The 57,671-nt window shown below is 55.1% G+C and carries 44 protein-coding genes and 1 tRNA gene (2 of these 45 running past the window's edge); 19 read left to right on the top strand and 26 right to left on the bottom strand.

The features are described from left to right. Positions 1–87, top strand: partial view of a WD40 repeat domain-containing protein gene (locus tag F1728_RS28000; RefSeq protein WP_194242564.1) — the final stretch only. It extends 2,193 nt beyond the left edge of the window; 87 of the gene's 2,280 nt are visible here — the last part of the coding sequence; its start codon lies beyond the left edge, outside the window; the stop codon is at positions 85–87. Positions 88–210: 123 nt separating this feature from the next. Here the strand turns inward: F1728_RS28000 and F1728_RS28005 are convergent, their stop codons facing one another. The 5 genes from F1728_RS28005 to F1728_RS28025 form a co-directional block, all read right to left on the bottom strand. After that, positions 211–798: a hypothetical protein gene (locus F1728_RS28005; RefSeq protein ID WP_155366762.1), complete on the bottom strand. Its 588-nt coding sequence runs from the start codon at positions 796–798 to the stop codon at positions 211–213. A 143-nt stretch (positions 799–941) separates the two neighbouring features. Beyond that, positions 942–1,880 carry a hypothetical protein gene (locus tag F1728_RS28010; protein WP_155366763.1) on the bottom strand — a complete coding sequence of 313 codons (939 nt, stop codon included), beginning with the start codon at positions 1,878–1,880 and terminating at the stop codon, positions 942–944. Between the two features lie 242 nt (positions 1,881–2,122). Continuing rightward, a complete protein-coding gene (locus F1728_RS28015) occupies positions 2,123–3,574 on the bottom strand; it encodes a DUF1501 domain-containing protein (protein ID WP_155366764.1) in 1,452 nt (483 codons plus the stop codon). 4 nt (positions 3,575–3,578) lie between these two features. Further along, the gene (locus F1728_RS28020; protein WP_228030380.1) at positions 3,579–7,091 is read right to left on the bottom strand and encodes a DUF1553 domain-containing protein; all 3,513 of its coding nucleotides are present in this window, start codon (positions 7,089–7,091) and stop codon (positions 3,579–3,581) included. Between the two features lie 320 nt (positions 7,092–7,411). Then, positions 7,412–7,705, bottom strand: a complete 294-nt coding sequence (locus F1728_RS28025; RefSeq protein WP_155366765.1) for a hypothetical protein — start codon at positions 7,703–7,705, stop codon at positions 7,412–7,414. 217 nt (positions 7,706–7,922) lie between these two features. On the opposite strand from F1728_RS28025, the gene bshB1 reads away from it, so the two are divergent. Together bshB1 and F1728_RS28035 are read left to right on the top strand one after the other, a co-directional pair. Continuing rightward, positions 7,923–8,630 carry a bacillithiol biosynthesis deacetylase BshB1 gene (bshB1, locus tag F1728_RS28030; RefSeq protein WP_149345078.1) on the top strand — a complete coding sequence of 236 codons (708 nt, stop codon included), beginning with the start codon at positions 7,923–7,925 and terminating at the stop codon, positions 8,628–8,630. 302 nt (positions 8,631–8,932) lie between these two features. Then, positions 8,933–10,390: a Gfo/Idh/MocA family protein gene (locus tag F1728_RS28035; protein ID WP_155366766.1), complete on the top strand. Its 1,458-nt coding sequence runs from the start codon at positions 8,933–8,935 to the stop codon at positions 10,388–10,390. Between the two features lie 63 nt (positions 10,391–10,453). Here F1728_RS28035 and F1728_RS28040 read toward each other — a convergent pair whose 3' ends face one another. Continuing rightward, positions 10,454–12,256, bottom strand: a complete 1,803-nt coding sequence (locus F1728_RS28040; protein WP_155366767.1) for a cation:proton antiporter — start codon at positions 12,254–12,256, stop codon at positions 10,454–10,456. A 237-nt stretch (positions 12,257–12,493) separates the two neighbouring features. Between F1728_RS28040 and F1728_RS28045 the strand changes: the two genes are divergently transcribed. Continuing rightward, positions 12,494–13,714 carry a homocitrate synthase/isopropylmalate synthase family protein gene (locus tag F1728_RS28045; RefSeq protein WP_155366768.1) on the top strand — a complete coding sequence of 407 codons (1,221 nt, stop codon included), beginning with the start codon at positions 12,494–12,496 and terminating at the stop codon, positions 13,712–13,714. An 18-nt stretch (positions 13,715–13,732) separates the two neighbouring features. Here F1728_RS28045 and F1728_RS28050 read toward each other — a convergent pair whose 3' ends face one another. Beyond that, a complete protein-coding gene (locus F1728_RS28050) occupies positions 13,733–14,548 on the bottom strand; it encodes a phosphoribosylformylglycinamidine synthase subunit PurQ (protein WP_155366769.1) in 816 nt (271 codons plus the stop codon). 334 nt (positions 14,549–14,882) lie between these two features. Between F1728_RS28050 and F1728_RS28055 the strand changes: the two genes are divergently transcribed. The 4 genes from F1728_RS28055 to F1728_RS28070 all read left to right on the top strand — a co-directional run bounded on the left by F1728_RS28055 (position 14,883) and on the right by F1728_RS28070 (position 19,029). Continuing rightward, a complete protein-coding gene (locus tag F1728_RS28055; protein ID WP_145441223.1) occupies positions 14,883–15,242 on the top strand; it encodes a hypothetical protein in 360 nt (119 codons plus the stop codon). A gap of 112 nt (positions 15,243–15,354) precedes the next feature. Then, positions 15,355–16,452, top strand: a complete 1,098-nt coding sequence (locus F1728_RS28060; RefSeq protein ID WP_228030381.1) for a prenyltransferase/squalene oxidase repeat-containing protein — start codon at positions 15,355–15,357, stop codon at positions 16,450–16,452. Between the two features lie 33 nt (positions 16,453–16,485). Continuing rightward, on the top strand, positions 16,486–17,688 hold the full coding sequence (locus F1728_RS28065; protein ID WP_194242565.1) for an NPCBM/NEW2 domain-containing protein: 1,203 nt from the start codon (positions 16,486–16,488) through the stop codon (positions 17,686–17,688). Between the two features lie 135 nt (positions 17,689–17,823). Continuing rightward, entirely contained in the window at positions 17,824–19,029 is a 1,206-nt protein-coding gene (locus tag F1728_RS28070; protein WP_155366771.1) for a PQQ-dependent sugar dehydrogenase, read from the top strand. 118 nt (positions 19,030–19,147) lie between these two features. Here the strand turns inward: F1728_RS28070 and F1728_RS28075 are convergent, their stop codons facing one another. The 6 genes from F1728_RS28075 to F1728_RS28100 all read right to left on the bottom strand — a co-directional run bounded on the left by F1728_RS28075 (position 19,148) and on the right by F1728_RS28100 (position 24,428). Then, positions 19,148–19,522 carry a DUF2237 family protein gene (locus tag F1728_RS28075; protein ID WP_145041809.1) on the bottom strand — a complete coding sequence of 125 codons (375 nt, stop codon included), beginning with the start codon at positions 19,520–19,522 and terminating at the stop codon, positions 19,148–19,150. Positions 19,523–19,628: 106 nt separating this feature from the next. Beyond that, entirely contained in the window at positions 19,629–20,552 is a 924-nt protein-coding gene (locus F1728_RS28080; RefSeq protein ID WP_155366772.1) for a TIM barrel protein, read from the bottom strand. A 172-nt stretch (positions 20,553–20,724) separates the two neighbouring features. Then, on the bottom strand, positions 20,725–21,225 hold the full coding sequence (locus tag F1728_RS28085; protein ID WP_155366773.1) for a YbaN family protein: 501 nt from the start codon (positions 21,223–21,225) through the stop codon (positions 20,725–20,727). Between the two features lie 103 nt (positions 21,226–21,328). Next, positions 21,329–22,375, bottom strand: coding sequence for a TauD/TfdA family dioxygenase (locus tag F1728_RS28090; protein ID WP_194242566.1), 1,047 nt, complete (start codon positions 22,373–22,375; stop codon positions 21,329–21,331). 104 nt (positions 22,376–22,479) lie between these two features. Next, positions 22,480–24,126 carry a PAS domain-containing hybrid sensor histidine kinase/response regulator gene (locus F1728_RS28095; RefSeq protein ID WP_155366775.1) on the bottom strand — a complete coding sequence of 549 codons (1,647 nt, stop codon included), beginning with the start codon at positions 24,124–24,126 and terminating at the stop codon, positions 22,480–22,482. 50 nt (positions 24,127–24,176) lie between these two features. Then, positions 24,177–24,428: a hypothetical protein gene (locus tag F1728_RS28100; protein WP_155366776.1), complete on the bottom strand. Its 252-nt coding sequence runs from the start codon at positions 24,426–24,428 to the stop codon at positions 24,177–24,179. 52 nt (positions 24,429–24,480) lie between these two features. Here F1728_RS28100 and F1728_RS28105 point away from each other — a divergent pair, with 52 nt between their 5' ends. Then, positions 24,481–25,032: a gamma-glutamylcyclotransferase family protein gene (locus F1728_RS28105; RefSeq protein ID WP_155366777.1), complete on the top strand. Its 552-nt coding sequence runs from the start codon at positions 24,481–24,483 to the stop codon at positions 25,030–25,032. A gap of 4 nt (positions 25,033–25,036) precedes the next feature. Here the strand turns inward: F1728_RS28105 and F1728_RS28110 are convergent, their stop codons facing one another. After that, positions 25,037–25,531 carry a hypothetical protein gene (locus F1728_RS28110; RefSeq protein WP_155366778.1) on the bottom strand — a complete coding sequence of 165 codons (495 nt, stop codon included), beginning with the start codon at positions 25,529–25,531 and terminating at the stop codon, positions 25,037–25,039. A gap of 289 nt (positions 25,532–25,820) precedes the next feature. On the opposite strand from F1728_RS28110, the gene F1728_RS28115 reads away from it, so the two are divergent. Beyond that, on the top strand, positions 25,821–27,923 hold the full coding sequence (locus F1728_RS28115) for an FAD-dependent oxidoreductase (protein WP_155367511.1): 2,103 nt from the start codon (positions 25,821–25,823) through the stop codon (positions 27,921–27,923). A 63-nt stretch (positions 27,924–27,986) separates the two neighbouring features. Next, positions 27,987–29,432 carry a pectate lyase gene (locus F1728_RS28120; RefSeq protein ID WP_155366779.1) on the top strand — a complete coding sequence of 482 codons (1,446 nt, stop codon included), beginning with the start codon at positions 27,987–27,989 and terminating at the stop codon, positions 29,430–29,432. A gap of 24 nt (positions 29,433–29,456) precedes the next feature. Here the strand turns inward: F1728_RS28120 and F1728_RS28125 are convergent, their stop codons facing one another. From F1728_RS28125 to rfbC, 3 genes are read right to left on the bottom strand one after another with little or no spacing between them, the layout of a single operon-like run. Beyond that, the gene (locus tag F1728_RS28125; protein ID WP_194242567.1) at positions 29,457–30,125 is read right to left on the bottom strand and encodes a histidine phosphatase family protein; all 669 of its coding nucleotides are present in this window, start codon (positions 30,123–30,125) and stop codon (positions 29,457–29,459) included. A 25-nt stretch (positions 30,126–30,150) separates the two neighbouring features. Further along, a complete protein-coding gene (pdxA, locus tag F1728_RS28130) occupies positions 30,151–31,194 on the bottom strand; it encodes a 4-hydroxythreonine-4-phosphate dehydrogenase PdxA (protein ID WP_155366781.1) in 1,044 nt (347 codons plus the stop codon). Next, positions 31,191–31,739 carry a dTDP-4-dehydrorhamnose 3,5-epimerase gene (gene rfbC, locus F1728_RS28135; RefSeq protein WP_155366782.1) on the bottom strand — a complete coding sequence of 183 codons (549 nt, stop codon included), beginning with the start codon at positions 31,737–31,739 and terminating at the stop codon, positions 31,191–31,193. The genes pdxA and rfbC overlap by 4 nt, the downstream gene beginning before the upstream one ends. Positions 31,740–32,097: 358 nt before the next feature. Here rfbC and F1728_RS28140 point away from each other — a divergent pair, with 358 nt between their 5' ends. Beyond that, complete coding sequence (locus tag F1728_RS28140; protein WP_194242568.1) at positions 32,098–33,129, top strand: S1C family serine protease; 1,032 nt, start codon at positions 32,098–32,100, stop codon at positions 33,127–33,129. Positions 33,130–33,203: 74 nt separating this feature from the next. Further along, positions 33,204–34,292: a S1C family serine protease gene (locus F1728_RS28145; protein ID WP_155366784.1), complete on the top strand. Its 1,089-nt coding sequence runs from the start codon at positions 33,204–33,206 to the stop codon at positions 34,290–34,292. A 9-nt stretch (positions 34,293–34,301) separates the two neighbouring features. On the opposite strand, the gene F1728_RS28150 is transcribed toward F1728_RS28145, so the two are convergent. Continuing rightward, the gene (locus tag F1728_RS28150; protein WP_155366785.1) at positions 34,302–35,051 is read right to left on the bottom strand and encodes a (5-formylfuran-3-yl)methyl phosphate synthase; all 750 of its coding nucleotides are present in this window, start codon (positions 35,049–35,051) and stop codon (positions 34,302–34,304) included. A 63-nt stretch (positions 35,052–35,114) separates the two neighbouring features. Then, positions 35,115–36,707 carry an N-acyl-D-amino-acid deacylase family protein gene (locus F1728_RS28155; RefSeq protein ID WP_155366786.1) on the bottom strand — a complete coding sequence of 531 codons (1,593 nt, stop codon included), beginning with the start codon at positions 36,705–36,707 and terminating at the stop codon, positions 35,115–35,117. Positions 36,708–36,994: 287 nt separating this feature from the next. Here F1728_RS28155 and typA point away from each other — a divergent pair, with 287 nt between their 5' ends. Then, positions 36,995–38,815 carry a translational GTPase TypA gene (typA, locus tag F1728_RS28160; protein ID WP_155366787.1) on the top strand — a complete coding sequence of 607 codons (1,821 nt, stop codon included), beginning with the start codon at positions 36,995–36,997 and terminating at the stop codon, positions 38,813–38,815. A 48-nt stretch (positions 38,816–38,863) separates the two neighbouring features. Here typA and F1728_RS28165 read toward each other — a convergent pair whose 3' ends face one another. The 4 genes from F1728_RS28165 to F1728_RS28180 all read right to left on the bottom strand — a co-directional run bounded on the left by F1728_RS28165 (position 38,864) and on the right by F1728_RS28180 (position 47,911). Next, positions 38,864–45,013 (bottom strand): hypothetical protein, encoded by a 6,150-nt coding sequence (locus F1728_RS28165; RefSeq protein ID WP_155366788.1) that lies wholly within the window; start codon positions 45,011–45,013, stop codon positions 38,864–38,866. A 166-nt stretch (positions 45,014–45,179) separates the two neighbouring features. Beyond that, positions 45,180–45,989 carry a hypothetical protein gene (locus F1728_RS28170; protein ID WP_155366789.1) on the bottom strand — a complete coding sequence of 270 codons (810 nt, stop codon included), beginning with the start codon at positions 45,987–45,989 and terminating at the stop codon, positions 45,180–45,182. A 186-nt stretch (positions 45,990–46,175) separates the two neighbouring features. Beyond that, the gene (gene tig, locus F1728_RS28175; RefSeq protein ID WP_155366790.1) at positions 46,176–47,642 is read right to left on the bottom strand and encodes a trigger factor; all 1,467 of its coding nucleotides are present in this window, start codon (positions 47,640–47,642) and stop codon (positions 46,176–46,178) included. Between the two features lie 197 nt (positions 47,643–47,839). Then, a tRNA-Gly gene (locus F1728_RS28180) sits at positions 47,840–47,911 on the bottom strand. A gap of 589 nt (positions 47,912–48,500) precedes the next feature. On the opposite strand from F1728_RS28180, the gene F1728_RS28185 reads away from it, so the two are divergent. Next, positions 48,501–48,779, top strand: a complete 279-nt coding sequence (locus F1728_RS28185) for a Flp family type IVb pilin (RefSeq protein ID WP_145180130.1) — start codon at positions 48,501–48,503, stop codon at positions 48,777–48,779. A gap of 137 nt (positions 48,780–48,916) precedes the next feature. Further along, positions 48,917–49,237 (top strand): branched-chain amino acid aminotransferase, encoded by a 321-nt coding sequence (locus F1728_RS28190; RefSeq protein WP_145035800.1) that lies wholly within the window; start codon positions 48,917–48,919, stop codon positions 49,235–49,237. Positions 49,238–49,379: 142 nt separating this feature from the next. Here F1728_RS28190 and F1728_RS28195 read toward each other — a convergent pair whose 3' ends face one another. Continuing rightward, on the bottom strand, positions 49,380–50,399 hold the full coding sequence (locus F1728_RS28195; RefSeq protein ID WP_155366791.1) for a Gfo/Idh/MocA family protein: 1,020 nt from the start codon (positions 50,397–50,399) through the stop codon (positions 49,380–49,382). Between the two features lie 360 nt (positions 50,400–50,759). Here F1728_RS28195 and F1728_RS28200 point away from each other — a divergent pair, with 360 nt between their 5' ends. After that, positions 50,760–51,635, top strand: a complete 876-nt coding sequence (locus F1728_RS28200) for a hypothetical protein (RefSeq protein ID WP_155366792.1) — start codon at positions 50,760–50,762, stop codon at positions 51,633–51,635. 80 nt (positions 51,636–51,715) lie between these two features. On the opposite strand, the gene ettA is transcribed toward F1728_RS28200, so the two are convergent. Then, the gene (gene ettA, locus F1728_RS28205; protein WP_145186853.1) at positions 51,716–53,389 is read right to left on the bottom strand and encodes an energy-dependent translational throttle protein EttA; all 1,674 of its coding nucleotides are present in this window, start codon (positions 53,387–53,389) and stop codon (positions 51,716–51,718) included. 381 nt (positions 53,390–53,770) lie between these two features. After that, a complete protein-coding gene (locus tag F1728_RS28210) occupies positions 53,771–55,882 on the bottom strand; it encodes a DUF2079 domain-containing protein (protein ID WP_155366793.1) in 2,112 nt (703 codons plus the stop codon). Between the two features lie 216 nt (positions 55,883–56,098). Between F1728_RS28210 and F1728_RS28215 the strand changes: the two genes are divergently transcribed. After that, entirely contained in the window at positions 56,099–56,761 is a 663-nt protein-coding gene (locus F1728_RS28215) for a nucleoside 2-deoxyribosyltransferase (RefSeq protein ID WP_145041784.1), read from the top strand. A 36-nt stretch (positions 56,762–56,797) separates the two neighbouring features. Beyond that, positions 56,798–57,671, top strand: partial view of an HD domain-containing protein gene (locus tag F1728_RS28220; RefSeq protein ID WP_145186845.1) — the 5' portion only. Its footprint extends 464 nt past the window's final position; the window shows 874 of its 1,338 coding nt (coding positions 1–874); its start codon is at positions 56,798–56,800; the stop codon falls past the right edge of the window.

A 57,671-nucleotide genomic window follows, 5' to 3' on the forward strand; every position in this document is an offset into this window, starting at 1 on the left:
ATCAGTCAAAGTGGCGATACTTTAATGGTTGGTGATCAATCTGGTCGAGTCCACAAGTTGAAAGTACTGATGTCTGCAAAGTACTGATGTCTGCAAAGTACTGATAAATAAGGGGGTAGGCCTGATCCTTGGAAATGGTCCTGCATGGCAACAAGATCCGGTTGCTCCGCGTGTGGTTTCCAGCACGATCTATCGGGGTAGCACAACCACCTACGGCAGCGGAACATCATCAAACACCAGTTCGCGGCGTTTTTTTGCATCGCCGAAGGTAAAACGCAGCACCACCGTTTCCGCAGGCTGGAACTTGCCGGACAGGGTGAAGGAGTAGACCTTGGACTGCTGCTCATTCAGATCCTGGGGCAATCCGACGGGGAAGGTGGCGGCGGGCAGCTGCGGAGAATTACAATCCATTTCGGTGATGCCATTGCTGCGACTTCCGATGACGCGACCGTTCGCTTCAATTCTGACTTTGCCGACCAGCGGTTTGCCATCTGTCGTTTCTGCGCTGAAGCCCCACGTTTCGTCTTTGTCGGTGCGTTTTTCGATGACCGCGACGACGCGCATCCAGGGCACCGCGTTGTTGCCGGGAGGGCGGCCGCCCTCGTCAATCAGCGCTTGCGAATCAACAAAAGCAATCCCTTTTGTGATGCCCAGCAGCGAAACGCGATAGTCCTTGTTTTGCTGCACGGATTCGAACGTGTCAATCTCGGATTTTCGCGTCTCTTCTTTGGCATGCGTAAATACGGAAGCCGCACCTGCGGCAACCGCGACAATAACTAAGGTGAGGCGTCGATTCATCGTCGGTCTCCTTTACGAGTCTGCTGCGGTTGAATTGAGCGGCAGGACTGGGAGAATAAAAGGGGCGAGTCTCATTGAATAAGGTGATCTGCCTTATTTGACTCGTCTTTGCTGATTGTTTAGGGGCTGCTCCCTTTACTGACTTATAAGCCTATTATGGCATCTCGTCCACGCAGTTGCATGTCTTCGATATGGCGAGCCCGAATTGCCTCAAAACTGAAATCTTGGACTATTGTATCAATCACCGTGTCTGCCCACTTGCGGTAACGTGCCATATCAGGATGTCCATTCAGAAGTCGATTTTGTATGACGGTACCAGTGACCTGAAATACAGAGTGCCCAACTTGAGAGTTGTCATCAGGTGATATGAATGAATCATATTCTCCAATTCCGATAGAACTACCTCCTTTCTGAATTTGAATCGTCAGAGTTATATACCGATTTCTGAACTCGATCGAACGCGAGTGCTCAGTCTCTTCATTGAGCCGATAAGTGGTATGCGGTGGTAGAAAATATTGTTGAAATGTGTTTGGTTGAAAGGCTTGTTGGTCCTCATCAAATTCCACATCAAACCCAAACGAGTCGTACAGCTCATTGAGGGTTACTTTTGTTCCTGTTCTCGATCCGCCTCTGCTTTGAATGTTTGTAAAGCCGGGCCCCTTCAGTCGCACAATCTCGCTGTCCCAACCACCACTAAAAGCGGACAATGATTTCGATAGAATTGCATAAGTTATTGCGGGAAAGTAAAGATCAGCACCATATGAGATATCTATATGAGAGTCATCTGGAGTTCGGGCGGGGATAGTAGCTGACTGAGTGAAGATCGTTAGTTCAGTGCGATATGGAAGCCGTAGTAGAATCGGTCGATAGTCTCTTCTACCGTAGAACGTAGCAACGCTAATCTCTTCACTGCGAGATTCAACTTTGTTTGAGATTGCCTCTTTGGCAGTGAAGCCGATTGCTCCTACAAACATGGCTGTGAAAAATGTCAGAACAACACGATCTGATGCGCGATTAAACCACGTGTAACAGGAAATACCAAGAATTATAAAAACCGCAAGGGCAATGAATGATATTTTCATCAATGTATCCTATGGGGACTTAACCTGTGGTCTCTCCCATTGAGTAATTTGTTTCGTGCCCTTACATCAATGCGATGAAACAGTACCTTCTGATTATGTTGTTCTTTAATCACCCATGAGTGACTTTTGTGTGCATTTTACTGAAAAAGTATACGAGCACAGAGAACAAACGGCGATTGAAACTGGATGGATCATCGAAAATGAAAAAAATAAGTTCTATCAATCCAACGCTACCAAATCGCTCAAGCCAGTACCCCTTCCAGTAAATGATCCTCATCCGCCGGGCCGATCAGCCGCTGATCCAACCCCTGGTACGGCACCTTCAGCTTGCGGGCGTCGAGCCCCGTCAGATGCAGAATCGTTGACTGCAGATCGCGGACGCTGGCTTTCTTTTCGGTGACGAAGTAGCCGAGTTCGTCGGTTTCGCCGTAGGAGACGCCGCCTTTGATGCCGCCGCCGGCCATCCAGATGGTGTAGCAGTGCGGGTGGTGGTCGCGGCCCAGGAAGGTGGAGCCGTTGCGGGCTTCGTTCATCGAGGTGCGGCCGAATTCGCCGCTCCAGACGATCAGCGTTTCATCCAATAGACCCCGCTGCTTGAGGTCGGTAATCAACGCGTACAGCGGGCGGTCGATGTCTTTGGCCTTGTTCGGCACCGCGGTGATCAGGTCGTTCCCCTTGCTTGTGCCGTGCATGTCCCAGCCGTAGTCGAACAGCTGGATGAACCGCACGCCCCGTTCCACCATTCGGCGGGCCAATAGGCAGTTGTTCGCGAACGAAGGCGCACCGCCGGTCGTGCCGTAGAGTTCGTGCGTCGCTTTGGTTTCGCTGGTCAGATCGACGGCTTCGGGAACCGACATCTGCATACGGAACGCGAGCTCGTACTGGTTGATGCGGGTCAGCGTTTCCGGGTTACCGAACTGCTTGAGCTCGAATTCATTCAGCTTCTTCAGCGCATCCAGGCTCCGCCGACGGACCTCCCGGTTGATCCCTTTCGGGTTCGAGACGTACAGAATCGGGTCGCCGCTGGTCCGGCACTGCACCCCCTGGTAGACGGACGGCAGAAAGCCGCTGCCCCACAGGCTCTTCCCGCCACTCGGGTCGCTGCCGCCGCTGAGCAGCACCATGAACCCGGGCAGGTTTTTGTTTTCCGAACCGAGACCGTAGGTGATCCACGACCCCATCGAGGCCCCGCCGAATCGGGGGGCTCCGGTATACAGGAACAGCTGGGCGGGCGCGTGGTTGAACTGATCGGTGTGCATCGACTTGATGACGGCCACGTCGTCGGCGACCTTCTGGAAGTTCGGCAGCAGCTCGCTCATCCAGGTGCCGCCTTCGCCGTACTGTTTGAATTTGTACGGCGTTCCCAGCATCTTGGGATGTCCCTTGATGAACGCGAAGCCGCGGCCTTTCAGGAACGAATCGGGGCAGGGCTGCATGTTACGTTTGACCAGCTCCGGCTTATAGTCAAACAGTTCCTGCTGCGGAGGCGAACCGGCCATGTGCAGGAAGATCACATGTTTGGCTTTCGCGGGCAGGCGGAACGGCGGCGCTTCCGGCTGTTCCGGTTTATTGGCGGCGGCACGGTTGTTCTCCGCGAGCATCGCTCCCAGGGCGATCGAACCGATGCCGGTTGACCCCTGGGCGAGAAAGTGGCGGCGGGTTACCGCCTGCAGTTGCTGTTGTTTCAAATTCATCGGTCTATCCTTTCGTGAGAACGCCATCCATGTTGAGCAGCACGTTGGCGATCACGGTCCAGGCTGCGAGTTCTGCGGGGTTGTATTTTTCAGGCAGCGGATGCAGCGGATTCTCCAGGAGCTGTTTCGCTTCCTCGGGATGCGCTGCATAGTAGGCCTTTTCAGATTCATAAAGTTCGAGCAGCGGCTGCACCTGCTCGGGTTGCGGCGGACGGAGCAGACAGAGCTGGAGCCCATACTCGATGCGGGACTCCGTTGTCGTTCCCCCTTCCTCATACAGTCGTCGAGCCAGGGCCTGCGAGATTTCGATAAAGACGGGATCGTTCATCGTAATCATCGCCTGCAGCGGCGTATTGGTATTGATGCGACGGATCGTACAGATCTCCCGACTGGGGGCGTCGAAGGTTGCCATCGAAGGGTAGGGGACCGTACGTCGCCAGAAGGTATACAGACCCCGGCGGTAACGATCCTTGTCTTTGCTGGTGGCCCAGGTCCGCTGACCGTTGAACGCAGCCCGCCAGATCCCCTCGGGTTGCACCGGATAGACGGACGGCCCGCCGACCTGCTTCGTCAACAGACCACTGACGGCCAGTGCCTGGTCACGGATCATCTCCGCCGACAGACGGAACCGCGGTCCGCGGGAGAGCAGCCGGTTCTTGGGATCTTTCTGAATGTGAATCGGCTCTGTCGTCGATGCCTGCCGATAGGTGTTGGACATCACGATGGTTTTCAGCAGGGCTTTCATGTCCCAGCCGTTCTCTACGAATTCGGTGGCCAGCCAGTCCAGCAGTTGCGGATGACTGGGGAGCTCGCCCTGGGTACCGAAGTCTTCTTCGGTGACGACCAGTCCCGCCCCAAACAGCTGCGACCAGTAACGGTTCACAGCGACTCGCGCGGTCAGCGGATTAGCTGGATCGGTGAGCCACTTTGCGACTGCGATGCGGTTGTTGGGTGTCTCTTTCGGAGCCGGGTTGAACGAACTCAGCAGCGCCGGTTCGACCAGGTCGCCCGGCTGCAGGAAACTGCCCCGCACCATGATGTGTGTTTTCCGCTGCTTGTCGGCCGGCAACTCTTCCATGATGGGCAGCTGCGGATATTTCGGTTTTGCTTTCTGCAGTTTGGCGATCTCGTCCCGCGTCGGTTTGAGCAGTGGTGCGACGCCGCGGTAATACGCGGCCAGCTTGTCGCGCTGCGCCGGCGTACGGGCTTCGGAGAGGGTATCGACAATCGCCAGAATGTCATCGGGTACCTTGAGCCGGGGCTCGAGCTGGGAATCATTCGTGAACGACAGCCGGAAGTGTCCCAGGGCGTACTGGGGATCTTTGTAATTGTGTGACAGCGTGACGATCAACCGCTGTTTGCCTGTCGGCTGCGCGGTTCCGTGATCGGGAAAGAAGTAGGCCGAGTTCTCCTTACCAAACTGAGGAGCGATACCCCAGCCGGTTTTGCTGCCGCTTTTGGGATCCAGCGTTGCACTCACCGGGAAGCCGGACTGCGAGTGAGAAGCGAGGGCCCGCTTGAGGGGAATCACCCGCCGATCCGAAACGGACAGCGTGGTACTGGGGTTCGGTGCTTTCGCGACGATGGTCTGCCAGACCACCTTGCGGTCTTTATCGAGCAGGCTGACTTTGAAGTTCGCCAGCCGATCGCCCGAGCCATCGGTGCGGTTCCAGATCTGAATGCGTTCGACGGGCGTCTCTGAATTGAGGTCGAGCTCCCACCAGGGTTGGACTTCCTGGTTCGTGTGAGTCGTAGACTTCGCGTTGAAGAAGTGGCCGTCGGTGTTACCATCGATGGCGAGTTTCGCGGGCGCGGAGTGGCTGGTACTCGACTGTGTGGCGACTCCCTGGCCGGCGATGTTCTTGTCTCCCTGGAAGACCTGCACCTCGGCCAGCGAGAGAATCTGTTTCGCCTTCCCCTGCTGTTCAATCCGCAGGAATTGACCTTGCGCGGGGGCATCTTTGTTTTTACCTTTGATCGGCTGCATTTCGACTTTGATATTTGAGAGGACGAAGTTCCCGTCTTTGGCCCGTCCGGGACCGCTGGCCGCCAGACTCTTGTCCGGCAGCACTTCGAGCCGCAGCGCTTTGAAGGCGGGGGCATCGATCTCGGTTTCGATCGTGTAGTTTTCGTTCGCCGCGGGACCGGAGGCCAGAATCGAACCGTCGTCCAGAATCGCGAACTGCGTCGTCTTCGCTGTTGAAGTCACGCTGGTCGGTTTCAATGTCTGCCAGTCGGGCTTCGCATGCAGCGTGCTTTCCCACTTCTGCTGTGCCGCTGCGAGTTCCTTGGTGGGGGTTTTGAGTTTCTGATTCAGCGTCGCGATTTGGGTTTCGATACGTTTGGTCTGTTGCAGCATCTCAGGCGTGGGAGCCGCGATGGTGGGCTCATCGGTCGGCTTGTCGGTATCCGCGGTCTGATTGAAGATCGCGTAGAGCTGATAGTATTCCTTCTGCGTGATCGGATCGTATTTATGCGTGTGACATTTCGCACAACCCATGGTGAGCCCCATCCAGACCTGGATCGTGGTATCGACGCGGTCCCGCACGGCGGCGACGCGGAATTCTTCGTCGTCGGTGCCCCCTTCGGTGTTGGTCATCGTGTTACGATGGAAGGCGGTTGCGACTTTCTGTTCGAGTGTCGGATTGGGGAGCATGTCGCCGGCCAGCTGTTCGAGGGTGAACTGATCGAAGGGCATGTTCTGATTGAAGGCATTGATCACCCAGTCGCGGTAACGCCAGATCTCCATTCGCAGCGGATCGGAGCCGTAGCCTTTTGAGTCGGCGTAGCGGGCCAGGTCGAGCCACTTGCGGGCCCAGCGCTCGCCGTAAGCGGGATCGCTTAAAAACCGGTCGACCAGTTTTTCGTAGGCATCGGGAGATTTGTCATTCACGAACTGTTCGACTTCGTCCAGCGTCGGAGGCAGCCCCCGCAGATCGAAGCTCAGGCGACGAATCAGCGTGTAGCGGTCGGCTGCGGGGCTCGGTTTGAGTCCCGCGTGTTCCAGCTTCGCGAGGATGAAGCGATCAATGGCATTCGCAGGCCAGTCCTGCTGTTTGACTTCGGGGAGTGCAGGACGCTGAGGTGGAATAAACGACCAGTGCCGGGCATAGGGGGCCCCCTGTTCGATCCAGGCTTTAATCTTCGCGATCTGGGCGTCGGTCAGTTTCTCACCCACGTCGGGAGGCGGCATGACCGTGTATTCATCGTCGGAAGTGATCCGCTTGAAGAGTTCGCTCTTCGCGGCGTCTTCGGGAACGATCGCATGGGCGTCGCTTTCGAGTTTCATGACCGCGGAAGCGCGTTCATCCAGTCGCAGGCCGGCTTCGCGGGTTTCAGGATCGGGACCGTGACAGTGGAAGCAGTTCTTGGAGAGGATCGGTCGGATATCCCGATTGAAATCGATCTCGGGTGTGTTGGGCTTGGATGATGGATCCGCAGGGGGGCGGCACTCGCAGCGTGCGCGCTGAGCAAGAGGATTCCTGCCAGAGAAATGGTTCTCAGGTAGAGATTCCACATGGGTATGCACCTTCAGGTAGGATTTGCGGTGCCGTCGTACCCGGGGAGAGCGTCTCACAGAATGAGCGCAGGTAGAGAGAATGGTACAACAAACAGCGCGGGTTCAGGTTTGGTGATACCAGTCCGTCTGTCGATATGTAGACTGACGGTAGCCGACGGTTCTGAAGCGTACGGCAGGTAAGTTAATTCACTCCAGACAAGACGAAAACGCCCTGCCTGTATTAACTTAATATAATTAATGGATCGAGCAGATGCAAGAAAAAGTATCGCCCCGTATCAGGGGAGACAGCGGCCCCCGGCTGCCTCCGACCGGTGGGATCAATCGATTCCCAGGTTCCGTTCGATACTGCGTGCTTTGGAACTCATCACGTATTTCTGCCACCAGGGGTCCGGATCGTATTCACGGGGACGGTCGCCGCGGGCTTCTTCACCCACATAGCCCCACTGGTCGACTTCATCTTCGCCGCTCCAGTCGGAATCGAAAGGCTTGGGTTTGAAGGCACGCATGGTTTCGTGTTGCAGTTCTGAGATAGGCTTCATCACCTGTGCGCAGCCGCTGGTGAAGAGAAACACCGGGCCACAGGCGATGAACGCCAGGACAAAGGATTTCATGAGAGGATCCTCCATACAATCATCGTCGGCAGGGACAGCGCGTGCCTCGACCGTTATGATTGATGGTCTACAATAGTAATGATGTGGAATTGTGAGTGGGACGGGGGTCCCATTGAGAGAGAGTGCGAGGGATTTTAAGGATTTCGGTTTTCAAGTCTAGCCTGATTTTCGTGAGTCCGGTCCGGAGCCGTTTGAGTCTGTTATTTAAGGAGTATTCGTGGGTTCTCAATTAGATGTACTGGTCGTCGCCCCGCATCCCGATGATGCGGAAATCAGCGTGGGAGGCACTATTCTGGCCTGCAAAGCCGCGGGACAGCGTGTGGGAGTTGTGGAGTTAACCAATGGTGAGCCAACGCCTTACGGCAGTCCCGAGATCCGGGCGAAAGAGACCGCAGCCTCGACGGAGGTCCTGCAACTGGACTGGCGGGAGAATCTGCAACTGCCGAACCGGAGTCTGGAATCGAGTCTGACTGCCCGCAGACAACTGGCCGAAATCTTTCGTGAACAGCAGCCGAAAGTGATTCTCGCCCCCTATTGGGAAGACGTGCATCCCGACCACGTGGCCGCCAGCCATCTGGTGGATGCCGCCCGATTCTGGTCGAAGCTCAGCAAGACTGATATGTCGGGCGAACGCTATTGGCCGCCCCAGATCTATTATTTCTGGAGCATTCACCTGCGGATTCATCCCAAGCCGAGCTTCGTGTTTGATATTTCGCCGCATATCGAGCAGAAAATGCAGGCGGTTCGCTGCTATGAAAGCCAGATGATCCAGGGGCGTTCCGAAGAGCATCCGACGGTGCTGGATGACATCAAGGATCGGGCCCGTTACTGGGGCTGGACCATTCATCGCGCCTATGGTGAACCCTTTGCCAGTCGTGAAGAGATCGGAATTCAAAGTTTTCTACCATTGTCGGCGGCGAAATGAACGTAAGCATTCATAGTTGCGCGGATTCTCCCGGCTGGGGAATCCGCAGGTTTCCAGCGAGGAAATCACCCTGAATCGGGGCGGTTTTTCGGTTCAACCTTGAATGTTCGTCCTTTCATCGGTTAGACTTTGCTAAACAGAATTTACAAAATTCCGGAATGACGGCACCTGAACTGGCTGTGGTCGAGTACCCAGGAACGGTTTGACTGTGTGCTGCATCACCTGGCTGTCTGTTGTTCCACCCCGCCTGAGCGTGCACAGTGCCACCTACCTTCTGACACTAAATGAGGAGAAAAAAGAAGATGTCTCAACAATCTCGTCGCGAATTCCTGGAAAAATCGATGTTTGCTGCCGCTGGCGCAGCAGCTCTGAGCACTTCGATTCCTCAGCTCTCTGCAGCCGAGTCGCAGTCCAGCAGCCCCAACGAAAAACTGCGTGTCGCCCTGCTGGGTGTCAATGGCCGTGGTCAGTCTCACCTCAGCGCTTTCGCCGGTCGTAAAGACACCGAAATCGTCGCCATTGTCGATCCCGATGAAAGCGTGGGGATGACCAAAGGTGTGGGTAACGTCTACAAAAAGACAAATAAAAAACCAACTTACTACAAAGACCTGCGGAAAGCCTTCGACGATCAGGATATCGATATCGTCAGCATCGCGACTCCCAACCACTGGCACGCTCTGGGAGCGATCTGGGCGATCCAGGCTGGTAAAGACGTTTACTGTGAAAAGCCGGTCAGCCACAACGTGAGCGAAGGTCGTCGGATTGTGGAAGCGGCCCGTAAGCACAACAAGATCGTCCAGACTGGTACTCAGTGCCGTTCACAACCTGGTCTGATCGATGCGATTGAATTCGTAAAAGCCGGCGGCATCGGCGAAGTCAAACTGGCTCGCGGTACCTGCTACAAGCGTCGTAAATCAATCGGTCCTAAAGGGAACTACGATGTACCGGCCAGCGTTGACTACGATCTGTGGCTCGGACCTGCACCGATGGCACCACTGACACGTCAGCGTTTCCACTACGACTGGCACTGGCAGACACCAACCGGTAACGGCGACCTGGGTAACCAGGGGATTCACCAGATGGACGTAGCCCGCTGGGGTCTCGGCGTTGATAACGTCGGCGACAGCGTTCAGGCTTACGGCGGACGACTGGGTTACACCGATGCCGGTAACGTAGCCAACACTCAGGTCAGCATCCACCAGTTCGGCGACAAGCGTCTGGTCTTCGAAGTACGTGGTCTGGAAACCGAACCTTATCGTGGTGCCAAAGTAGGGGTGATCTTCTACGGTACCGACGGCTACGTTGTGATTCCAAGCTACAACAGTGCTTCTGCCTTCGACAACGACGGCAAGCTGATCAAGAAGTTCTCGGGTTCTGCCGATCACTTCGCCAACTTTGTGGATGCTGTTCGCAGCCGCAAGATCAGCGATCTGAACGCCGACATCGAAGAAGGTCACATCTCCAGTGCCCTGTGTCACCTGGGTAACATTTCCTACGAAATGGGCAATACCATGCCTGTGAAGGAAGTTGCCGGTGAGTTCAAGGGTGATAGCGAAGCCCTGGAAACTCTGGGCCGCTTCCGCGAGCACCTGGGCAACAACAAGCTCGATACTGATGACACCATCGTCAGCATGGGCCCCAAACTGACCATCGACAGCAAGTCGGAAACCTTCACCGGTGGACAGGCTTCTGCAGCGAATCCGAAACTGACTCGTGAATATCGTAAGCCGTTCGTGGTTCCCACAACTGCTGAACTGTAAGAGTCTGTTTCAATCTGAAACGATCATGACCAGGCCTCCTTCGATAACGAAGGGGGCCTTTTTTTATACCTGTTCGGAGGACTGTCCCGACTCTGGTTTCTGATTCGACTTCAACAGCTGCTGCAGCAGTAGGGGGGAATCCAGAATGTGTTTCGCCAGACACTCGCCCACGTGTTCTTCTTCATCAACAATCACATCCGCTCCCGCCGCCAGGAGCTGCCAGTGGTGCAGGTGATAGCGGCAGCGAACATAAAGTGCCGTCGAAGGGGCCATTTGACGAACCAGAAAAATTACCTGGCGGCAAACCGTGGGGCTGGGCAGAGTCGTAATCACCAGGCGGGAGCGATACAGGCCCGCATGTTCCAGCACTTCGATCTGAGTCGCATCGCCTAGCTGGGAACGGAGACCGTACTGTTCTGCCATCCGCAGGTTCTCGTGGTTGAGATCAACGACCACAATCTTTTTCAGACCGACCTGCAGCAGTTCGCCGGCGACCCGCTGGCCGGCGGGACCGAATCCCAGGATGAGAACCAGATCATCATCGGTCTCCCGGCTGGATTCCAGATCCGTAATATCAATATGCGGGGAGTGTGATTCGTTTTTAGCCGGTTTTCGGCCCCACAGTTGGCGGAGCAGATTCGCGGCGACCGGTGCCAGCTGAATCAGGTAGGGAGTCAGCAGCAGCGTGGCGATCGTCGATGAAATGATCAGGCGGAATGTGGTTTCCGAGAGAATCCCCGGTGCGTCCACTGTGCCCCGCGCCACGGTGGCCAGTACGAAGGAGAATTCCCCGACCTGGGCCAGACAGAGACCGGTTCCTAGGGCGAACTGCCAGGGCTGACCGCAGAACCAGGCTGCGCCGAAGGTGATCAACAGCTTGCCCGTAATGATCGCCGCAACGACAGCGAGGACGAGTCCCAGGTGTTGGACGGCCCAGTTCAGGTCACCAAACATGCCGACGGCAGAGAAGAACAGGGTGACGAGCACGGTTTTCAGTGGCTGGACATCGGCGCGAATTTGCGTGGCAAACGGGGAAATCGCCAGCAACACACCCGCGACGAACGCACCCAGCGCAGGGCTGAGTCCGAGTCGATGCGCGGCCCAGGCAGAGCCCGCCGCCATCACCATCGCCAGCAGAATCGGGAAATCACGGTTCCGTCTGAGAGATGACAGTTCCAGCAGTCGGGGTAGAATGAAATTGAACAGTCCATAAAACACAGCCACAAAGACAACCGCCAGTAGGAATGAGATCGAGAGCTGAATCGCGATCTCTCCCGCCGATCCTTTGCCGACCAGCGCGGTGATGATCAGCATCAGCGGAATGACCGCCATGTCCTGGACCAGTAGAATTCCCAACGCGGTGCGACCGTGAGGGGCATCGAGTTCGGCCCGGTCATTGAGCATGCGCACAACACACGCGGTACTGCTGAGGGCGATCATCGCTCCGATCGCGAGGGCCTCGGGAAAGGAAAAACTCAAAAGCAGCGAGACGGACAGTCCTCCGAGCAGGGTGAGAATGATCTGCAGGATGCCGGCGACCAGCGGGATGCGTCCCAGTCGCTTGAGTCGCGGTAGCGAAAATTCTAGACCGATGGCAAACAGCAGCAGAGCCACCCCCAGTTCCGCGAGGTCAAAAATGCTCTGTCGATCCGCGACCCAGCCTAAAAGGTTGGGGCCGACGAGGGTCCCCGCGGCGATGTAACCCAGAATGGCGCTCTGTCTGAGCTGTTCGGCCAGGGTTCCCAGCACAATGGCCGTTGCCAGCAGGATGAGAATATCTGCCAGGGAATGCCACATCGTCCCTTCTGTGGCAGCCAGTAGATGAAAAGATTGAGTGGGGAAAACTCCAAAGTCGAACAAGGTCATCGCTGCAAAATCCTTTATGGCGGGTTGAATCTGTGGGGATCATATACGAGTCATAACGGGGAGGGAAGATCGGGCAGGCATGGATTGGCTGAGTAAAACGCAATGAGTTTCCCGGACAGGGGGAATCCCTCGGAAATCGAGTGAATGTCTCTGAAAACAGTGTCAGATCGACGGACGCTGGCTATAATCGTGTTCCAGTCGGGATACTGCTTTCAGTTTTAGTATGGATGCGAATGGATGTTTCAGTTTTTCTCTGGTGCAAAAAAACACGTTAAGAATAAAGTCAAGCGGGCGGTGATCCGTCATCACCGACGTTCCGGTGCGGTCCTGTTCAGCGATACGACTCTACGTGACGGCGAACAGATGCCTGGCGCGACGCTCGATCCAGCAGAGAAACTGCAGATCGCGAAAGCCCTCGAAGCAGCTGGCGTGCATTCACTGGATGCCGGTTTTCCTGCTTCGTCGCAGGCGGACATCGAAGCGATTCAAAGTATGGTCGGTGTGATCAAGAAGCCGGTGCTCACGGCACTCTGTCGCACGCTGCCCGGCGACATCGACGCAGCCGACGAGGCGCTCGCCGGCAACCCGCCACACAAACGGGGCGTGAGTCTCTTCTGCGGGACGAGTCCGCTGCATCGTGACTTCAAACTGGAAAAGAGTAAAACCGAAGTCCTCAATCTGATAGTCGACAGTATTCAGTACGCGGCGGAAAAGTTCGACATCGTGGCGTTCAGTCCTGAAGATGCGAGTCGTACCGAAGTCGACTTCCTCTGTGAAGTCTACCGGGAAGCGATCGCTGCCGGGGCGACGACCATCGGGTTTCCCGATACCGTGGGTATCCTGACCCCGTACAAGGCGCAGGATCTGATCTGTCAGATTCAGGATCAGGTGCCCGGCATTGAGAACGTACTGCTGGCGGTGCACTTTCATAACGATCTGGGACTGGCGGTCGCGAATACGCTGGCCTGTATCGATGCGGGGGCGAACGTTGTGCAGTGTACCGTCAACGGCATTGGAGAGCGGGCCGGCAATGCTGCACTGGAAGAGGTCGCGATGGCCCTGCATCTGCATCAGGACGAATTTGAGCGACCGCATAAACTGGATGTCAGTCAACTCGCACCGCTCTGCAGTCTGGTTTCCGAACTAACGGGCATTCCTCTTTCACCGATGAAGCCGATCGGCGGTAGCAACATCTTCGCGACTGAAGCGGGCATCCACCAGGACGGACTGTTGAAGAACCCCGATACGTATCTGCCATATCGACCAGAGGCGGTCGGCGCAGAGGGCGTTCGACTGGTACTCGGACGTCACAGCGGCCGGAGAGCCATCCTGCACCGCCTGCATGAACTGGGACGTGAGCCGAGTGAGCAGACCGTGCAACGCGTGATGCAGGCCATTAAAGAACTCCCCAAGGGGGAGCTCGTCGATGATGACCTGCTGTTGAAACTCTCGAGCTGAATCGTTCGCTGCTCAGATTCAGGCGAAGTAGTTAACCGCATTGCGGAACAACTGGATGCCTGCGCCTTCCCCTTCCAGGCCCAGACGCGTCCACTGCGGATGCTGTGTGGCGAACAGGTAACGCTCGGGGTGAGGCATCAGTCCCAGAACGCGACCGGAAGGATCTCCCAGGGCGGCGATGTTACAGGCCGAACCGTTCGGGTTCACAGGATAGGGGAGGATTTCCTCCTGGAGCGTTGTTTCAGCGTCACCGGTTTCCCGATAGCACATTGCGATCTGCGAATTGGCCTGCCAGTTTTCGATGACTGACGGATCACTGACGGCGATGCGGCCTTCAGCGTGCGCGATGGGCAGTTCGATCTGGTCGATGTCTTTAAGGAAGACGTTCTCTTTGGCGAGCACTCCCAGGTTGACCCACAGCGATGTGTATTTGCCGTTGTTGTTCCAGGTCAGTGTGGCATCGCGGGGTTGATCGGCTTTGGGGGGCCAGCTGGCAGCACCACCGGGCAAAATTCCCGATTTGAGCAGCACCTGGAATCCGTTACAGATCCCCAGTACCAGTTTGTCAGCGGCCAGGAAGTTGCCAATCACTTCTCCCAGCTGTCCCTGCAGGTGACTGGCGAAAATGATGCCCGCGCCCACGTCATCACCATAACTGAAGCCACCAGGCAGGCAGAGGATCTGGTAATCGTTCAGTTGCGTCGGGTTTTCGAGCAGTTTGAGCAGATGGATGCGGGTGGATTCGGCTCCACAGAGATCAAAGGCATGTGCCGTTTCGATATCGCAGTTCGTTCCGGGGGCACGTAACACACAGACTTTGGGAGAAGTTGACATGGGAGCAGCGTAAATCCTTTGTTTCGATACCAGTCTCAGGGGAAGACGAAAATTGTTTCCACTACAGAGGATGCTATTGCGAAAACCGGATTTCTGCCAGCGTCAGCACCGGGTTAGCCTCTGAAAAACCGGGTTTTCCTCAGTTTGATGCATCAGGGCCTGATTATATCGTTGTAAATTGAGAAATACGAGCGGTTTAGAGGCATTCTTCAGATCACCGATCCTGAAAAATCTCTCTATTCGTCAGGCAGGTCATCTGCTATAGTCTGGCCCCTGTTCTGAAGCCTCTGCTTTCCGTCGAGGACTGCCCCGTTTTTCCAAAGTCTGTCATTTCATGAATTCCTGGTTTCGTCTCTGCGTGATCGTGTTACTTACACCTGCCTGTGCAGGCTGTATTAACTCCACGAATACGCGTATTCCCCGGCTGTTTTCGGACCGTCAGGCGATGAACCGCAGTCAGAAAATGGAAGAACGGAAGATGATGGAGCTGGAAGATCCGATTCCCTCCAGCTCTCTGGGACCGGAAGTCGTCCGTCCCCCTGATTTCAGCCGTCAGCGGACCGAATCGCGGTTGGCCATCGAGCAGTCGATGATGACGAAACCCACAGCACAACCTCAGCCGGGGGGAGCCATGCGGCCTACGCCCCGCTTATCGGGACGCAATTCGAAATATCCGGAAGTCATTCAGCCCTGATCCAGCCGATCGAGCTGTTTTTCCAGGCTGCTGCTTTTCATTACTCCTCGATCCCGTACAATACAGGGGTAAGTCGACTCCGATTTCACTCTGTTCAGGGTAAGTGACTGCTTTGCGATACCTGCTATTTCAATCAGGCCTCTCCACTCGAACCCCGGTTTCCGTCCGCGGTCTGGTTTTGACGCTGACGTTGATACTTAGCGGAGCAGTACAGCCCGTATCAGCTCAGCCGGAAATCAACCGTTCAATCGATGCGCAAGGTAAACGCTATTACACACCACCGGCGCGACTGGCGGTAGAGCGTGGTCTGCAATATCTGGCTGAACGTCAGCATCCCGATGGTTCTTTCGGTTCCGGTTCCACTTTCAAGAACAACGTGGCTATTACCGCGCTGTGTGGTATGGCTTTCCTGGGAGACGGGAACACACCGGGGCGGGGCAAGTACGGCGTTCAGGTTCAGAAAGCCGTCGACTTCATTCTGGCTTCCTGCAAGCCGTCCGGATATATCATTTCGCCCGACAGCATCTCACACGGCCCGATGTACGGTCATGGCTTTGCGACGCTGTTTCTCGCGGAAGTTTACGGGATGACGCGCAGTAAAGATGTCCGCGTTAAACTCGAAAAAGCGGTGGAGCTGATCGTCAAATCGCAGAACTCCAAAGGGGGCTGGCGCTACACGCCGGAAAGTAAGGACGCGGATCTCTCGGTTACCGTCTGTCAGATCATGGCCCTGCGGGCCGCTCGAAACTGCGGCATCTTTATCTCCAAAGAGGTCATCGATCGCTGCATCGATTATGTCAAAAAGAGTCAGAACCCCGATGGTGGCTTTCGCTACCAGCTGGTCCGGCAGGCCGAGAGTGAGTTTCCGCGCTCGGCAGCAGGCGTTGTCGCTTTATACAGTGCCGGGATCTATGAAGGTCCAGAGATCGAAAACGGGCTGACATACCTGATGGGCCGGTTGCCTAATCAGCGTTATTTCCGGGGCAGTCATTATTACTACGGTCAGTATTATGCCGTCCAGGCGATGTGGCAGGCGGGGCAGCAGTACTGGGATACCTGGTACACCGCGATTCGCGAAGAGCTCGTCGCCGGCCAGATGGCTAGTGGCAGCTGGCGTCCCGACAGTTCCAACTGCGTGGAATACAGCACGGCTATGTCCTGCATCGTTCTGCAGATCCCCCGCAATAACATCCCGATTTTCCAGCGTTGATCAGGAATGCTGCATTCCCCCAAAGGTTGTCCGATGCGATTGTTCGTTGTGCTCTGTCTGACTCTGTTGTCCTGCGGTCTGGTTTCAGAACCGTTGCAGGCCGACGAATTGCAGACCGCGGCGGGGAAAACGATCACCGGCGAACTGCTGCAGATCGAGCAGAATCGATTCATAATCAAGAGCAAAGCAGGAACCGAAGAAATACCGGCGACAGAGATTGTCCGCGTGCAGCTGGATCCGGTTGACAAGCTGCCTCCCAGCGGGGGGCTGTTGATCCTGGCGAACGGCGACCGCCTGCATGCCGAGATTTTACGGGCTGCGGAGGAAGCCCTTGTGATTCGTCTGACTGCCTGTCCCCGGCTGGATGAACTGAAAGTTCCCCTCGAGACGATCCGGGCGGCTTATTTTCGCTGGCCCCGTGCCACACATGCCCGTAACCGCCTGATTCGTCAGCTGGAACAGACGGTCAAAAAGACCGATTTGTTCTACCTCAAAAACGGCGACTACCTCGAAGGCGAATTTCTGGGCTTCGATGAGGGCGGTTTCCAGTTCGAATCCGCGGCCGGTGAAACAACGGTGCCCCGTACTGGGATCGCCTATTTCTATTTCAATCCGGAGCTGATTGCATTTCCGCAGCCCGAACAGCTGCATTATCAACTCACACTCACCGACGGCTCGCGGGTCACGGTCTCCACACTCTCGTTGAACGATAGCCGACTGCGGGCTCACACCCTGTTTGGCGCAGACATCATCTGTGAGCGGGATCGCCTGGCCGCGGTCACTCCCCTGGGAGGGCGCGTGGTTCCCCTGTCGGAGCTGGAACCGTCTGAGTACCGTTTTACACCCTATCTCTCTCGAAACTGGAAGTGGCAGCGCAACCGGAATGTGCTTTCCGGACCAATGATTTCAGGGGGACAGTATTTCGATTCCGGTCTGGGTATGCACAGCGCAGCAGAGCTGCATTATCAACTGGACGGGCAGTATGCTGCGTTCGAGACTTGTGTGGGGCTGGATGATTCTGCAGGCACACGGGCCAGCGTCAAGGTGCAGGTCCTGGTGGATGGCAAGCCTGTCTTTCAACGCGAGGTGGCGCGGCACTCCAAAGAGATTGTCAAAGTCCCTCGGATCGATCTCACCGGCGCACAGCAGCTGGTGCTGAAAGTCGGTTTTGGTAAAAACGCGGACATTGAAGATCATCTCAACTGGTGTCGCCCGGTGCTGATTAAAAAGCCCTGATTCGTTTTTTAAAGTCCCGCCGGAAAGCGGACCGGGCGCAGAGTGGCATTGACGGTCTTTTTTTTCTATTCTGGTGATCACGCAAGCGCGTCGTTTCTCCCCCCGTTGTTTACCCGCATGACAAAGAGACCCTCTATGAAAACGATTACCTCACTCGCGTTGCTGCTGATTCTGGCTGTCTGCCCGCCACTCTCTGCTGAAGAGAAAGTGGATACCTCTCCGGCTCCCGTCAAGCTGGTCAAGGTTTTCCCGTATCTGCAGATTGATCGCCCGATTGTGATTACCCACGCCGGCGATGGCACGGACCGTCTGTTTATCGCCTCGCAGAAGGGAAAGATTTACATCGTTCCCAATACACCCGAAGATGAAGATCTGGAAGAAGGCAAACTCTTCCTCGATATCTCCGATCGTGTGATCTATCTCGACAAGAAAAACGAAATGGGCCTCCTGGGCATGGCCTTCCATCCCGATTTCAAGAAGAACGGCGAGTTCTTCGTCTACTACAGCTCTCCCGAAACTCCGAATGCGACCTCCGTCATTTCCCGCTTCCGGGTTTCCAAGGACAATCCGGATCAGGCCCTCGCAGACTCGGAAGAAATTCTGATGAAAGTCGAACAGCCCGCCTGGAATCATAACGGGGGCACCATCGAATTTGGCCCGGATGGCATGCTGTATATCGTCTTTGGTGATGGCGGTGCTGGCGGCGATGCCTTCCATAACGGCCAGAACCTGTCCACAATGCTCGGATCGATCTGTCGCATCGACGTCAATCACAAATCTCCCGGACTGAACTACGCGATTCCCAAAGACAACCCTTTTGAAGATGGTAAAACACCGACCTTCGCCACGATCCGTAAGGAAATCTGGGCTTACGGTTTTCGTAATCCCTGGCGGATTGCCTTCGATGACAAGACCGGCAAACTCTGGGCCGGCGATGTCGGGCAGGGCGTCTGGGAAGAAATCGATATCGTCGTCAAAGGGGGCAACTACGGCTGGTCGGTCCGTGAAGGCAAACACCCCTTCGGTCCCAATGGTGTCGAAGCCCGCAAGCACCTCATCGAGCCGATCTGGGAATACGATCACCAAGTCGGTAAGTCAATTACCGGTGGATCCGTCTATCGCGGCAAAGCAATTCCCGCGATCCAGGGCATGTACATTTACGGCGATTATGTCTCCGGTAAATTCTGGGCTCTGAAGTATGACGAGAGCAGCAAAAAGGTGACTGCCAATCACGTGATCGAAAGCCCCAGCATCCCCGTAATGACCTTCGGCACCGATCAGAATGGAGAAATGTTCCTGACCTCGTCCTTCAGCGAAATCTATATGCTGAAAGCGAAATAATCCCGCAGCGGCAGTTAAACTGTGTCGCACGGTGTCAGTATAAAAAAACCACGGAACCCGCAGTAGCAGGTTCCGTGGTTTTAATTTTTCTAGTATGTGGTAATCCGCACGACGTGCATCAGGCTTCGATGGCGTAGGCCTGCAGATCTTCCAGGTCGACGAATTCCAGTGTCGAGATGTGGCACGATTCGAGTTTTACCTTGGGGGCCATGCCGGCCTCGAAGGCTTCCTTCCAGCGTTCCACGCAGAGACACCAGCGATCGCCGGGTTTCAGACCCGGGAATTCGAACAACGGATGAGGTGTACTCAGATCGTTGCCTCGTTCCTTGGAAAAGGCCAGGAATTCTTCTGTGACTTCGGTGCACACCGTGTGCAGACCGAGATCCGAACCGCCGGTGTTACAGCAGCCGTCACGATAAAATCCGGTTACCGGTTCCAGAGAACAGATCTCCAGTTCGGTGCCGAGCACGTTTTTGGCTTTCTTTTCAGTCATAGTCAGTGGTCCATCAATGGGGGATCGTCAGTAAATCAACGCCAGACAAGCAGACCAGCGCGCAACGAGCCTGATACAGGCAACGTCTTTCAGGTCTTAGCAGCGTTTAGAACTGGTCGACCTCACGATAAGCTTCGATGACGGCCATGTCGCCTTCTTTGCCGGGCTTGGAATTACCATGTTCCATTCCCACGATACCTTCAAATCCCTTGGAGTGGATATGCTTGAATACATTCAGGTAGTTAATCTCACCCGTACCAGGTTCCTTACGGCCCGGGTTATCACCTGACTGGAAGTAGCCGATCTCATCCCAGCACTGATCGATGTTGACGATCAGGTTGCCTTCGGTAATCTGCTGATGGTAGACATCGAACAGAATCTTACAGGCTGGGCTGTCGACTGCTTTACAGAGGGCATACGCCTGAGGAGAACCCTGCAGGAAGACACCACCATGATTGGCATACCAGTTGAGTGGCTCAAGCACCATGACCATGCCATGTGGTTCAAAGATCTCGGCACAGCGACGGAGCAGTTCAATCACGTTGGCGGTCTGGTAACCTTCAGCCAGACGGGAACGGGGACCTTCATCCAGGTTGCCGGGAACGACGGTCATCCATTTCGCATTGACCCGCTTCGCAACTTCGACGGAGTCTTTGATGTCTTTGAGGACTTCGTCCCAGACCGCTTTGTCTTTACGGGTGAAGGTCAGCTTGCCGATGGAACCATGTGCTACGAACACGCCCATTTCCATGTTGAGCTTTTCCATCGTGTCGGCGATTTTCTGCTGCAGCTCTTTGGGTTTCTTCTTCATGCCGTTGTCTTCCCAGGCGGTAAAGCCCTGGTCGGCGGCGAACTTCAGCTGGTCGATGGGATCGTTGCCCGCGGCATTCTTGAACATGCCGAAGTGGGGCGCGTATTTCAGATTAAATGGCTTTTGCTCTTTGCCGTCAGCTGCCTGGGCAGCGGTACTACCTAACACAGCGGCTCCCCCTGCCAGCATCCCGCTTTTGAGAAACTCTCGACGTTGCATATGTAAGACTCCTTGTTGCGAATTTATATGTGTGCTTGTATCGGAAATTTATTCTAGCTGAACAGCAAGGCGGTTGCACCTGTTATCCACCCGGATTCTCAGGACCAGCTTCGAGGCGCGGATGCCAAATGTCAAACCGCTCGTCAGTTGCACAGCATCCTGCGGGAAATGCTTACTTCAGACCAGGCAGGCGAATCACCACCAGGATTCCCACGCAGGCCAGGGCCACCAGTACGGATTTCAGCAGCACCGAGAGGGGCGAGAAGATCAGCGTCGCGCCGACGATCAGTACCACGATCGTAATCGCCTGGATTTTGACGCTCAGCCGCACACCACCATCCTGTTGCCACTCTTTGAGAACCTGACCCAGTACGGGAGAACGCAGCAGTGCCCGGTTCATCCGGGGAGAAGTGCGGATCAGAAAGTAGCTGGTCAGCAGCAGGAACGGCGTAGTCGGGAGCACAGGCAGTGCCACGCCGAGCACGCCCAGCACAAAAAAGAATGCCGCCAGAACAAGATAAATAGCCTTTCGCAGCCCCGTCACCGTGGGGACGGTCTGCTCATCGAGGGTATCCAGGAATGCAGGATGAATTTCATCGAACGCCAGCCGATCCAGATTTAATCCGGAATCGGATGAAGATTCAGGCTGTTGCGGCTGCGATTTGCGAAGCATGAAATTCAGATCTCAAGGGCACGGTAAAAGGACGAATCGGTCCCTTATTCTAGCTCAATTGAGAAATGGGACAAGGCGGATCGTGAATCGAGCCTGTCCGTGCTCAGGGGGCCGCGGTCGCCGGCATGCCTCCGCGAACAGATCCAGCGGCTGTATTCCCGTAATTATCAGCAAACAGGGGATCCAGTGGACGACTGTTGGGAACCGCAAGCCAGACCCGCAGCAGGTGCCGTTTCAGTTCCGGCTCTTCCGCATCCGTGAATTCATCCCGGCGGTGAAACGTGACCCAGTTATTCAAAAACAGCAGATCCCCCGGATCCTGGCTGAAGGTGACACTCATTTCCGGCGTTTCGGCGAGTGCTTCCAGCTGATCCATAGCCTGCTTCTGCTCGGGAGTCATATCGGGAAGGTCGGGTGAAGCATAAGCGCGTTCGATCAATACCCGCAGAAAGCTGCCGGCGAAGTGACCATCCTGCATTGAAAAGATCGGTTGCCGACAGAACGGCTTCTGGTTTCCCGTATCGACGTTGTGCCTGAGGTAGTAAAACGGCTGCATCAAGGTTTGCGTCAATTCGGGCCACCGCTGCCGCATTTCATTGAAGAGGGCCACCGAACTGACCAGTTGATTATCGCCACCTGAGAGGGCCTGTTGAATGCACAGAAAACCAATCACATCACAACGGTCGGTATGAAAGCTGAGCCGCTTGCTTGTGTTCGGACCGCGGGCCTGGGCCTGTCCGACCTTAAAACCTTCGTCCCGCACATGGAACAGCTTTTCCCCGGTCGCGCTCTGAGAGACCGGCGTTCCCAGATGCACGGAGATCAGCCAGAACAGAATCTCGCGTTCCTCTTGTGAGTAGTTCTCGATAGGCACTCGCTTGATCTGGCAGGCTCCCGACCCGTGTTCCAGCCGATGTTGAACCCGGCGCAGCAGGGGACCGAGTTCGGGCAGGGGGAAACGTTCGGGGGTGATTTCAGCCTGGCTCAGGTTTTCTGACGAGATCGTCTTCACAGCCGAGTCCAGATCAGCGAGATGCCGTTGACCCAGGTGAACCAGCCAGTCGTCTCGGGAGAAGAGTTCTGCACCTTTCCAGGCAGCCGGAATCTCAAATGCGGGAGGCAGGTCGGGGGCGGAAGGTTGATCAATCACTCTGAAAATACTCCTGTGCTGGCATAACTAAATCAGTTTCAGCCTAACAGATTCAGACAGGAGATTAAAGCAGACGTGTTGCAGAGTTGAACCGGCGCGCGGTGTTATTTCAGTTGCAGCATCCGTTGTCGTCTGGACTTGAGCAGGTTGTTAATCGTCTGAATGAGCTGCTTGCGATCCAGTGGTTTGGTCAGGTATTCATCACAGCCGGCCTGCAGGCATTTTTCCCGGTCGCCAGGCATGACGTTGGCGGTGAGTGCGATAATCGGGTTGGTGAAACCCATCTCGCGAATGAGTTCCGTCGCGGAGTAGCCATCCAGGAGCGGCATCTGAATGTCCATCAGGATCACTTCAAACTGCTCGTTGATGTCTGAATCGCTCTGCAGGACGGCTCCCAGTTGATCAACTGCCTGCTGCCCGTTTTCAGCCAGGGTGACGCTTCCGCCGGCTTTGGTCAGCAGGTACTGGATCAACCTCTGATTGTAGATTCCATCCTCTACCAGCAGGATACGACAGGGCTGCCTCAGCCTGCCGAAGCTGGAACGGGACGTTTTGTGTTCATGGATGCGTTGAGATAACGAATGTTGCTGTGGCTTGATTTCACAACTGGTGCCCGTGCTGATGGTGAATTCAATAATCGATCCAGTATCAGCTGTATGCTGGAGTGTCATTTCTCCTCCCAGCAGGCGGACCAGATGTCGCGCCAGCGAAAGACTCAGACCGACTCCCCCGGGATAAGTAAGCGAGGTCAGGTCTGCCAGTTGGCGTCCGGCAAAAATCTGATTGATCGGTTCGATATTCATTCCGTTCCCGCTGTTACGGATCGTAAAGACCATTTGCTGATCAGAGGGAGTCGCCTGTGGTTTTCTGACAGAAAGGTTGATGGTTCCCTCGTGAGTGTAGTTGATCACGACCCCCATCAGGTTCAACAGGATCTGCCTGAGGCGTATTGGATTGGACTGGATAGAAGTTGGCAGGCTATGATCCAGATCGACTTCGAGAGCCAGGCCTTTGGGATCTGCTTTGCGAAGGGCGACCGACTTCACGTTTTCGATCACCGTCAGTGGGCAGCAGTCCTGAAGCTTGAGGTCGAACTTGCCTTCTTCAATTCGGGAGAGGTCTACGAAGTCGTTGAAGGTATCCAGCAGATACTGACCGTTGGTGTGGATCGTATTTGCAGCGTTGATCGTTTCCGCATCTTCGCTGGAATCACTCAGGATTTCTGCAAAGCCCAGGATCGCGGAGAGAGGAGTCCGGATTTCATGACTCATCATCGCCAGAAATGACTGTTTCACTTCCCGGGCACGAAATGCCTGCAGACGTGTGCCTTCGAGTTCTGCTTCGAGTAGAACCCGCTCGTGAATGTCCGACAGAGATCCGGTCATGCGCACAGCCTGTCCGTAAGCATCACGCAAGACCTGGGCTTGTCCCCGGAACCAGCGATAGAGGCCCCCCTTGACCCGCAGGCGAAAGTTGTGCTCAAAACGACTGGCGTTCTCCAGGGCAGATCGCAGGCCGAGCATCGTCTGTACTGCATCCTCTGGATGCAGTAGTCGTTCGAAGGTGTCCAGGCTCGATTCAATTTCCTGGTCGCAGTAGCCCAGCAGTTCATAAAACCGGGGTGACCACCATTGTTCCTGTGCGTCGAGATCGACCCAGTCCCAGACCCCTTCCGTCGTGTGTTGCAGGAACAGGTCAAAATGCTGTTGAACGGCGTCTGGTTGTGTTGCTCTGGCGAAGGTGTAACTCATTTCAATCCAGTTCTCTCAGGGGCAAGGGGTTGAGTACTTATTAGTATCGCTCAAAAACAAATAACAATTGTGTCTTTCTTGCAGAGAATTGGAGCACGCGTATAGCTGGATATTTCAGGCTTGTTTAAAAGCAGGGAAACACCTCGTATTGAAATGAACACTGTAAAAAAAGGCCTTGAAGTTAAGAGGAATCCTGCGGGAAATGTAGTGGTTTGATCACCCTTTGCAAGCGAATTACGGCCTGCTGTATGATTTAGAACAGTTACATGCATCGCTCTTGAGATAACACCAGCGGCTAGCATGATTCCCCTCCTTAACTGAAAGCGGTGGACTCAGCGTACGAGAAGAGAAACGATGAATGGCATGCAGGAACGATTAAACTATTTTGCCTACGGTTCAAATTTGCACCCCGCGCGCCTCGAAGCACGCATCGGGCGCTGTCAGTTTCAGGGAATTGCCTTACTTGAACAGGCAGAACTCCACTTTCACAAAGTCGGCATCGATGCATCCGGGAAATGTGATATTAAGATTCAGGACTCAACCGCAGGTGGCGTCTGGGGGGCCGTCTACCAGATTACGACAGAACAGAAAATGGAACTCGACCGCTTCGAATCGCTGGGACAAGGATATGAGATTCGCGAGGTGGATGTACTGACGCATGAGCAAAGTTTGATCCGTGTGTTTACCTACCAGGCGATGACCGCGTTTATCGATCCCGCGCTGCAGCCTTTCGACTGGTACCATGAGCTGGTTCTCCAGGGAGCCCGTTTTCATGGTTTCCCGGCCGGGTATCTAACGCGGCTGCAACTGATTAAACGACTGACGGATTCTAATGCAGAACGAATCACCGTTGCGCAAGAGATCCTCAGGACGATTGAAGAATACCGTGATCGGGGCACGGACTGACAGCCTACTGACCTTTAATGGAAATCCAACTGGAGATCGTGTCGTAGATCATCTCTTCTTCGAGCGTCTCATGGGCCAGCAGTTGATCGACCAGTTCTCCAATCGCCGCCCAGTAGTTGTCCTGACGAAAAAGCTGATACAGGCTGAGTGTTTTCTGCTCAAGGTACTGCATGCGTGCCTGTCGCTGAGGAACCAGGACGGAAGCTGCTTCCCACGCCTGCTGCCAGTCTCCCGACCATTCTGCGACGAGAGCCGGATGAAAGGGATCCCCCGTGTGAATCATCTCGGCAACCGGACCGGCCAGTGCTACGAGAATCGCTTTTTCACACAGCGTCTTTTCATCGTACACCCCTTGGGGCCAGGCGATCTCGGCGTCTCCGTATCGCTCGGGACCGTCATCCCAGTCGGGATCGATCGTCACCGAATAGACGCGGGCACCGACATACACGGCCATCAGCACATGTCCCACTTCGTGGTAGGCGGTCAGTTCTTCAGTCACGGGGGCGATTCCTTCAGTCGGTCGATCAAGCGATCAATCTGATCGCTTCCTGGTTGGCTGACATTAAAGCAGGTTAGGCTCCAGTCAACAATCGACGTCGGCAAAGCAATGCTGCTGGATGTGCAGAATTACTAATGATTGTTAACAGTGAATCCGGTGGGAACCGGGGACAGCATGGTTTTCTGACTAGGTATTGCCCATTCGCGCCGTTAGAATGATTTTTCTGTATTAATCACCCTTGGAATTTTCAGCATCGTTAGAGACTAAAGAGAGAGAATAAATGAAGTGGATGTCGCAACTGCTCGCCTGCGGACTGTTTCTGATACTGGTTGTCCCGAAGGCACAAGGCAAGGAGTATGATGTCGTCGTCTATGGCGGCACCTCCGGGGCCGTCACCGCAGCCGTTCAGGCCAAGCGACTGGGAAAGTCAGCTGTCATCGTTTGCCCCGACACACATCTGGGAGGGCTTTCCAGTGGTGGTCTGGGCTGGACAGACACCGGCAATAAAGCCGTTATCGGCGGCCTGGCTCGCGAATTCTATCATCGCGTCTGGAAACACTATCAGACCGCGGACGCCTGGAAGTGGCAGCAGCGGAAAGCCTACGGCGACAAAGGGCAGGGGACTCCCGCCATCGATGGCAAGCAACGCACCATGTGGATTTTCGAACCACACGTAGCCGAGGCTGTCTTTGATGAGTTCGTGAAAGAATACGAGATTCCCGTGTACCGCGACGAATGGCTGGATCGCAAGTCCGGCGTTACCAAAGACGGGGATCGAATCACCGCCATCAAAACACTCAGCGGCAAAACCTTCCAGGGGAAGATGTTTATTGACGCCACTTACGAAGGTGATCTGCTGGCAACTGCCGGCGTGAGCTACCACGTGGGCCGCGAAGCCAACAGTGTCTATGGTGAAGAATGGAACGGTGTGCAGACCGGCGTACTGCATCACCGACACCACTTTGGCCCGAATGCGGTCAAAGAAAAGATCAGTCCCTACAAAGTTCCCGGCGATCCTGCCAGCGGACTGCTGCCTCGCATCAGTGGTGCCGACCCCGGCAAATACGGTTCGGGCGATGACAAAATTCAGGCCTACTGTTTCCGCATGTGCCTGACCAACCACGATGAGAATCGCGTTCCCTTTCCGAAACCGGAGGGCTACGACCCCGCCCAGTATGAACTCTTGCTGCGAATCTATGATGCCGGCTGGCGCCAGACGTTTGCCAAGTTTGATCCCATTCCAAACTTTAAGACCGATACCAACAATCACGGTCCCATGAGTACCGATAATATCGGCTATAACTACGACTATCCCGAAGCATCCTACGAACGTCGTCAAGAGATTATCAAAGAGCACGAAACCTACCAGAAAGGCTGGCTGTACTTCATCGCCAACGATCCCCGTGTACCCAAAGAAGTGCAGCAGAAGATGCAGAAATGGGGGCTGGCGAAAGATGAGTTCACCGATAACGGCAATTGGCCCCATCAGCTTTACATCCGTGAAGCCCGCCGGATGATCGGCGAATTCGTGATGACCGAAAACGAACTGCTCAAGAAGAAGCCTACCCCCGATTCGGTCGGCATGGGTTCCTACACCATGGACTCGCACAACGTGCAGCGGTATGTCACTCCGGAAGGCTACGTGCAGAACGAAGGGGACATCGGCGTTTCGACCCGTGGTCCCTATGAAATTGCTTACGGCAGCCTCGTTCCGAAAAAAGGGGAATGTGCCAACCTGCTGGTGCCGGTCTGTGTTTCCAGCTCACACATCGCCTTCGGTTCGATCCGCATGGAACCCGTTTTCATGATTCTCGGTCACTCCGCTGCGACAGCAGCTGCGATCGCCCTGGATCAGAAACTGGACGTGCAGGATGTGCCTTACGATCAGCTCAAAACCCAGCTGATCAAAGAGGGCCAGATTCTGGAAGCTCCTGCCGAAGTCAAGTATGGAAGTAACGGCATCAATCCGGAAACACTGAAAGGCATTGTTGTCGACGATGCGCAGGCCAGGCTGACCGGGCTCTGGCAGACCAGCCGCTCGGCGAAGAAGTATGTGGCTTCGGGTTACAGTCACGAGTCAAATACGCGTGATGGCAAAGCCGCGGCCCGTTTTGAAGCCAAAGTTCCCCAGGCGGGACGCTACGAAGTTCGCTATGCCTATCCGCCGAACACCAATCGCAGCTCGCAGGTCAAAGTGACCGTGCAGCATGCGGGGGGATCCACTTCCAAAACCATCGACCAGCGTCAGACACCACCTCTGGAAGGTGTGTTTGTGTCGCTGGGAGAATTTGAATTCACACCCGACAAGACAGCGGCTGTCGAAGTGACCAATGCTGATGCCAACGGCTATGTCATCATCGACGCCGTCCAGTGGATTCCCGTCAAGGAGTGACCCCTTTGAGCGCGTGAGTCTGTTCTGAAACCGTTCTGTAATCAGATATGAGAGGAGTTCGTTGTGCATAAGCCGGGCCGTGTAGTATCGATTCTGCTGGGAATTTCAATGATCTCGCTTCTGGGTTTCAGGACTGCTTCCGCTCAGGCGGCGGTGCCGGTCTCCAAGGAGAACGTCACGAAAGCGATGCGGGCGGCCAGCGAGTTTTATCGCAATAAGCTCGCTCTGCACGGTGGCTACGTTTACTACTACAGCCTGGATCTTAAGGAACGCTGGGGCGAAGGTAAGGCGTCTCCGGATCAGATCTGGGTGCAGCCTCCCGGCACACCAACAGTGGGGATGGCGTTCCTCTCGGCTTATGAAGCGACCGGGGACCAGTTCTATCTCGACGCTGCCACCGATGCCGCACTGGCACTCGTTTATGGTCAGTTGAAATCGGGCGGCTGGACGAATTCAGTTGATTTCAATCCCCGCAGTAAACTGACCGCCGAGTACCGTAACGGAAAGGGGCGTGGCAAGAACAACTCGACCCTTGATGACGGAATTTCGCAGTCGGCAATTCGCCTCATCATTCACGTCGATCAGGCCCATAAGTTTCAACACAAACAGATCCACGAATCTGCCCAGGTCGCCTTGAATGCCCTGCTGGCGGCACAGTTCCCCGTGGGGGCCTTTCCCCAGGTCTGGACCGGACCGGTGCCGCAGATCCCCGCGAAGCCGGCCAGCTTTCCCCAATACGACTGGCGGACGGAAGGACGTGTCAAAAACTACTGGGACTGTTACACCCTCAACGATGGTCTGGCCGGCTATGTCTGCACGACGCTGCTGGACGCCTACGAAATCTACAAAGATGAGCGTCTGAAACAGGCGGTGCTCAAACTGGGAGACTTTCTGATTTTGTCTCAGTTACCCGAACCACAGCCCGCCTGGGCACAGCAGTACAACTACGATATGCAGCCCATCTGGGCCCGCCGCTTCGAACCGCCGGCCATTACCGGGGGAGAGACCCAGGATGTGATTGCCACCCTGATGCGGATTTATCGCTTCAGCGGTGAGAAGAAATATCTGGAACCGATTCCCCGGGCACTCGCCTGGTTAAAACGCTCCCAGTTACCCGATGGACAGCTCGCCCGCTACTACGAACTGCAGACCAATCGCCCGCTTTACATGAATCGCAGCGGAAAAAAGTACAGCCTGACTTACGACGATTCCGATCTGCCCCGGCACTATGGCTGGAAGATTACCTCAGAGGTCAAAGAACTCGAACGGGAGTTCAAAGCCGTCAGCGCAGGGCGGGAACTAAAGACCGAGCCGACTCCGAAGCAGTTGCTGATCCGCGTGAAAGCGATTCTCGATGACCTGGACGACCAGGCACGCTGGATCAGCGTCAGTACGGGCGAACGTCTGGTGGGGCAACCCAAATTCCCGGTGAATACCAGGTACATCGCCAGCGATCGCTTCAGCAGCAACCTGGAGACATTAAGTCAGTATCTCCAGCAGCAGAAATAGTGCTGAGCGACAACCGCGTCCTGTTTAATGGGGGACACCACTCAAGTGGAAGATGGCATTCATCGTCACCACTTTGGTTTCCCCTGCATGATGGCGGATGATGTTGATACCGGTATTGTTCTGCTTGATGTCCTTGGCTTTTTCGATGGGAAGTCCCAGCAGGCTGGCCAGATAGACCCGGTTGATTACGTTATGCGCGACGACCGCGATCGTCTCGCCGGTATGGCGTTCCAGCAGTGACTGGAGTGCAGGCTCACAACGATTGAACACATCGCCGTAAGATTCTCCGCCTTCGTAACGGTTCCGGTAGGGATCATCCATGAATGCCTTGTAGGCGGCCGGGGATTCCTGCTCAATGATGTCCCAGGATTTTCCCTCCCACAGACCCACATCGCATTCGTGAATCTCTGCGACTTCCTGCGGAGTCAGCTTAAAATGCGCACAGACCGCCTGGGCCGTCTCTTTTGCACGGATCATCGGACTGCTGTAGATATGGTTGATCGAACAGTTCTCCGCCAGGAAAGTCGCCAGGGCCTGAGCCTGCTTTTGTCCCGATTCACTCAGACTGGGATTGATGCCGCAACCCTGCAGAATATAGGGCCGCTGTTCGTTCGGGGGAGTCGCTCCATGACGAATCAGCAGCAGGTTGGTCGCATCGGGTTCAGGGTGGGGGATAAAGTGTTGCTTTTCCATGTTCAGTCCTGTGTCAGGAAAGGTTTTAATCGGTTTGAATCTGTTTCTGGTGTGCGGCCAGTTTGACCGCGGCCCGCACGGCTTCCATGATGCCTCTGGTCTCAGGCTTGATGTCGCTCCAGGCAATGTCAAACGCGGTGCCATGACTGGGGCTGGTTCGCACGATCGGCAATCCCAGCGTAATATTGACCGCCTGGTCAAAGCCGAGCAGCTTGAAGGGGATGTGCCCCTGGTCGTGATACATGGCGACGACCGCATCAAACTCCCCATGCACGGCGCGGCGAATCAGTGTATCGGCCGGCAGAGGACCCGTTGCATTCAGACCAGAGGCCCGGGCCCGTTCGACGGCCGGGGCGATGATCCGCGCTTCCTCATCACCAAACAGACCATGTTCTCCCGCATGGGGGTTCAAAGCACAGACGGCGACCCGGGGAGGTTCCGCGCCCATGACCTGCATCAGTTCAGCGATGAGGCGTGTCTTCTCAAAGATCTCGTCGGTTTTCAACAGGCCGGGAACGCTGGCGATGGAAGTATGCAGGGTCGCATGTACGATTCCCAGACCAGCCGGCGGTTGAATCACATCACTGCCCGGTAGATAGAGCATCATTCCAAAGTCGGCTACCTGACACCGGTCAGCCAGGATCTCAGTATGCCCCGGATAATCGATGCCGCCCCGATGCAGTGATTCCTTATTCAAGGGGGCTGTGGTGATCGCATCCACTTTTCCCGCGAGGCAGTCATCGATGGCGCTGACCAGGTAGTCGTACGCCCCGCGACCCGCGCGGGCATCGACCTGGCAGGGGGTTGCTTCCGCCACATCCGCGCGTCCCCGGTCAATGCAGTAGACTGCTCCCGGCCGGGATGAGAGTTCATCTGGTAGTTGATCGACGGAAATGACTTCCAGTCCACTCCCGGAATGACGGGCAGCACGCCGCAGAACTTCCGCATTGCCATAGACGACCGGGCAGCAGAGTGCATTCAGTTCCGGCTGAACGCACAGGGCATCCAGTAACTGGGGACCGATGCCAGAGACATCTCCCATTGTCAGAGCGATTCGCGGCTGTTTCATAGCGATTCGAAAACTTCACATTCTTTCAGCGGCAGCCCTCGACGGTCTTTCTCCGAGAGCAGTGGCTCGCCTGAGAGCGGCCAGTCAATTCCCAGTTCGGGATCGTTCCAGAGCAGAGTTCGATCGTGTTCGGGGTAATAATAATCGCCACACTTATACACAAAATCAACCTGGGGGCTGATGACATAAAAACCGTGGGCAAAACCGGGGGGCACATAGAGTTGCTTGTGGTTCTCGCCCGTCAGGCGGATAGAGTAAGACTGGCCGAACGTGGGAGAATTCTTCCGCAGGTCGACACAGACGTCCAGAATTTCCCCTTTCATGACATGCACGAGTTTGGCCTGGGGGTGCTGAATCTGGTAATGCAGTCCCCGGAGAATGCCGGCTGTGGAACGGGATGCATTATCCTGTACAAAAGAGGCATCGACGCCAGCCTCCTTGTACCGCTCCTGCTGGTACGTTTCTTTGAAAAAACCACGTTCGTCAGAAAAGACCCGGGGGGTGATCACCAGTAACCCGGGAAAACCGGTCTGTTCTACTTCCATGAGGTGTGACTTCTCTCTCTCTGAGTGAAAAAGGGCGTATCTGTACCGCTTCTTGCGGGGAACAATCATACGGATCATAGCGATTTCAAGGCCATTTCATAAGGATCGAGAAAGTCCAGTTATGGATTTCTCAAAATCTTTCTTAACCCCTAAACACGACACAAGTCACCTTTTTTAAGGAATTTAGAAAAACGCCCATCCATACGGAATTTCCTGTTTTTTCTTGAAAATGCTCATGTACATCGCGTATTCTATATGCAGTATTTCTTTCCCGAGAAATACATCCCGCAAAGTTTCCTGCTGACGAGGTATGAGTTTGAGCCCCTTGATCTTCTTCAGAGCCGCAACCGGTGATTTGGTGCAACGCACTCTCGTCAGTGCAATGGGCCTGGTCCTGCTTTCTCTGGCGCCCGCCAACGCTCAGGAAGTCGAGGTGCGTAAACCCGTAGTTACCCCTGTCGCCCCAGCGAAACTTTCCGAAGTCTTTTTCAAGACCGTTCCCGATTCCCTGGAGGATCTTCAGGAGATTGAACGGCAGGTCACTTCCCTGACAGAAAAAGCAATTCACAGTACGGTCTCTGTACGGGTCGGCGATGCCCAGGGGAGTGGGGTGATCATTGATAACAAAGCCGGCTACATCCTCACAGCCGCACATGTCATCGGACTCGCTCAGAAAGATGCCACCATCATCCTCCACGATGGCCGCACGTTGAAAGGCCGCACCATGGGCCTGAACCGCGGTCTCGATGCAGGACTGGTGAAACTGATTGAAGATGCCGAAGTCGATATCAGCAAACTCACGGCCGCGAAGATGGGAGACATCTCCCAGATCAAAACCGGTGAGTGGGTGATGGCCACCGGACACCCGAACGGTTATCAGGCAGGTCGTCCTCCTGTCGTACGACTGGGACGGGTCGTGACCCGAAAAAAACATCTGCTCCAGACTGATTGCACGCTGATCGGCGGAGACTCAGGTGGCCCATTATACAATATGCAGGGAGAGGTGGTCGGCATTCACAGCCGCATCGGTCCCTCTACCAGCTGGAATTTCCATATCCCCGTCTCCGCATTTCAGGACGACTGGGAAAAGCTCGTTTCCGGCGATATGTGGGGGGCGAAGCCTCTTGGCCAGAATGCCGTCCTCGGCGTCAATGGCGAAACGACAGATCAAGGATGTAAAGTGACCGGCGTCACCCGCGGATTTCCCGCAGAAATCGCCGGCTTGAAAGAGAATGACATTATTTACCAGTTGAACGATGAAAAGATTACCGGCATCGAACAACTGGCGGAAGTCGTTCAACAATACAAACCGGGGCAGACGGTGCAGGTCCAACTGACGCGTGACGGCAAAAGCATGTCGTTTGAAGTTCAACTCGCCGCCCGGGATTAATACAAACTTGATCGCGATCCGGATGACTGCTTCGTAGTTCGGATCTGAAAATAAAGTGATGTGAGGAGAAGCTCTTGAACCAGGATCATAAAAACCGCATTCCGCAGACAGTCCGGCTGTTCGCTCTGACTTTGATCTTCACCACCTCCGCAGGGTGGCTGACCGGCAGTGCCTCCGCTTACGATCAACTGCAGCCAAGCCAGCTGACCAGCGGTTCTCAGATGCGTCGCGCGTTCCGGTCGGTCGTTTCGACTCCCCGTTCCTGGACGGTCCGCGTCCGTGTGAATGGCAGAGAAGCCTCACTGGGGGCCATCGTGGAATCTGATGGCTGGATCCTGACAAAAGCCAGCCAGCTGGAAGGAAAAGTAACCTGCGAGCTCACTACCGCCGAACGCTACGAAGCCGAAATCATCGGCGTCGACGGAAAGCTCGATCTGGCCCTGCTCAAAATCGATGCCCGGAACCTGCCCACGGTTCAATGGCAGGCTATTACAGATCCCAAAGTCGGCCAGTGGCTCGTCACTCCCGGGCTGAGCATGTCTCCAGTGAGTGTCGGCGTGCTGAGCGTGACACGCCGCGATATCAAACCTGCCCCGGGAGTCCTGGGAGTGCAGATTGATGATGCCAACGGAGGCGCTCTGGTCAAACAGGTGATGCGCGAAAGCGGTGCCGAAGAAGCGGGGCTCAAACCAGGCGATGTGATTCTGAATGTGGCCGGCGAAAACATCGACAGTGCCAGTTCACTCTCGCGGTTCATCCGAAAGTTTCTACCCGGTGATCGTGTCCAGGTCCGGTTGCTCAGAGACGAAGAAGAAATCAACGCGGTCGTGGTCCTCACCGATCCGCAGATGCTGATCTACGATCGTCTGCGGGAAATGCAGAAGAAAATGGGAGGCGCCTTGAGTCGCCGTAAAACCGGTTTCTCTGAAGTCCTGCAGCACGATACTGTACTTCGCCCCGAAGACTGTGGCGGCGTCATCGTCGACCTGCAGGGCAAAGCCATCGGCTTGAACATCGCCCGGGCTGGCAGAACCAAGTCCTTCGCGATTCCCGCCGATCAGGTGATCCCCATGATTCAGAAGCTCAAGCTCAAAGAGTATGCTCCTTACAATCCCCAGAAGGATCCCAAGGAGCAGACCGTGGCTGCCGGCAGCGCTTCCTGAGACTACCGCTCATCCCCAGGGATGACAGTGGAACTGTTCTTCCAGCTGCATTCTGAAGTCACGCACTGCGGACGACTCTATCGAACTGGTGCGTCGATTTCCCGTACAGGCTGCCCCCCGAATACCAACGATATCCGGCTGCAGCGGAGAGAGTGCCTCCAGGTCACCCAGGCGAATGGAACCTGCCAGCGCGACCTTCAATCCGTGCCGATGTGCCCGTTGGATCAGTTCGTCCAGCAGCTCCAGCGAGAGCAGATCCGTTAACCCGGAACCCTGCTTGTGGAAAGTGTCAATCAGCAGACCCGCACATCGGCTCTCAATCGCAGCTGAGAGGACTTCGAGTGGAGAGGCCGCCGAAGCCTGTTCCCAGTCTGCATAGGCGACCGCGATCCAGTCGAACTGCCGTTGCTGTTCCATTTCGATCCGCTCAGTCACCACCTGCCAGCAGGATTTCCAGTCGGGAAGTTCCCGGGTTTCGGAGAGTCCCAGTTTCAGGTACTTCATGGCCGAGGGGATGCGGGGCATTGTGCATCTCTCATGCCACTCTACCAGTTCGCCCAGTGCCATACTGAGAGGCTGGGGGATGCTATGGCGTTCGCAGTAGACAGTGATTGCCTGCAGAGATTCAGAATCGACCATTCCCAGTGCGCCGTTCTCCGGCTCTTTGAAGTCGAGCAGGTCACAACCCCCGGCCAGCGCAGCAGCGATTTCTTCACAATTACGCACGCTGACCAGTAACTCGACGCGGCGGGGATTCAACTAAGGACCTTCCTGGATTGAGACAGACCATCAGGCGGCCTGCTTTGGATGTTTCTGATGCGATTACTTTTCTGGTTGCGGACGGCGGAGTGCTTTGCCCGCCAGGCTGCCTGTGGGAAATCCACCGTTGATGGCAGGAGTCCCATTCACAAAGAGGTAACGGATTCCATCGGAATACTGATGCGGATTGTCAAACGTCGCCTGATCGATCAGCTTCGCGGGATCGAAGACTACAATATCCGCATAAGCGCCTTCCTTCAAATAGCCCCGGTCCGTTAAGCCCAGGATGTCGGCCGGCAGGCCGCTGGCACTGCGAACGGCCTTTTCCAGCGGGATTACTTTTTCCTGCAGCGAATAATAACCGAGTTTCCGGGGAAAGGTGCCGTAATTACGGGGATGGGGACGATCTGAACCAGGTAGATAAGCACGTCCGTCCGACGCGGTCGCAACCCAGTCGATTTTCATGATCTGACGCACGTCCTCTTCGTTCATGCTGAAGTTAACGACCGACGCGCCCCCGTGCCGGGTGATCTCGAGCACGATTTCCAGGATGCTTTTCTGCTCCTGATCCGCAATCTGTTGCAGGTTCTTACCGACCCAGTCGGGCCGATCCGCATAGCGGGCAATCCGAACGGCACTTCCGCCTTCCCGTTTTTCAATGTTCTTCTCGATCTGTTTAATGATCTTCTCTGAGGTCTCCGGTGCTTCCAGGCGGGCCACCAGTTCCTTGTTGCCTCCGGCCCGGGCCCAGGCTGGGATCAGGGTGGCGCCCAGTGATGTGCTGGACGCGATATAAGGATACTGGTCCGCAGTCACCGTCTGACCCTGCTGGCGGGCTTCGTCGATCATCGCCGCGGCGCGCAAAACCAGCCCCCAGGCATCCCGACCACTCGATTTGAAATGAGAAATATGTACAGGCAGCTTGGCCTGCTGGCCGATTTTTAAAGCCTCATTGACGGCCGCCAGCAGCTCCGTACTTTCATTCCGAATGTGGCTGGCATAGATGCCGTTATACTCAGCGACGATTTTTGCCAGCGTAATCAGCTCATCTGTATCTGCATATGAGCTCGGTACATAGATCAATCCCGTCGACATCCCCCAGGCACCATCCCTCATGGCTTTGCGGGCCAGCTCCTGCATCTTCTTAAGTTCTTCTTCCGTCGGTTCCCGCTGACCGGAGCCCATTACGTGGTCTCGCAGAGAACCCTGCGGAATCAGGTGCATCACATTCGTCCCGCTACCCGCGGCGTCAATCTGCCGATAATATTCTCCTGTATCAACCGGGCCACTACCGCAGTTTCCCGTGACCACGGTGGTACATCCCTGGGTGATAAAGTTCATATTAGCCCGGGTCAGGGGGGAAACAATCTGCCGATCGCTGTGATTATGCAGGTCGATGAATCCCGGGGCGATGATCAGTCCCTTGCAGGAAATGACCTGATCGGCGGATGCCTTGATTTCGGGGGCAATGTTGACGATCCGGTCATCCTTGATCGCCAGATCTCCTGTAAAACCCGCTTTTCCTGTTCCATCGATGATCGTGCCCCCTTTGAGCAGCAGGTCGTACGAGGCAGATTCCTGGGCGGAGAGCGTTCTGAGGGGCATCAGAGCCAGTAACAACAGGCACAGGCTGACTTGCAGACGGAGCAGTTTCATGCGTGGAACTCCCTGAATTGAATTGGGTTTACGGTACGAGCTCGCAAATTATGAAGATTTGACGTACTCATGATCAAAGTATCGCTAAAACCGCTTCGAACTACCAGTAAGAATGACGGTTTCTGGGCTTTGCGTTACTAATCTATTGCTGATATATTTTGCCCCTTACTATAGTAGCCTGACGCGCTGCGAGGCGGCTATCTGGTGAGACCCTCTGTTCCCCGTGAGGAACGTCCGAATATCAAGAAGGTTTCCCGATTGAAACATTTTGGGAAGATTGAAGAGTCATGAAACGAGAAGATGTGCGGAACATTGCTATCATTGCGCACGTGGACCACGGGAAGACCACACTGGTCGACGCCCTGTTACACCAGAGCGGCCAGTTCCGGGATTCCCAGTTGAAAGGTGACTGTATTCTGGATTCGAACGATCTGGAACGCGAACGGGGAATCACTATTCTGGCCAAGAACATTGCCCTGATGTACAAGGGCGTGAAAATCAACATCATCGATACCCCGGGCCACGCCGACTTCGGTGGCGAAGTCGAGCGCGTGCTCCGTATGGCCGATGGTGTGCTGATTCTGGTGGATGCCTTTGAAGGCCCCCGTCCCCAGACCCGCTTCGTATTGAAAAAGGCCCTCGAGTGTCATCTGAAGCCTCTCGTGGTGATCAACAAGATCGACCGCCCCGACTGCCGCCCCGATCACGTGCTGAGTGAAATGTTCGACCTCTTCGTCGATCTGGATGCAGACGACGAAACTCTCGATTTCCCTTACATTTATGCCAGTGCCCGTGAAGGCTTCGCCACACACGATCTGGACAACTTCGGCGATAGCATTCACCCGCTGCTGGACATGGTGCTTGAGAAAGTACCCGCTCCGGAAGTCGAATTCGACGCCCCGCTGAAGATGATGGTCACAACCCTCGAATGGTCTGAATACGTGGGCCGCGTAGCCACCGGTCGTATCAGCACCGGTAAAGTCCGTCGCGGTGAAAAGGTCACCCTGATCAAGGCCGGCGGAAAGCATATCAATTGTACCATCGATTCGGTCGAACTGTTCAATAACCTGGGACGGGCTCCCGTTGAAGAAGCCACCGCCGGCGATATCGTCGCTTTGGTTGGTCTGGACAATCCTGAAATCGGCGACACCGTTGCCTGTGCACTGAAACCTGAAGCCCTGGAACGTATCGACGTCGATGAGCCGACACTCTCGATGCTGTTTACCATCAACAGTTCTCCGCTGGCAGGACAGGATGGCAAATACGTCACCAGCCGTAACCTGCGGGAACGTCTGATGCGTGAGCTCGAATCGAACGTGGCTCTGCGTGTCACCGAACGGGAAGACAAAGACTCGTTCTCCGTTTCCGGTCGTGGCGTGCTGCACCTCTCCGTTCTCATCGAACAGATGCGTCGCGAAGGTTATGAGCTTTCCGTCGGTAAGCCTGAAGTGATCCGCAAGAAGATCGACGATAAATGGCATGAACCGTTTGAAGAACTCGTTGTCGATGTCCCTGCGGATTCGGTCGGTTCCGTGATGGAACTGGTCTGTGCCCGTCGAGGACAGATTATCGACATGACCGCCGGCGAAACCGGAATGTCACACCTCAAGTTTTCGATTCCCGCCCGCGGGCTGATCGGTCTGCGAACCCGTCTGCTCAACGCGACCAAAGGGGAAGCGATCATCAACCACCGCTTCGAAGGCTACAAGCCCAGCGAAGGGGAAGTTCCCCGGCGTGCGAATGGCGTGATGGTCTCCCAGGCCAAAGGGCAGGCCGTAGGTTATGCTCTCTGGAAACTGCAGGAACGGGCTGAATTCTTCGTCTCTCCCGGAGATGATGTCTACGAAGGGATGATCATCGGCGAAAACGCCCGTGAGAATGACCTCGTCGTCAATCCGATCCGCGGTAAAAAACTGACGAACGTGCGTGCTTCCGGTTCTGATGAAAACGTCGCCCTCAAGCCAGCCCGGGATATGAGTCTCGAAGCCGCCCTGGAGTATATCGAGCAGGATGAGTATGTGGAGATCACTCCCAAGCTGATCCGTCTCCGTAAGATCTACCTCACGGAAAACGAGCGGAAACGCCAGCACCGCAGTACGAATGCTTAATTCAGCAGAACGTACTCCATGATTTTGACTTTCCAACCTGGGGCCGGCTTACCGGTCCCAGGTTTTTAATTTACCCACCAGATCCAGCATCTCATTGCGCCGCTTTTCGAACAGCCCGAACAGGGCCAGGATGCAGATCCCCAGACCGATCCCAAACGCCCACCAGGGCCACACGTGTCCCAGTGACTGCGACGCGTGCCAGATCATGCTCACAATCGAAAGCACCAGGAACGAGGTGCCGACATACAGGAAGGCCCGTACTCGCAGCAGCATCCCGGCGAAGATTCCCACGACCGACAGGCCACACAGAATCATCGGGAGCTCAATACTTTCCGCTACTCCGGTGATGAACATGTCCCCGGTCGAACTGACATAAATGGCAATCGTGGAAAAGTACCGGATCGAAGTCAGCTGGGAATCGCTCAGTTTTTCACGATTCAGATGTGTCGCGACCAGTACCGACAATGCCGGCGGAATCAGCCAGAGCTGAGGATGCTGTGTCAGTAACTGTCCCTGTTCCACCCAGAAAGCCCACAAGGCACCGTTACCTGCCAGAGCAGCCAGCGTGGTATAGACGAACGACTTTCTCCAGAGGCTCATCACCACGTAGACCAGGCTGATCAACAGCAACACCAGGGAATATTCGCCAACCACCGGAGAGGTCTGAGTCGAAGCACCATGCAGCCAGAAGCTCAGTGCGGGCAACAGCGGGAGGAAGACACCCGTCCGCTGGAGTGGTTCAGACAACACCTGCAGCCCGATGCGGTCGAAGAACTCGCCGACCCCCGCACCGGCAAAGGCAATCACGATGACGATATAAGGCCAGTAAGGCAGCAGGTAGCCGCGGAACAGTTCCGGCACGGTCAGGTAAATATGCAGGAACAGCAGGGCTAATACGATTTCAGACGCATAGACATACAGCATTCTGCGTTTCAACGGAAGCTGGAACGGATCATATTTGGGAATGGCAGCCATCACAATCAGGGCCGCGGAGAGCAGCACCAGCGCCGCTGAAACAACGCCAATTCTCGCAGGAGTCAATTGCAGCCGGACTCCGGTCAGTTGCAGTCCGATCTCCGAAGCCAGGATGGATAACAGTGCGACACCAGCAGCGGTCAGGAAGGTTCTTGCGCTTTTGCGAATCGCTTGCGTCCAGTCCGGGGTGAGTCGCGACCATTTCGCAAGTACAACCGTGGTCAGCAGGCTCAGAACAGAGACCGCCTCCTGCAGGCGAATCAGATGGTCGAGCCAGTAAAAGTTCCCTTTGACGGGTAACAAGGCCCAACTGAAATAAATGGATGCGGCTCCCAGTGCCAAAAGGGACCGGTGTTTGAACCGTTCGGATAGTTCAGTCAAATCACCCAGGGACAGCAGCGCCGGAACCGTGAGGAAGGTTCCCACCACCGACCACCAGCGGAGTGTCTGATCTTCAAATCGCAATACGCTGTGCAGCAATGCCAGGATTGTCGAGAGTGTCATCACGGAAACCGCTTGCGGGACCCAGCTGCGTGCCTGCTCCCAGATGCGGTCCGCGTTGGCAATCGCCAGACGGTTACCAGCCTGACCCAGCTGTGAACGCAGTCTCCACAGAATCCCGATCAGACAGGCATAGACAGACAACGCGATGCCCGACCGCTGTACCAGGATCTGCAATTCTGTCTCATTACTCAGGAAGGTGCCGATTGCACAGAATCCCATCATAAACAGTGGCGCCAGCCCATATCGGCTGTTCCGGTCCCAGAGCAGTGCCGTCAACAGTACGGTCACCGATGCCAGGGCAATCCACCCCTGAATGTCACGAATGACGGGAAGTCCTTCCACTGTCAGCATTGTCCGGGAAACGGTGATTGTCAGCGTGTAGAGCAGGACGACTCCGGACAGAGCCCCCGTTACGATGTGCTGCAACCTGAATTCAGACAGTCCGAGCTCTTCGTCAGTCGAGACACGCTGCCGATAGACGTCCACCGCCAGCCAGCAGGCAGCGATACCTGACGCGACTGTGATCAGCCACTTCAAGAGGTCCATCTGATTCTGAGTCGTCACGATCACATTGTTGTCGGTCCAGAACGCTGTGAAGCCCAGCACGGTGCCGACCAGCGCCGTTGCCAGTGAAGCCCAGGCCATGATCTGTTTTCGCAGACAGAGTCCCAGTGTGAAATACAGGGCCGTCCCTGTCCCTGCGGTCGTCAGTCCCGGCCAGGGGCGATAGAGGTCAGACCAGCCTCCCCGCAGTCCGAACAGCAGTAACAGGCCAAAGAGCAACTGAGACCAGTAGAGATGTCGTTGTGTGTCAGCCTGTTGTTCGATATCGCCGGCTGAGCGACGCCAGGTTTGCACAAAGCGGAACGCGTGAAAAGTAAGCACCAGAAGCAGGCCCCCTTCGAGCAACAGGTTGACCTGCCAGGCGTTCCAGTCCGTATGATGCCAGCCCAGGACCGCTGCCAGTCCAATCAGTGCCAGACTGAGGAAGCTCAGACCATTGACCTGCATACTGCTGGAGTACCTGCGGGCAAAATACTGAATGCAGATCGCAGAGACTCCGACCGCAGGCAGAGTCACCCACGGAGCTTGTGAGAAACGTGGCCCCCATGAGCCGGCGGGATCGAACAGATTGAACAGGAAGGGGAGCAGGTAGGGAGAGACTACCAGGCTGAGCATCGTCGCCAGATGAACCCGTAACGGTGGCCACTCGGACGACGTGAGCAGCTGGTGTTCCTGAAACTCGGGATGCATCCAGCGTTCGCACGCCAGCCAGAAGATCCCGAAACCGGCAGCCGCGAGTCCCAGCCAGGTAAGAGTCTGCAGGAATTCGGCGGTATCATACTGATCAAGGGGTATCGAAAACATCAGAATGGTTCCTGCCAGCGTTGCCGCCAGCAGAAGATGGGATGCGAGCAGCATCCACCCGCTGGAGCGGAACAGCATTGCATAACAGACGATCGTTCCCAGCAGTATCAGCAGCGGCAGACCGAATTGTGTGAAAGCGAGTAACCGGTCTGCAACATCAAGGGCAGCTACCTGTTCCAGCGCAGTTCCCAAGACCTGACAGATTGTCAGGAACAGGACAGGCAGACCGACCCCCAGCATGCTCAAGTCACGCCACGACGGTTTATCTTCCAGCAGACGCGTAAGGTACCCTAAGCGGACCTGCTGCGACTGGAAAGTCTGCAGCACCGATTCTGCTTTCCAGACTACAACAAGTATAACCACGGCATACAGGCTCAGGCACCAGCGGAGGGCCCCCGCCACATGCTGAGTCTGGTTGAAATACCCGGCGATCAGAAACGGAATCAGGTAGCTGATTAACAGCATGCCCAGCGAAGCGAGTTTCTGCAGGCGACTGTTCAGAAAGGGCAGACATCCCAGCATCAACAGGCCCAGACAGAGCCAGCTCCAGATACTGAAGGCTTCTGGTGCCAGTTGTAAGGGAAAACCAACCGAGAATTCTTTCAATGCGGAATTGAAAATAACAAACAGGGAGAACAGAACAACCAGCGTGCAGGAGAGGGCACCTTGTGTCCAGAGGCTGTGTTCCCGGGGCCGCGTGATGGTAATGGCCGACAGTCCCATCAGGTAGACGAACAGGCCGAACATTGCGGGAGCCAGATATTTCCAGACCGCACTCATCCGGTAGGCCTGGCTGAACTCGGCTCCGACCAGAGGTAACAGGGCAAATGCAAATACGAGACCTGTAGCAAGGATGGCACCGCCCAGTAGAATCGGTTGCAGATTCAGACGACTGGTGCGGGCCAGTGATCCCAGCATGTTGCGTGAGAACTTTTGGGACCGGATCAGCGAGTTCAGTCCATTCCAGAGGGCAATTGCCAGGATATGGAACAGCCAGTAACGGGGAGAATGGTAACCATTGCCCGTCCAGAGATCAAAACGCTGGCCGACCGCGGTCGCGGTGTAGAGCGTGCCGGCCGTCCCCGCGAACTGGGCACACAGAAACCAGACTTCGGAACGCAGAATTAACGCAATTCCCAGCCAGATCAACATCAGCCAGAACGAGTAAAACGCATGCATGTGGGCCGGCATGATCTGCAGCAGGGCATAAGGGATCATGAGGACCGACGTGATCATGGCACCTGCGGTGAGGGAGCTGGTAAACGAATTACCCTCAGCGGGCAGCAGCGACCAGCTGTTCTGTAACTTTTGACGATTTTGGGACCAGAATTGCAGGGCAAGTAAAAACAGCAGGCTGGTCGAAGCGTGGATCAGACAGCCCCAGGCGAAGGGACCATCGGGACGCAGATGCATGCTCTGCAGCAACCCGCGGATGGGGCCGTTAAGGCAGAGTGCGTGTTGCAGTGTCAGGAACCAGAGAAATGATCCGATGCTGGAAAGTATCGGACGACGAACGTGCCAGTTTGCTGTCAGGAACAGAACGGAGTTCAACAGTAAAGCCACCGTAGTCCACATCACATCCGTGCGGGTGTAAAAGCCCGCGTAGACTGCGATCAGGCTGGAGCCGCAGGCCAGCCCAACTGCGGCATACAGGTAGTATTGCGCTGCCTCCCGGTGCGATTTGTTTTTGAGGAGCATCGCTCCGATTCCCGCACCGATCGCCAAAGCCAGTAATACGATGGCAGAACGGCCCAGCAGCATCGCTTCCATCAGCATCCGCTGTGTGACGCCTTCCAGAGGCAGAGTGCCGCCCAGAACGTGAAATCCGAGCAGGACTGAAATCGTAAGCGATGCGAGTGCCGGTACGTGGCACAAAGGAAAACGTCCGCGAAAGGCGAGCAGTGTCAGGCTGATGGCGTTGACGATTCCCAGGGCGATCAGAATGTCGACGCGCGGCCAGGCGATCGCGAAGTTAACCAGCAGCATGATGGCAGCAAAGATCGCAAGCGAGGACCCCGTCAGGGACCAGTGCGGCGATTCGTCTTTCCCTTTCCGGTGATGGAGCAGCAGCCCGAATCCGACCAGTAGACTTTCCATCAGGCTGAACAGCGGCGTCAGTCGGGCAAAGGTTTCCAGGCGTTCGGGGGCATTCCAGATCATCAGCCAGCAGGGAGCTAGCACGGAAAAGACCGCCAGCCCGAGCAGCGTGACCAGTTCGCGGGCGCGGGAATCAGTTATTTCTTCCCAGTCGAACGTATTGCGCAGCACATACACCAATCCACCGACAAAGCAGCCGACCGGTAACAGTGCGAGAAAATTGATTTGCAGAAACGTCGTAGCGTGATCCCCGAGGCGGGAGATTAGAATCTGCCCGGCTGAGGTACCCAGGACGATCGCCAGTAAAGGCCAGCGTCCGAAACTGAGCAGGATGCGGCTGGACGAATGGACCATCCACCCGAACGCGGCAAAGCCGACACCGAGTGCCAGTATGAAGAGCGGGTCGGTTGCAGGCCTGTGATCGGAAAGTCGGATGGCCGCCAGGAAGTTGAGAGGCACCAGTAGCACCGTAATCAGTAACAGGCCGCGACTGGTGGCTTCCAGTTTCCAGCGTTTGAACGTGTAAAGCCCTGCACCATGGATGGCGGCGGTGGCCAGCAGGAAGAGCAGGGCAGGTAGATAGGGAATCTGATTTTTCAATGTCGACCAGAGACTGACCACAAGGCCAATGGCACTGCCGACAATCAGCAGACCGCTGACCAGTTCCCCCCAGCGAATGTTTTTCTCTTCCATGAACGCCTGCAGCAGTGAACCCAGCGGACGTTTCTGCTCTTCGACGGGCATCGCAGGACGTGGGGAAGTCCGTGCTGGAGAGACAGGTTCAATCTGTTCGGGCCTGGTTTCTGGTTCGAAGGCACTCTCGTCCAGAAAATCGGAGATTTCGAGAACTGGTTCTTTTTCAGGCGTCTTTTGCGGGCCTGGTTTCTGCGTCGGTGGTTCGGGGACAGGCTTGGGCTCGGGTGAGGGTTTTGGCTCGTGTTTCGGTGGCACGACTTCAGGAGGAGCGGGCGCCGGTTGCTTGGCTGCTGTATATTTGAAGAGGCGGACGAAATCTTCTTCCGGGATGACGCCCTGATTATATAGTCGGCGGAGGTAGCGTTCGGCTGTCTGACGCTCCTGCTCGCGAGTACTCTCTGTTGTCTTTCGTTCTTCGGCAACTTGATGCGCGGAATGGACGTCGTTTGGGGGCGCTTCCGGCGAGAACAGTTTGGTGAGGAAGTGACCAATCACCCAGATTCCATGGATGAAGGAAGCGAAGAGAATCAAAAGAATGAAAACCAGTACGAGTTCCATGGGGTTGGTCCCTGTTGCAGCGGAAGATCAAACATCCAGCCTTACCTCGGCTTCTTTACGGGCGGATTCTCTTAAGCGATATCACTCCTCAATTTGGAATTTTCATTCAAAAATTAAGATGTCATTTCTTAACTCTAATCCAGAAAATGGATTAGGGCAATGAAATTTAATAAACGGAGATGCGGGTGCCATCAGCGAACATCCGGGTCGGCTGACTGCTTCGGATCTCTTTACCCCAGCGACGCTTGACCGCGGGGGGCAGAAAAGTGAAGGCATACCAGCCATCCAGCAGGCGATTGCGGACTGTCTGTTGTTCCAGATTCTCGAGTTCCCAACTGGTCAGAATTGTTTTCCATAACAGGGCCCGTTGAGAGACACGGTAGTGGATGGGATCAAAGCCATACCACTCAGGCTGGGGAGCCACAATCCGGATGCGGGGATCTCCAGCCAGTGCGATGAGTCGCTGATTTAACTCACCGACTTTCTGAATCAGATCGGGAAGCGAGGCCGGATTTTTCGGGAAGAACAGCCGGCGTGTCATCTCGAAACGCAGATTCGACAGTTTCGCGAGTGTGAACTCGGGCAGCAGCGTGATCGTCACCCGGGCATCGATCGCCTGTAATTGATCCAGGCAGAGCCTGACCCAACTGAAGATGGCATCAACCGATTGACCATAAATCAGATCATTGCCGATATCAGTCAACAGCGCGAGGGGCTGTTCCGAAATTCGATCCGGTGTGGGTAATGCCTGCCACAAATCACAGCGGGAGATGCCGGGCAGGGCACGGTGCAGCAGACGACTCCAGGTTCCGTAAGAGCGTCCATGCCCAAGGGCGGTATAGATGTCACAGGGAGCCCCTATGCTCGGCTGCAGGAGACGCAGGATCAGAGGAAAGTCTCTGGTCAGGTTACTTGCTCCCAGCAGAATCACCGGACGTCCGCCGGTCTGTGGCTCTGGAGCAGTGAATTCAGGCATGGATAAAGCTGTCCCGGGTGTCGTGATGTATGTGAATGGAATCTTTCTATTTTAGCGAGATCGGGTATTTCAGAAAGAGAAATTTACACTCGCACTGATTGATAAGCAGAGGAATGCTCGCGCATAAAAAAAGGCACCATCGATATGATGGTGCCTTGATTCTATTCTGAATGAGAAGCGGGGCGATTATTCTTCGCCTTCTGCTTCTTCTTCCTCTTCAGCTTCCGCAGCGGAGCCGGCGAAGCTGGAGCAGACCGAGCGAGCGATAGCAGAGACTTTGTTTTCCTCTGGCTTCTTCATCTCGGTTTCTTTGTATTCAGCTTTTTCCAGGATGACGTCAACCGCTTTACGCTCACGCAGCTGAGCTTCCAGGTTTTCAATCATGCCGGATTTGACCATCCGAGCCCGAACGCGACGGGGGCTTTCACCCTGCTGCATCGCCATGTAGTAGATTTCCATGTCGATTTCAGAAGGATCGACCATCAGGTTTTCGGTCGTGGCAATCTTGTCCAGCACGAAGTGCTCTTTGAGTGCCTGACGTGTGCTGGAAATCGCCTGCTGACGCAGTTCGTTTTCACGAGCCTGGATATCCTGGCGGGAGAAGCCGGCCTGCTGCATTTCGAGGATTTCCCGACGCAGTGCGTTTTCCACCTGCTTGGAAACCAGTGTTTCCGGCAGATCCCAGTCGGCAGACTCGGTGATCTTTTCCAGAACCTGGGTACGGGTAGACTGACGCTGCTCGTAAGTCACCTGACGTTCCAGGATGTTTTTGATTTCTTCGCGGAGTTCTTCTTCCGATTCGGCACCGATTCGTTCCAGCAGCTCTTCGTTGATTTCCGGAGGCTGGATGAACTTGACGCTCTTCACGGTAAAAGTCGCTTTGACTTTTTCGCCACGCATTTCGATCTGGTCGGCTTCTGCAGAAACTTCGAGTTCGGTTTCACGAGTGTCGCCGGCTTTGACGTCAGCCATGACTTCGCCGAAGTCTTTGATTTCGGCATCACGCAGACGCAGGATCGGACGGAGCGGAACAACCAGTTCGGCGATTTCGCTGAGTGGCTTGCCATCGTGTTCGAACTTGATTGACAGTTCGAGGTAATCTTCTTTTTCAGCAGCACCTTTCCGTTCTTCCATTTCGCCGTACTGGCCGAGGAAGCGGTTCAGGTATTCTTCGATGTCTTTATCGCCGATTTCGCGGACAGGACGTTCCAGCGACAGCCCTTTGTATTCGGGCAGTTTGAAATCAGGACGAACTTCAACTTCAAATTCGAAGGTGAATTCGCCGTCTTCTGGAATTTCCAGGCTTTCGACATCAATGGTTGGCTCGTTGATCGGATCCAGATCGTTGTCTTCTGCGATCAGTTCCAGGCTTTCCATCAGGACCCGCTGTTTGACCTGATCGTTGAGTTCCTGGCGGAAACGTTTTTCGATCAGCTTCTTGGGAACATGGCCAACGCGGAAACCGGGAACTGTTGCCTGATCACCCAGTTCAGAGACAGACTCAGAGTAGAAGTGCTCAATGTCAGAACGGGGGACTGATACAGTCACATGTTTTTTACAGGGACCCACCTCTTTAATATCGGCGGTCGCAGACATTTTATACTCGCCTTCGGTGGAGACGGTTTCTTCTGTCGTTGCGAGATCGTCAGACACGGTCCAATCCTTTTCTTTTACGTTGTGTGGAAAACAGCAATAGGGGCTTTACCAAATCACTGCACTCAATCTGAGGGTGGCAGTTGCACACTGCGGAGCTGATTCTGATAGCGATACTACTTAAAGTATGAAAAGCCCCACATTCAAGAAGATGGGGGCTCTGATTCAATCCCTGAGATTTTGCATGCGAAAAAAAGAGCGGGTGAAGGGATTTGAACCCTCGACAGCCACGTTGGCAACGTGGTGCTCTACCACTGAGCTACACCCGCGAGCTGGCATGTATTGGACTGAGAGTGAAGATCACTTTCAGAAGCAACACGTGCTTGCTGTGTGTGAAGATTATGTAATCTTATCCTCTGAGGTCAAGGGTACGACAAGAAGTAAATCATGGATATCAGAGACTTTTTTCATTTTTTCTCTTCGTATCCTCTCTGAGCCTGCTGTTTACGGCTGACTCTACGGATTGACAGGATTTTACGGACGCTCTCACAATCCGGGTGGACTGTTTTTCGTCCCCGTTGCCGATTCGCCACGTGTTGCTTTGAAACAACATCGCACTAACTGAACTGATAACAATGGGTTAAGGCCTCTCTGCACCTCGCCCCTCAGATCGTGTTGATTTTTCACCACAGCCCGCTCAGACCGTGTGCCGCGTGCCGCAAGAATTCTTTCAACGGGCTGACTATTTTTAACTCCTTGTAAATCAACAGGTTGTGATCACTGCTGTGAACAGTTTGTAAAAACTTTTTTACGCTCCGGCACGTTTGGTATTCAGCTTGCTTTACATCCCAGTATCAACTTTGAAACGTTGACTCGATGCAAACAACTTTAAATCAAACAACTTTGGAGACCACAACTATGAAAAACATCCTCAACCAACTGATCAACGACGAAGCCGGTTTCATTGTTTCTGCAGAACTGGTTCTGATTTCTTCGATCGCCGTACTGGCCATGATCGTCGGACTGTCTGAAGTCGCTAATAACGTGAACCAGGAACTGGAAGATGTCGGATCCGCTTTCTCCAGCATCAACCAGACTTATAACCTCTGTGAAGTCTCAGGTCACAAAGGTGAACTCAGCGGCAGCAATTTCCGTGACTGCCCCGACTTCTGCTCAGGTCAGTGGGACATCTACTAAGCCTGACGCTCTGAAAACAACTCTATCCGAAACTGCTTTCTTTCCGAAGACGACCGCCTGCGGGGATTCACCACCCCTGCGGGCATCCGGTCACCCGAAACAAAACCAAAATCTCTTAATCTCTGGAGTCTGTGAACATGAATAGTGTGCTAATCCGTTTCATGAACGAGGAGGCGGGCTTTATTGTCTCTGCCGAACTGGTACTGATCTCAACGATCGCCGTCCTGGCGATGATTGTGGGGCTAAGCGAAGTTGCCCATGGTATTAACCAGGAACTGGAAGACGTCGGCTCGGCGTTTGGCCGCATCAATCAGAGTTTCTATGTCGCAGGGGCACATGGCCACAAGGCCTGCACGGACGGCAGCAGTTTCCGCGATCAGGCGGACTTCTGTGACGGCGAGAATGACATCGTCTGTGATCGTCCGCCCCGCAGCGAAGGGAACGGCTACTACAATTAAACTATCGCGGAACAGCAGTTCTGCTCACAGATAATGTTTCCTCAACGGGAAGCAGGCATGCATCGAGGCGGAGGTCTCCACCTCAGGCACCCTGATCAGCGAATCTGGTCAGGGTGCTTTTTTATGCGCGGTGCGGGAGCGTTTATTTGGGAAAGAAGTCGGCCAGGTTGACGACGGTTTCCGTACGTGCCGAGTAGTCCAGCGCGTTGAGTACCCGCTGGGTATTGATCCCCAGATCAGGCCACTGCTGCTCCAGTCGTCCCGAGCGAATAATGTCGCAGAAATGGTTGATCATGCACGTTTCCTGCAGGGGATTCGCCGTTTCGTGTCGGGTACGGTTTCCCTGCGAGTCTTTGATTTCAAAGGCGGGTTTGGTGTTTTCCCAGGGGCGGGTGAAGTCATCACAGATCAGTGAGGCTTTTGTGCCGGCCAGTTCAAACCACTTCCGCATGTTGACATCAAAACCACAATCAAAGGAGGCAATGCGATCTTTGCTGAACCACATGATTCCGGAGAAATTATAATCGACGTCATTATAAGGTCGTGCGGTGCCGAAGACTTTGGTAGGCAGTTCATTGAAAGCCCAGAGGGCGACTCCAATACAGTACCAGCCCAGGTCACCTAAGGAACCGCCTCCCAGATCGCGCTGCAGGCGGAGGTCTCCTTCGGGAACGGTATCCCAGTTGAAGGTGAAAGCGGAAGTCATCCTGCGGTGTTCGCCCAGCGCGTCGCTGCGAATCAGTTCGAGCATCTCATGCGCACGCGGATGGTGATACCACATCACGCCATCCATCAGCTGAACTTCGTTTTCCAGACAGACGCGTCGCATTTCGCGTGCCTGATTCACATTCAGTGCCAGGGGCTTTTCACATAATACGTGTTTGCCTGCGCGGGCGGCGCGAACGGTCCACTCACCATGCAGTGCCGGAGGGAGTGGAATGTAGACGGCATCGATATCGGGATCGTGGATCAATGCGTCATAGCTGGCAACGCTGCGTTTGACGTGATGCTTTTCTGCCCAGTCGGCAGCGCGGGTGGCATCGCGACTGGCGATGCAGGTCAGTTCGGCATTCTCTGCCTGATGAATTGCAATGCTGATTTTCTCGGCGATACGGGCCGTGCCCAGGATGCCCCAGCGCACAGTCCGGTTTGAGTCTTTCATAGTCGGCGGTCCAATGAATCCAGGTAGTAAGATTTATGAAAAAAAATTTGAAATCTTCAAACCAAGTCGTTATCGTTGAGGCAGAGCAGCTTTTTCTCTTATTTCATTTCTTTTCTATCTTTCGATGCCTGAGAAAGTTTTGCTCAATATCACAGAGTTTTTGGACTCTGTAAAGTGTTCGTCGTTCAGTTTACCTGTCAGTTTTCGTATCGCGCTCCAGACAACATCTCTATTTTGACGCTCAAAGAAGTGGACACGTTTCTTGTGTGCATTTCGTTGTACATATGCCTGCTAGCGATAGGCTAGCATTGAACACTATTCCGGGTTCAGGCGGGCAGAATCTGGTAGACAGGAGTTAAAATGACCAAACGGATACAGATGTTAGCAATTGCCTGCGCCTTACTGACCATCGGTGGCGCGACGGCTCCCTCGGTGGAAGGAACACCGCGGCGAGATATCATTACGAAACTCTCACTGAGTAAGGATGCCCCTCAGGTTGAACTGTTTGAGGGGTTGAAGAAACAGACCCTGTCGGCGCGGGTCTATCCCATCAGCGCCTATAATTCCTCAGTCTTCATTACGAATAAGACTTCCGAGCCACTGACGGTCAAAGTACCTCCCGCGGTTTCTTCCGTGCACATTCTGGCGCAGGCTGGTCCGGGACAACAACCGGGACTCGGTCAGGGATTATTACAGGACCTGCAGGGACTCAATCAACCGATGACGGGAGATTCCCAGGCGGTCGGTGGCAATCTGGCACCAATGAGCAACAATCAGAATTTTGATTTCCAGGGCTTCTTTACCATTCCGCCGGAAAAGACCGTGCGTCTGCGTCTGCGTTCTGTCTGCCTGGAACATGGGAAGCCGTGCCCTTCCAGCAGAAAAACATATGAGCTGCGGCCCATCGAATCGCAGGTGGAAGACAAAGCACTGGTGCTTCTGCTCAAGAAATTCAATCCCCGCCGCGACGACTGGGAAATGATGCAGGCCATCGCCTGGCACCTCTCCAGCCATCTGGACTGGCAGGACCTGGCCAGCAAAAGGAAACACAAAATCGTGGGCGGCGGCGTGCCTTACTTCAAACCGGAGCAGCTCATCGCTGCACGCAAAGTCGTGGAAGTGGCCCGTACCGAAGTGCATCGCCAGACAGTGGCAGATCGTAATACATTCTCGGATCAGGAAACGAAATCAACTCAGGAAGCAACTCTGAGTCGCGTTCGAGGCGAGCGCCGCTGATTCAACCCGGATAACAAAAAAGGGGCAGTCCTACTAAGACTGCCCCTTTTGTTTTTGATGTCTCAACTGTCAGTTGTTGTTTAACGTGATAGTGGTTTGTACTGAATCCGGTGCGGAGAGTCGGCATCGGCTCCCAGCTCTTCGTGGCGACGGGCTTCGTACATTTTGTAGTTGCCTTCAAAGAAGCGGACTTTGCTGTCACCTTCAAAGGCAATGATGTGTGTCGCCAGACGATCGAGGAACCAGCGGTCGTGGCTGACAACCAGGGCACAGCCACTGAAGTGCTCGAGCCCTTCTTCCAGCGAACGCAGGGTATCCACGTCGAGGTCGTTGGTCGGTTCGTCCAGCAGCAGCAGGTTACCACCCGAGCGGAGCAGTTTCGCCATATGCACTCGGTTGCGTTCCCCGCCAGAGAGTTCGCCAACCAGTTTCTGCTGATCGGGTCCTTTAAAGTTGAATCGGCCGACATACGTACGGGAATGCACGCTCGATTTACCGACGACCAGGTGATCGTGTCCCTGAGAAATTTCTTCGTAAACGGTTTTCTTCGGATCGAGGGCATCGCGGCTCTGGTCGACATAAGAGAGTTCAACCGATTCGCCGATTTCCAGGGTCCCGCTGTCCGGCTCTTCGAGTCCCATGATCATTTTAAAGAGCGTCGTTTTACCCGCGCCGTTCGGACCAATCACGCCGACAATCCCACCGGGGGGAAGTTCGAAGGTGAAATTCTCAAACAGCAGTTTGTCGCCGAAGCCTTTGGTAAGGTTATTCGCGATGAGCACCTTGCTGCCCAGCGACCGGGAAACAGGAATCTGAATATCGGAAGCATCGTCGCGTTTTTCGTATTCTTCCGCAGCCAGTTCCTGATAGCGTTGCACACGGGCCTTGTTTTTCGAAGCCTGTGCCTTGGGTGACATGCGGACCCACTCGAGTTCGCGTTTGAGGAACTTCTGCCGTTTCGATTCCTGTTTTTCTTCGACTTTCAGACGTGCCTGTTTCTGCTCCAGCCACGAAGAGTAGTTCCCTTCGAAGGGCAGACCACGGCCCCGTTCCAGTTCCAGAATCCAGCCGGCGACGTTATCGAGGAAGTAGCGGTCGTGGGTAATCGCCACAACGGTTCCCTGGAAGTCGTGCAGGTAACGTTCCAGCCAGGCTACCGATTCGGCGTCGAGGTGGTTCGTCGGTTCGTCCAGCAGCAGCAGGTCAGGGTTCTGCAGCAGGATTTTACAGAGGGCAACACGCCGCTGCTCACCCCCGGACAGACTGCCAATGATGGCGTCTCCCGGCGGAACACGCATGGCGTCCATGGCGATTTCCAGTGTGCGGTCCAGTTCCCAGAGGTTGGCTGCATCGATCTGGTCCTGCAGTGTCGCCTGTTCTTCGATCAACTTTTCCATCTCTTCAGGAGAAGGGTCTTCTCCGAACTTCATGTTGACTTCGTTATAGCGGTCGAGGATCGACTGGGATTCAGCCACCGCTTCAGCGATACATTCTTCCACGGTCTGTTCAGGATTCAGATCCGGTTCCTGCTTGAAGTAACCGATCTTGATGCCTTTGGCAGGGCGGACATCCCCCTGGAAGCTGGTGTCTTCCCCTGACATGATTTTCAGCAGGGTACTTTTACCAGCACCGTTGACCCCCAGAACACCAATTTTTGCGCCAGGGAAGAATGAGAGCCAAATGTCTTTCAGAATCTCTTTCTGTTCAAAGACTTTGGTAACGCCTTCCAGTTGCATGATGTATTGTTGTGCCATGTCTCCGTCTCTTGCCCTGTGGGACTTCTGCTAACAGTGACCAATGAAAATAGTGAGAACGCATTTGTGAGAATCAGGACCGCTTTCCTTAGTCGAAAACCGGTCTGCCACACGCGAGATACCATAGCTGGACCAGGTTCGCAAGTCACTCGAAACAGGGGCAGACTTGCGAAATATTCAAAAAACACCGCTCCTGAAGCGATTTATTGAAATTGGGAATGGGAATTCGGGAAAGTCGGATGACCTGGAACAGGTCAATTTTCGAGAGACTGGGAAACAGCCGCCTGACAGTCTCGCGGTGGGCTCACAGGCCATTATTACCGTTCATTTCACCGGGTGAAGCCCCCCTTTTTCCCGAATTTTGAGTGAAATCAGCGTCGATCACTCGCTGGCAGCAGGTTTCGGGGGCTGTTTTCGTTTCAGGACGATGAAATACCCGTCGGTTTTGTCCGGCAGCAGTTCCCATTCGTCAGGGTGATCGCGATATTCGGGAATCTGATCAGGGGTTTTGATCTCGCTGTAAGGGTGCTGGGTATCGATAACGATATAGTCGGTGTCCTCCGGAACCCCTGCTTCGTAGTCGTTTACTTTCCGCCGGTAGTTACTGTAATCGTAAGAGCGGGCATGGTGGGTATAGCGGGGGTGCACGAAATCGGTCGAGGCGACCCTGCTCTCCGGGGGAATCAGATCTGCGATTTTTTCAAACTGACGTGCCCGCTCTCCGGGTACGTACAGCCGTCCCCAGTACCAGCTGGAACCGGAGTCCCAGAAGACCAGGCCGGCGGGACCCAGGCTGAAAAAGAGTCCGGTCGCCAGGGAGGAACTCCAGAGGAAATGCGTTGCCCAGGTCTGAGCCTGTGCCAGGGATGCGGGTTCCGATTTCCAGCGACGCAGCACCGTCGTGACATTACCAACTCCGTAAGCCGCAGCCCAGCAGAGAATGGGAACGATGGGAGCGTGGAAATGATGTCGCGGATCGTGGGCCAGTTCGTTCAGACAGAGTAATCCGAACAGAGGCAGCCCCACCAGCAGGCGACCCGGTGAGAACAGGGGCAGCAGGCCGAGAGGGACGAGCAGTGCCAGGGCATAGATGAACGTATCGGCTTGAATCAGTTCGCCCAGCAGCAGTCCCGGATTGAACAGAATGTTGCTGACGACTTCGCCCAGGGAATTCCCGAATTTCTGAAAGTAACCGACGTAATGCACCTGTGTGCCGCCGCGGAACCAGGGGATCAGAACTTTCACAACCAGTGCCAGATAAACGACCGCAAACACAGACAGACCGATGCCCGGGGCGATGCTTTTCAACAGCACGGATTTCTGTGCTTTCGATTCCGGTTTCTTTTCCTGAAACGCGCGCCAGGCAATCCAGAGCCCCAAAGGCCCCAGGATAATCGCGTAGTCTTCCTTGGCAGCCAGGCAGAGCAGCAGCAGGACGATCGCAGATTTCCAGCGTTTACGTTCGATCGCCTCCAGGGCGAACAGCAGCAGGGGAACGCCGAAGGAGATCGGTCGGAATGTTTTGAGATCGATGGCGATGTCCAGAAACTGCAGGGGGAAGTAGCAGAGATAGGCTGCGACGATTGCAGTGCCCGCCGTTTTAGAACCGCTGTGTCGCGTCGCCATACGGTACAGCGGAATCGCACCGCAGGCCAGGGCCACGGTTTCACTTAGTTCCAGCAGCAGGTGGGATGGCCAGATCAGGTACAGCGGCGAGAGCAGCAGGTGAATGAATTGAATATGTTCTCCCCAGAACAGCCCCTGATCCAGATAACTGCGAAACCCTTTCCCATGCAGGACATTCCAGAGATGTTCTTCATACATGGCTGAATCGCCGTGGGGAATCAGCAGGCCCTGGTAAAGCCGCCAGTTCATCCAGGTAAAGATCAATACGAAAACACCCATCAGCAGCCAGACGGGGAAGGGCAGCGATGACTTTGGTTCTGTGGAAATTTCTTCGGTCGGGGCATCACTCAAAGAAGCAGGAAACAGCAGCGTCACCAGTGTGGCCAGCCAGCCCGCGATTGTGATCGCAAACCAGAACTGCGAGGTCGCCAGCAGCAGACCTTCCCCACTGCTCCAGCCGATAATAAACAACAGGATTCTGAGCAACTCCCAGATGCCGGGCAGAAACCACCAGCGATAACCCAGGCAGCCCCAGTCCGTCAGCGCAGCAGCGTACGCAGTCTTCTGCCGGCGGGAAATCAGGAAGCCCCCCGCCAGCCAGGTCAGTGCTGCGGTGAGGAGCAGATGTCCCATTAGCGGGAAAAAGGGAATGGCGACTGTTTGTGTGGTCGGATCAAGCGTCGCGCCCCAGCTTGAAAGTAGTGCTTCCCAGAGCGGAACACTGACATACATTCCAGCCAGGTCCTGACTGCTGAAGATCGTCTGCAGGGCGAGTGTCACCGCACCGGGGCCCAGCAGCACGCAGAGCAGCGCGTAAGTAAATCGGCGGCTGTCGATTGCGGGAGGAGTAGGGGCGCTGTGATTCATGAATTTGGAGCAGACTGTCTGGGTATGTTCTAACTGGCTTGCGACGATTCACGCAGCGCTGTTGAACGCTGCTCTGACAAATTTGGGAGATGCTGGCGGAAAAGAATCCGGTTTGGGTGAAAAAAAACAGGACGTTGTTACAATGAACTCCGAATCCCCTCTATCTCACTATTCTAAATGGTTTTCTTTCAGCAGGGAAGCATTACAGGTTTGACCATGAAACATTCTAACGAACAGATGCGCGTGTACTGCGCAGGTCCTCTGTTTAATCGGACCGAACGGGACGAGATGACAGAGATTGCAGATCTCTTAACCAAAACCGGCTATACCGTCTACCTGCCTCACCGCGATGGGATGGAATTTCGACTGATCCTGGATGTGCTGGTCGAACGCAACTGGGATGCACCCACGGCTGCTCAATTTCTGCATGAAGCCATTTTCTCGCTGGATGTCTACCAGCTGGTTGTGGAATGTGAGGCGATGGTCTGGAACCTCAACGGACGCGTTCCCGATGAAGGCGCTGTTTCCGAAGCAGCCATGGCCTGGATGCTGGGCAAGCCGCTGATCGCCTATAAAGATGATGTCCGCTCGCTGATTCAGGGACGCTACAATCCGCTGCTGGTGGGTATGGTCGAATTTGAATCGGTCGATGAAATCGAACAGATTCCGCATGCTCTCTCCACGGCGATCCTGAATCATGATCTGCGTCCTCCTTTGGAAGTGGACGCGTTGCCCGCCAAGGTTCAGAAAGCAGTGCAGGCCGGCCAGGTACTGTGGAAGGCCATGTGCTCCGAAGGGGCGCAGGAAGATAACGAAATGATCGCGTCTGTCGTCGAGGAGTTGTTTGCGCCGAACGATCGTTCTTCGCTGCTCGCCTGAACGGCTCACGAAATCGTAAAACGGAATTGACGTTTCATGAACCACCCGTATGTCGAGATTCCTGAACTCTCCAACCTGCAGTCAGGCAGTGGCCTGGTGCGGATTCCCTACCAGCAGGATGTGCCTTTTACCGGTCGCGTGCGGGCCCTGGTCGATACGCCCGAGTTCCGTCGCCTGTCGCACATCACCCAACTGGGTTTCACGGCGCTCGTTTATCCCGGAGCCACGCACACGCGTTTCGAACACGCGCTGGGCGTTTATCAGAATGCGCTGCAGTATCTCTGGCAACTGGGACGGGACGAGCGTTTCGCGGCGACCGTGGACGTGCATACGGCGGAAGTGCTGATTGCGGCGGCCCTGCTGCACGATCTGGGACACTGGCCGTTCTGTCATCTGATTGAAGATATGTCTCTCGAAGGTATTCCCCGGCACGAGCAGTTTGCCCGGGAGTTTCTCTCGGAAGGACACGAACTGCCAAAGATCCTGCGGGAAGAGTGGGGCATTGAACCTTCCGAAGTGCTGGATATTCTGGTGCCGAGTTCGGATACACCCCGCATGCGACTGGTGCGTTCGATTCTCTCCGGCCCGATTGATATCGACAAGATGGACTACCTCGATCGCGACAGTCTCCATGCCGGCGTGCCTTATGGTCGTAACTACGATAAAAAGCGACTGATCCAGTCGTTGATGGTTAACGAGTGCGGTGATGGACTGGCGATTGGTTCCAAGGGCAAAACGGCAGCCGAGTTGATGGTGTTTGCCCGTTATGTGATGTTCAGCGAAGTCTACTGGCATCACGCGGTTCGTGCGGCGAGTACGATGTTTGCCCGCGCATTTTATCATCTCTATCCCAGGCTGGATCTCGCTGAATATTTCCAGCTCACCGAGTCGGATTCCATTTCTGTACTCC

Source organism: Gimesia benthica (assembly GCF_009720525.1).
GTDB classification, from domain to species: Bacteria; Planctomycetota; Planctomycetia; order Planctomycetales; family Planctomycetaceae; genus Gimesia; species Gimesia benthica.

Coding starts and splice junctions, on each gene's coding strand:
- F1728_RS28005 (WP_155366762.1), bottom strand. CDS start 798: ATGAATCGACGCCTCACCTTAGTTATTGTCGCGGTTGCCGCAGGTGCG.
- F1728_RS28010 (WP_155366763.1), bottom strand. CDS start 1,880: ATGAAAATATCATTCATTGCCCTTGCGGTTTTTATAATTCTTGGTATT.
- F1728_RS28015 (WP_155366764.1), bottom strand. CDS start 3,574: ATGAATTTGAAACAACAGCAACTGCAGGCGGTAACCCGCCGCCACTTT.
- F1728_RS28025 (WP_155366765.1), bottom strand. CDS start 7,705: ATGAAATCCTTTGTCCTGGCGTTCATCGCCTGTGGCCCGGTGTTTCTC.
- F1728_RS28035 (WP_155366766.1), top strand. CDS start 8,933: ATGTCTCAACAATCTCGTCGCGAATTCCTGGAAAAATCGATGTTTGCT.
- F1728_RS28040 (WP_155366767.1), bottom strand. CDS start 12,256: ATGACCTTGTTCGACTTTGGAGTTTTCCCCACTCAATCTTTTCATCTA.
- F1728_RS28045 (WP_155366768.1), top strand. CDS start 12,494: ATGTTTCAGTTTTTCTCTGGTGCAAAAAAACACGTTAAGAATAAAGTC.
- F1728_RS28050 (WP_155366769.1), bottom strand. CDS start 14,548: ATGTCAACTTCTCCCAAAGTCTGTGTGTTACGTGCCCCCGGAACGAAC.
- F1728_RS28055 (WP_145441223.1), top strand. CDS start 14,883: ATGAATTCCTGGTTTCGTCTCTGCGTGATCGTGTTACTTACACCTGCC.
- F1728_RS28065 (WP_194242565.1), top strand. CDS start 16,486: ATGCGATTGTTCGTTGTGCTCTGTCTGACTCTGTTGTCCTGCGGTCTG.
- F1728_RS28070 (WP_155366771.1), top strand. CDS start 17,824: ATGAAAACGATTACCTCACTCGCGTTGCTGCTGATTCTGGCTGTCTGC.
- F1728_RS28075 (WP_145041809.1), bottom strand. CDS start 19,522: ATGACTGAAAAGAAAGCCAAAAACGTGCTCGGCACCGAACTGGAGATC.
- F1728_RS28080 (WP_155366772.1), bottom strand. CDS start 20,552: ATGCAACGTCGAGAGTTTCTCAAAAGCGGGATGCTGGCAGGGGGAGCC.
- F1728_RS28085 (WP_155366773.1), bottom strand. CDS start 21,225: ATGCTTCGCAAATCGCAGCCGCAACAGCCTGAATCTTCATCCGATTCC.
- F1728_RS28095 (WP_155366775.1), bottom strand. CDS start 24,126: ATGAGTTACACCTTCGCCAGAGCAACACAACCAGACGCCGTTCAACAG.
- F1728_RS28100 (WP_155366776.1), bottom strand. CDS start 24,428: ATGCTAGCCGCTGGTGTTATCTCAAGAGCGATGCATGTAACTGTTCTA.
- F1728_RS28105 (WP_155366777.1), top strand. CDS start 24,481: ATGAATGGCATGCAGGAACGATTAAACTATTTTGCCTACGGTTCAAAT.
- F1728_RS28115 (WP_155367511.1), top strand. CDS start 25,821: ATGTCGCAACTGCTCGCCTGCGGACTGTTTCTGATACTGGTTGTCCCG.
- F1728_RS28125 (WP_194242567.1), bottom strand. CDS start 30,125: ATGGAAAAGCAACACTTTATCCCCCACCCTGAACCCGATGCGACCAAC.
- pdxA (WP_155366781.1), bottom strand. CDS start 31,194: ATGAAACAGCCGCGAATCGCTCTGACAATGGGAGATGTCTCTGGCATC.
- rfbC (WP_155366782.1), bottom strand. CDS start 31,739: ATGGAAGTAGAACAGACCGGTTTTCCCGGGTTACTGGTGATCACCCCC.
- F1728_RS28155 (WP_155366786.1), bottom strand. CDS start 36,707: ATGAAACTGCTCCGTCTGCAAGTCAGCCTGTGCCTGTTGTTACTGGCT.
- typA (WP_155366787.1), top strand. CDS start 36,995: ATGAAACGAGAAGATGTGCGGAACATTGCTATCATTGCGCACGTGGAC.
- F1728_RS28165 (WP_155366788.1), bottom strand. CDS start 45,013: ATGGAACTCGTACTGGTTTTCATTCTTTTGATTCTCTTCGCTTCCTTC.
- F1728_RS28170 (WP_155366789.1), bottom strand. CDS start 45,989: ATGCCTGAATTCACTGCTCCAGAGCCACAGACCGGCGGACGTCCGGTG.
- F1728_RS28185 (WP_145180130.1), top strand. CDS start 48,501: ATGAAAAACATCCTCAACCAACTGATCAACGACGAAGCCGGTTTCATT.
- F1728_RS28190 (WP_145035800.1), top strand. CDS start 48,917: ATGAATAGTGTGCTAATCCGTTTCATGAACGAGGAGGCGGGCTTTATT.
- F1728_RS28195 (WP_155366791.1), bottom strand. CDS start 50,399: ATGAAAGACTCAAACCGGACTGTGCGCTGGGGCATCCTGGGCACGGCC.
- F1728_RS28200 (WP_155366792.1), top strand. CDS start 50,760: ATGACCAAACGGATACAGATGTTAGCAATTGCCTGCGCCTTACTGACC.
- ettA (WP_145186853.1), bottom strand. CDS start 53,389: ATGGCACAACAATACATCATGCAACTGGAAGGCGTTACCAAAGTCTTT.
- F1728_RS28210 (WP_155366793.1), bottom strand. CDS start 55,882: ATGAATCACAGCGCCCCTACTCCTCCCGCAATCGACAGCCGCCGATTT.
- F1728_RS28215 (WP_145041784.1), top strand. CDS start 56,099: ATGAAACATTCTAACGAACAGATGCGCGTGTACTGCGCAGGTCCTCTG.